Annotated in this window: 48 protein-coding genes and 1 pseudogene (2 of these 49 running past the window's edge); 25 read left to right on the forward strand and 24 right to left on the reverse strand. The window is 63.1% G+C overall.

Features of this window, described 5'->3' with window-relative positions; genetic code table 11:
* On the forward strand, positions 1–2,018 hold the 3' portion of the coding sequence (locus ACQ4W6_RS10890) for a putative bifunctional diguanylate cyclase/phosphodiesterase (RefSeq protein WP_436567212.1). Its footprint begins 241 nt before the window's first position; 2,018 of the gene's 2,259 nt are visible here — the last part of the coding sequence; the start codon falls outside the window, past its left edge; it ends in the stop codon at positions 2,016–2,018.
* A gap of 71 nt (positions 2,019–2,089) precedes the next feature.
* Here the strand turns inward: ACQ4W6_RS10890 and ACQ4W6_RS10895 are convergent, their stop codons facing one another.
* Both ACQ4W6_RS10895 and ACQ4W6_RS10900 read right to left on the reverse strand, forming a co-directional pair.
* On the reverse strand, positions 2,090–2,536 hold the full coding sequence (locus tag ACQ4W6_RS10895; protein ID WP_436567213.1) for a CBS domain-containing protein: 447 nt from the start codon (positions 2,534–2,536) through the stop codon (positions 2,090–2,092).
* Between the two features lie 126 nt (positions 2,537–2,662).
* A complete protein-coding gene (locus tag ACQ4W6_RS10900; RefSeq protein WP_436567214.1) occupies positions 2,663–3,286 on the reverse strand; it encodes a 2OG-Fe(II) oxygenase in 624 nt (207 codons plus the stop codon).
* A 237-nt stretch (positions 3,287–3,523) separates the two neighbouring features.
* Between ACQ4W6_RS10900 and ACQ4W6_RS10905 the strand changes: the two genes are divergently transcribed.
* Genes ACQ4W6_RS10905 through ACQ4W6_RS10915 form a run of 3 tightly spaced genes read left to right on the forward strand, consistent with a single transcriptional unit; the run spans position 3,524 to position 7,673 of the window.
* Complete coding sequence (locus ACQ4W6_RS10905) at positions 3,524–4,834, forward strand: O-acetylhomoserine aminocarboxypropyltransferase (RefSeq protein WP_436567215.1); 1,311 nt, start codon at positions 3,524–3,526, stop codon at positions 4,832–4,834.
* 1 nt (position 4,835) lies between these two features.
* Positions 4,836–5,642 carry an alpha/beta fold hydrolase gene (locus tag ACQ4W6_RS10910; protein WP_436567216.1) on the forward strand — a complete coding sequence of 269 codons (807 nt, stop codon included), beginning with the start codon at positions 4,836–4,838 and terminating at the stop codon, positions 5,640–5,642.
* Positions 5,643–5,678: 36 nt separating this feature from the next.
* Complete coding sequence (locus ACQ4W6_RS10915) at positions 5,679–7,673, forward strand: DUF6630 family protein (RefSeq protein WP_436567217.1); 1,995 nt, start codon at positions 5,679–5,681, stop codon at positions 7,671–7,673.
* On the opposite strand, the gene ACQ4W6_RS10920 is transcribed toward ACQ4W6_RS10915, so the two are convergent.
* Positions 7,627–9,060, reverse strand: coding sequence for a YihY family inner membrane protein (locus tag ACQ4W6_RS10920; RefSeq protein WP_436567218.1), 1,434 nt, complete (start codon positions 9,058–9,060; stop codon positions 7,627–7,629). The two genes, ACQ4W6_RS10915 and ACQ4W6_RS10920, sit on opposite strands and share 47 nt — an antisense overlap.
* 67 nt (positions 9,061–9,127) lie before the next feature.
* Between ACQ4W6_RS10920 and wrbA the strand changes: the two genes are divergently transcribed.
* Genes wrbA through ACQ4W6_RS10965 form a run of 9 tightly spaced genes read left to right on the forward strand, consistent with a single transcriptional unit; the run spans position 9,128 to position 19,360 of the window.
* Entirely contained in the window at positions 9,128–9,736 is a 609-nt protein-coding gene (gene wrbA / locus ACQ4W6_RS10925; RefSeq protein ID WP_436567352.1) for an NAD(P)H:quinone oxidoreductase, read from the forward strand.
* A complete protein-coding gene (locus ACQ4W6_RS10930) occupies positions 9,736–10,137 on the forward strand; it encodes a DUF2069 domain-containing protein (protein WP_436567353.1) in 402 nt (133 codons plus the stop codon). The genes wrbA and ACQ4W6_RS10930 overlap by 1 nt, the downstream gene beginning before the upstream one ends.
* Positions 10,134–11,561 carry an FAD-binding oxidoreductase gene (locus tag ACQ4W6_RS10935; protein ID WP_436567219.1) on the forward strand — a complete coding sequence of 476 codons (1,428 nt, stop codon included), beginning with the start codon at positions 10,134–10,136 and terminating at the stop codon, positions 11,559–11,561. The genes ACQ4W6_RS10930 and ACQ4W6_RS10935 overlap by 4 nt, the downstream gene beginning before the upstream one ends.
* Positions 11,558–11,986, forward strand: coding sequence for a DUF4124 domain-containing protein (locus ACQ4W6_RS10940; RefSeq protein ID WP_436567220.1), 429 nt, complete (start codon positions 11,558–11,560; stop codon positions 11,984–11,986). The genes ACQ4W6_RS10935 and ACQ4W6_RS10940 overlap by 4 nt, the downstream gene beginning before the upstream one ends.
* Positions 11,974–14,583, forward strand: coding sequence for an ABC transporter permease (locus ACQ4W6_RS10945; protein ID WP_436567221.1), 2,610 nt, complete (start codon positions 11,974–11,976; stop codon positions 14,581–14,583). Before ACQ4W6_RS10940 ends, ACQ4W6_RS10945 begins: the two co-directional genes overlap by 13 nt.
* Positions 14,584–14,591: 8 nt before the next feature.
* Positions 14,592–15,668: a lipocalin-like domain-containing protein gene (locus ACQ4W6_RS10950; protein ID WP_436567354.1), complete on the forward strand. Its 1,077-nt coding sequence runs from the start codon at positions 14,592–14,594 to the stop codon at positions 15,666–15,668.
* A 57-nt stretch (positions 15,669–15,725) separates the two neighbouring features.
* Positions 15,726–17,591 (forward strand): ABC transporter transmembrane domain-containing protein, encoded by a 1,866-nt coding sequence (locus ACQ4W6_RS10955; RefSeq protein WP_436567222.1) that lies wholly within the window; start codon positions 15,726–15,728, stop codon positions 17,589–17,591.
* A 2-nt stretch (positions 17,592–17,593) separates the two neighbouring features.
* Positions 17,594–18,268, forward strand: a complete 675-nt coding sequence (gene leuE, locus ACQ4W6_RS10960; RefSeq protein ID WP_436567223.1) for a leucine efflux protein LeuE — start codon at positions 17,594–17,596, stop codon at positions 18,266–18,268.
* A 12-nt stretch (positions 18,269–18,280) separates the two neighbouring features.
* A complete protein-coding gene (locus ACQ4W6_RS10965; RefSeq protein ID WP_436567224.1) occupies positions 18,281–19,360 on the forward strand; it encodes a threonine aldolase family protein in 1,080 nt (359 codons plus the stop codon).
* An 84-nt stretch (positions 19,361–19,444) separates the two neighbouring features.
* On the opposite strand, the gene ACQ4W6_RS10970 is transcribed toward ACQ4W6_RS10965, so the two are convergent.
* Together ACQ4W6_RS10970 and ACQ4W6_RS10975 are read right to left on the reverse strand one after the other, a co-directional pair.
* The gene (locus ACQ4W6_RS10970) at positions 19,445–20,878 is read right to left on the reverse strand and encodes an OmpP1/FadL family transporter (RefSeq protein WP_436567225.1); all 1,434 of its coding nucleotides are present in this window, start codon (positions 20,876–20,878) and stop codon (positions 19,445–19,447) included.
* 240 nt (positions 20,879–21,118) lie between these two features.
* Positions 21,119–23,893, reverse strand: a complete 2,775-nt coding sequence (locus ACQ4W6_RS10975) for a bifunctional diguanylate cyclase/phosphodiesterase (protein ID WP_436567226.1) — start codon at positions 23,891–23,893, stop codon at positions 21,119–21,121.
* A gap of 157 nt (positions 23,894–24,050) precedes the next feature.
* Here ACQ4W6_RS10975 and ACQ4W6_RS10980 point away from each other — a divergent pair, with 157 nt between their 5' ends.
* Positions 24,051–25,025 carry a thymidylate synthase gene (locus tag ACQ4W6_RS10980; RefSeq protein WP_436567227.1) on the forward strand — a complete coding sequence of 325 codons (975 nt, stop codon included), beginning with the start codon at positions 24,051–24,053 and terminating at the stop codon, positions 25,023–25,025.
* Positions 25,025–25,165 (forward strand): hypothetical protein, encoded by a 141-nt coding sequence (locus tag ACQ4W6_RS10985; protein ID WP_436567228.1) that lies wholly within the window; start codon positions 25,025–25,027, stop codon positions 25,163–25,165. Before ACQ4W6_RS10980 ends, ACQ4W6_RS10985 begins: the two co-directional genes overlap by 1 nt.
* Before the next feature lie 9 nt (positions 25,166–25,174).
* On the opposite strand, the gene ACQ4W6_RS10990 is transcribed toward ACQ4W6_RS10985, so the two are convergent.
* From ACQ4W6_RS10990 to ACQ4W6_RS11005, 4 genes are all read right to left on the reverse strand, one after another.
* Positions 25,175–27,463 (reverse strand): TonB-dependent receptor domain-containing protein, encoded by a 2,289-nt coding sequence (locus tag ACQ4W6_RS10990; protein WP_436567229.1) that lies wholly within the window; start codon positions 27,461–27,463, stop codon positions 25,175–25,177.
* A 172-nt stretch (positions 27,464–27,635) separates the two neighbouring features.
* Positions 27,636–28,985, reverse strand: a complete 1,350-nt coding sequence (locus tag ACQ4W6_RS10995) for a VWA domain-containing protein (protein ID WP_436567230.1) — start codon at positions 28,983–28,985, stop codon at positions 27,636–27,638.
* Positions 28,986–29,033: 48 nt separating this feature from the next.
* Positions 29,034–30,296 (reverse strand): TerD family protein, encoded by a 1,263-nt coding sequence (locus ACQ4W6_RS11000; RefSeq protein ID WP_436567231.1) that lies wholly within the window; start codon positions 30,294–30,296, stop codon positions 29,034–29,036.
* A 114-nt stretch (positions 30,297–30,410) separates the two neighbouring features.
* Positions 30,411–30,986, reverse strand: coding sequence for a TerD family protein (locus ACQ4W6_RS11005; protein WP_436567232.1), 576 nt, complete (start codon positions 30,984–30,986; stop codon positions 30,411–30,413).
* A 210-nt stretch (positions 30,987–31,196) separates the two neighbouring features.
* On the opposite strand from ACQ4W6_RS11005, the gene ACQ4W6_RS11010 reads away from it, so the two are divergent.
* From ACQ4W6_RS11010 to ACQ4W6_RS11025, 4 genes are all read left to right on the forward strand, one after another.
* The gene (locus ACQ4W6_RS11010; RefSeq protein ID WP_436567233.1) at positions 31,197–31,985 is read left to right on the forward strand and encodes an alpha/beta fold hydrolase; all 789 of its coding nucleotides are present in this window, start codon (positions 31,197–31,199) and stop codon (positions 31,983–31,985) included.
* A gap of 4 nt (positions 31,986–31,989) precedes the next feature.
* Entirely contained in the window at positions 31,990–32,475 is a 486-nt protein-coding gene (locus ACQ4W6_RS11015; RefSeq protein WP_436567234.1) for a dihydrofolate reductase, read from the forward strand.
* Between the two features lie 249 nt (positions 32,476–32,724).
* Positions 32,725–34,983: an Orn/Lys/Arg family decarboxylase gene (locus ACQ4W6_RS11020; protein WP_436567235.1), complete on the forward strand. Its 2,259-nt coding sequence runs from the start codon at positions 32,725–32,727 to the stop codon at positions 34,981–34,983.
* 229 nt (positions 34,984–35,212) lie between these two features.
* The gene (locus ACQ4W6_RS11025) at positions 35,213–35,404 is read left to right on the forward strand and encodes a hypothetical protein (protein ID WP_436567359.1); all 192 of its coding nucleotides are present in this window, start codon (positions 35,213–35,215) and stop codon (positions 35,402–35,404) included.
* Here the strand turns inward: ACQ4W6_RS11025 and ACQ4W6_RS11030 are convergent.
* A pseudogene (locus ACQ4W6_RS11030) lies at positions 35,391–35,567 on the reverse strand (IS5/IS1182 family transposase); the annotation flags it as partial. The gene ACQ4W6_RS11025 and the pseudogene ACQ4W6_RS11030 overlap by 14 nt on opposite strands.
* Before the next feature lie 395 nt (positions 35,568–35,962).
* Here ACQ4W6_RS11030 and ACQ4W6_RS11035 point away from each other — a divergent pair.
* The gene (locus ACQ4W6_RS11035; protein WP_436567236.1) at positions 35,963–37,792 is read left to right on the forward strand and encodes a DUF1800 domain-containing protein; all 1,830 of its coding nucleotides are present in this window, start codon (positions 35,963–35,965) and stop codon (positions 37,790–37,792) included.
* A gap of 1 nt (position 37,793) precedes the next feature.
* On the forward strand, positions 37,794–39,239 hold the full coding sequence (locus ACQ4W6_RS11040) for a DUF1501 domain-containing protein (RefSeq protein WP_436567237.1): 1,446 nt from the start codon (positions 37,794–37,796) through the stop codon (positions 39,237–39,239).
* A 4-nt stretch (positions 39,240–39,243) separates the two neighbouring features.
* Here ACQ4W6_RS11040 and ACQ4W6_RS11045 read toward each other — a convergent pair whose 3' ends face one another.
* The 3 genes from ACQ4W6_RS11045 to ACQ4W6_RS11055 form a co-directional block, all read right to left on the reverse strand.
* A complete protein-coding gene (locus ACQ4W6_RS11045) occupies positions 39,244–40,104 on the reverse strand; it encodes a dioxygenase family protein (RefSeq protein ID WP_436567238.1) in 861 nt (286 codons plus the stop codon).
* A 123-nt stretch (positions 40,105–40,227) separates the two neighbouring features.
* Positions 40,228–40,902: a hypothetical protein gene (locus tag ACQ4W6_RS11050; RefSeq protein ID WP_436567239.1), complete on the reverse strand. Its 675-nt coding sequence runs from the start codon at positions 40,900–40,902 to the stop codon at positions 40,228–40,230.
* Between the two features lie 30 nt (positions 40,903–40,932).
* On the reverse strand, positions 40,933–41,439 hold the full coding sequence (locus tag ACQ4W6_RS11055; protein ID WP_436567240.1) for a Spy/CpxP family protein refolding chaperone: 507 nt from the start codon (positions 41,437–41,439) through the stop codon (positions 40,933–40,935).
* Between the two features lie 192 nt (positions 41,440–41,631).
* Between ACQ4W6_RS11055 and ACQ4W6_RS11060 the strand changes: the two genes are divergently transcribed.
* On the forward strand, positions 41,632–42,321 hold the full coding sequence (locus tag ACQ4W6_RS11060) for a response regulator transcription factor (protein WP_436567241.1): 690 nt from the start codon (positions 41,632–41,634) through the stop codon (positions 42,319–42,321).
* Positions 42,322–42,323: 2 nt separating this feature from the next.
* Positions 42,324–43,829: a sensor histidine kinase gene (locus ACQ4W6_RS11065; RefSeq protein WP_436567242.1), complete on the forward strand. Its 1,506-nt coding sequence runs from the start codon at positions 42,324–42,326 to the stop codon at positions 43,827–43,829.
* A gap of 57 nt (positions 43,830–43,886) precedes the next feature.
* Here the strand turns inward: ACQ4W6_RS11065 and ACQ4W6_RS11070 are convergent, their stop codons facing one another.
* The 5 genes from ACQ4W6_RS11070 to ACQ4W6_RS11090 form a co-directional block, all read right to left on the reverse strand.
* On the reverse strand, positions 43,887–44,228 hold the full coding sequence (locus ACQ4W6_RS11070; RefSeq protein ID WP_436567243.1) for a FlxA-like family protein: 342 nt from the start codon (positions 44,226–44,228) through the stop codon (positions 43,887–43,889).
* Between the two features lie 131 nt (positions 44,229–44,359).
* Positions 44,360–44,926: a dCTP deaminase gene (gene dcd / locus ACQ4W6_RS11075; RefSeq protein ID WP_436567244.1), complete on the reverse strand. Its 567-nt coding sequence runs from the start codon at positions 44,924–44,926 to the stop codon at positions 44,360–44,362.
* Positions 44,927–45,060: 134 nt separating this feature from the next.
* Positions 45,061–45,861 carry an alpha/beta fold hydrolase gene (locus ACQ4W6_RS11080; protein WP_436567245.1) on the reverse strand — a complete coding sequence of 267 codons (801 nt, stop codon included), beginning with the start codon at positions 45,859–45,861 and terminating at the stop codon, positions 45,061–45,063.
* 58 nt (positions 45,862–45,919) lie between these two features.
* Positions 45,920–46,621, reverse strand: a complete 702-nt coding sequence (locus ACQ4W6_RS11085; RefSeq protein ID WP_436567246.1) for an HAD family hydrolase — start codon at positions 46,619–46,621, stop codon at positions 45,920–45,922.
* A 27-nt stretch (positions 46,622–46,648) separates the two neighbouring features.
* Positions 46,649–47,410 carry a sulfite exporter TauE/SafE family protein gene (locus ACQ4W6_RS11090; protein WP_436567247.1) on the reverse strand — a complete coding sequence of 254 codons (762 nt, stop codon included), beginning with the start codon at positions 47,408–47,410 and terminating at the stop codon, positions 46,649–46,651.
* Positions 47,411–47,559: 149 nt separating this feature from the next.
* On the opposite strand from ACQ4W6_RS11090, the gene ACQ4W6_RS11095 reads away from it, so the two are divergent.
* Positions 47,560–48,516, forward strand: a complete 957-nt coding sequence (locus ACQ4W6_RS11095; RefSeq protein ID WP_436567248.1) for a LysR family transcriptional regulator — start codon at positions 47,560–47,562, stop codon at positions 48,514–48,516.
* On the opposite strand, the gene ACQ4W6_RS11100 is transcribed toward ACQ4W6_RS11095, so the two are convergent.
* Positions 48,476–48,952 (reverse strand): hypothetical protein, encoded by a 477-nt coding sequence (locus ACQ4W6_RS11100; RefSeq protein WP_436567249.1) that lies wholly within the window; start codon positions 48,950–48,952, stop codon positions 48,476–48,478. The two genes, ACQ4W6_RS11095 and ACQ4W6_RS11100, sit on opposite strands and share 41 nt — an antisense overlap.
* A gap of 387 nt (positions 48,953–49,339) precedes the next feature.
* Positions 49,340–51,763 carry a DNA internalization-related competence protein ComEC/Rec2 gene (locus tag ACQ4W6_RS11105; RefSeq protein WP_436567250.1) on the reverse strand — a complete coding sequence of 808 codons (2,424 nt, stop codon included), beginning with the start codon at positions 51,761–51,763 and terminating at the stop codon, positions 49,340–49,342.
* A 266-nt stretch (positions 51,764–52,029) separates the two neighbouring features.
* Between ACQ4W6_RS11105 and ACQ4W6_RS11110 the strand changes: the two genes are divergently transcribed.
* Positions 52,030–54,018, forward strand: a complete 1,989-nt coding sequence (locus ACQ4W6_RS11110) for a helicase-related protein (protein ID WP_436567251.1) — start codon at positions 52,030–52,032, stop codon at positions 54,016–54,018.
* Positions 54,019–54,063: 45 nt separating this feature from the next.
* Here the strand turns inward: ACQ4W6_RS11110 and ACQ4W6_RS11115 are convergent, their stop codons facing one another.
* The 4 genes in view from ACQ4W6_RS11115 to ACQ4W6_RS11130 are tightly spaced (at most 14 nt apart) and all read right to left on the reverse strand, a layout consistent with a single transcriptional unit that may run on beyond the window.
* The gene (locus ACQ4W6_RS11115; protein WP_436567252.1) at positions 54,064–55,308 is read right to left on the reverse strand and encodes a PQQ-dependent sugar dehydrogenase; all 1,245 of its coding nucleotides are present in this window, start codon (positions 55,306–55,308) and stop codon (positions 54,064–54,066) included.
* Positions 55,305–56,108 (reverse strand): TatD family hydrolase, encoded by an 804-nt coding sequence (locus ACQ4W6_RS11120; RefSeq protein WP_436567253.1) that lies wholly within the window; start codon positions 56,106–56,108, stop codon positions 55,305–55,307. Before ACQ4W6_RS11120 ends, ACQ4W6_RS11115 begins: the two co-directional genes overlap by 4 nt.
* A gap of 14 nt (positions 56,109–56,122) precedes the next feature.
* Positions 56,123–56,863, reverse strand: a complete 741-nt coding sequence (gene lolD, locus ACQ4W6_RS11125; protein ID WP_436567254.1) for a lipoprotein-releasing ABC transporter ATP-binding protein LolD — start codon at positions 56,861–56,863, stop codon at positions 56,123–56,125.
* Positions 56,856–57,236, reverse strand: partial view of a lipoprotein-releasing ABC transporter permease subunit gene (locus ACQ4W6_RS11130; protein ID WP_436567255.1) — the final stretch only. 885 nt of this gene lie beyond the right edge of the window; only the last 381 of its 1,266 coding nucleotides appear in the window; its start codon lies beyond the right edge, outside the window; it ends in the stop codon at positions 56,856–56,858. Before ACQ4W6_RS11130 ends, lolD begins: the two co-directional genes overlap by 8 nt.

The raw sequence follows: 57,236 nt of genomic DNA on the forward strand, positions 1-57,236 counted from the left end.
AGCATGAAAGCGATATCGCCGTCATCCTGCTCGACGTGGTCATGGAACAGGACGACGCGGGCCTGCACCTGGTGCGCTACATCCGTGAAACACTGAAAATGACGGATGTGCGCATCATCCTGCGCACGGGCCAGCCCGGCTATGCGCCGGAAATCGACGCCATCCGCGATTTCGACATCAACGACTACAAGACCAAGTCGGAATTGACGCGCATCAAGCTATTCACCACCGTGACGGCGGCCATCCGTTCGTACGAACAGATACGCTCGATCAGCAGCAGCTTGCGCGGCCTGGGCCAGATCGTCCACGCCAGCACGCAGCTGATGGCGCTGCACGGCGTACACAATTTCTCGGCCGGCGTGCTGGCGCAGATCGCCGAGCTGCTGGGCATCCGCGCCGATGGCGTGCTGTGCGTGCAGGACATGCAGGGCAGTGGGGGCAAGGAACTGCTCGTCTCGGCCTGCACGGGCAGCTTTTCCTGCTTGCCGCACAGTGCCCTGTGCGGCAGGCAAAACCCGCGCGTGATGGCCGCCATCGAGCATACCCTGGCGCAGCGGCGCAATGTGTATACGCACGATTACGCCACCCTGTATTTTGCCGGCAAGGCTAGCGGCGACGCGGCCGCCTATCTGCTGCTGCCGCGTCCCCTTTCCGCCATCGAAGAAAGCTTGCTGGAAGTGTTTTGCAGCAACGTCGCCGTGGGGCTCGACAACGTCGAGCTGGTGTCACACCTGCATAATGCCGCCTTCTACGATCAATTATCGAAACTGCCCAACCGCACGCGCCTGGTGGAAATCCTCGACGCCACCTTGGCCGGCCCCGCGCGCGACGACGCCACGCTGTCGCTGGTCGACCTCGACCACTTTGCCGAAACCAACGACGCACTTGGCCACCAGTTCGGCGACCTGCTGCTGGTGGCGGTGGCGGGCCGGCTGCAAACGCAGCTGGGTTCGCAACTGACCGTGGCACGCCTGGGGGGCGACATCTTTTGCGTGCTGGGCGATTCATCGCAAGTCAATCCGGGCCAGATCCTGGCCCTGTTCCAGGCGCCGTTCTGCATCGATGGCCAGGACGTGCAGCTGTCCGCCACCCTGGGCCTGGTGCGCCTGGGCGAGCACACGGGTACGGGCGCCGATGCACTGAAAGACGCCGATATCGCGCTGAAACGGGCGAAAAGCCAGCAGCGGGCCGGCCACTTCTACTTTTCGCGCAGCATGGGCATCGAAATCCGCGAGCGGGTACGCATGATGCATGCGCTGCGCACGGCGTTCAGCCAGAGACAGTTGTTTGTCGTATATCAACCGCAAATCGACCTCTGCACGCGCCGCCCCGTGGGTGCCGAAGCACTGCTGCGCTGGCAGACGCCCGATGGAAAATTCATCTCGCCCGACCGTTTCATCCCGATTGCCGAATATTCCGGCATCATCATCGAACTCGGCGAATGGGTGCTGCGCACGGCCTGCCGCGAACTGGTGCTGCTGCGTGAACAGGGCCACCGCAATTTCGTGATGTCCGTCAATGTGTCGCAAGTGCAGTTCCGCCACCCGCTATTTTTGGAAATGCTGCGCGCGGCGCTGGAAGAGACGCAGGCGCCGCCCGAGTTCATTGAGCTGGAAATCACGGAATCGATGGCCATGGAAGAGCCGGACATGCTGATCAAGATGTTGTGGCAGATCAAGCAAACGGGCGTGAGCATCGCCATCGACGACTTCGGCACGGGCTTTTCCTCACTGTCCTACCTGCAGCGCCTGCAAGTGGACCGATTGAAGATCGACCGCGCATTCGTCACGGAAATCACCGGGTCCGCACGCGGCAGCAGCATCGCCGAAATGGTCATCCAGCTGGGCCGCAACCTGGGCCTGGCCGTCATCGCCGAAGGCGTGGAAGACGAGCGGCAGGCGCAGATCCTGCAAGCGCTGGGCTGCCCGATGGCGCAAGGTTTTTTGTTCGCCCGTCCCATGACGGCTACGGCGCTGGGTACCTGGCTGAACAATGAGGCGCTTGCCGGCGCAGCCTGAGCGGCGCCACTTGCCCCTGGAATGCATAACGCCGGCATCTGCCGGCGTTATTCTTATTAAATGATTGCTTTTTAATCAGTCGTTTCGGCTGGCCAGTCGCGAATGTACGCCTTGAGCATCTGGTTTTCAAAGCTTTGCGCTTCCAGTACGGCGCGCGCCACGTCGTAGAAGGAGATGACGCCCAGCAAGGTCTTGGCGTTCATGACGGGCAGGTAGCGCGCGTGCTTTTCCAGCATGATGCGGCGCACCTCGTTGACCTCGGTATCCGGCGTGACGGTAATCGGGTGGTCATCCATATGCTTGCGCACGGTGCCGCCACCGATCTGGCCCGCGTTTTCATGCAGCGCATTGAGCACTTCGCGGAAAGTCAGCATGCCGACCAGGTCGCCAAACTCCATGACCACCAGCGAACCGATGTCTTTTTCAGCCATGGTATTGGCCGCGTCAAGCAAGGGCTGGTCAGGCTTGACCGTGTAGAGGATATTGCCCTTGACTTGGAGAATTTCAGATACTTTCATATTGGCCGTCCTGTCCGCGTGATTGGTATTTTAGTTATTCTAAGCCCTTACTGCGACTGTAGCCTATGCCTGCGGAAAAATCCAGCCTTGCGCGCAATCAAATTGAGGCGGTTGCTGACGCCATTCCTAGGCGCGGCGGCGGAACCAGCCGGCGATCGACAAGCGCTGGCGCGCCGTCGGCAGCACCTCGTGCAGCATCTCGCCCGACAGGAACATGGCCATGCGCCCCGCTTGCGGCGCGATGTCCACCACGGGCACGTCTTGTGGGTGCAGGCGCAGCGCGCCGCCGTGCCCGGGCAGCCAGTCGTCATTCAGGTAGAGCACGACGGAGACGGTGCGCTTGTCGTCGTCACGAAAACGGTCCAGATGGGCACGGTAAAAGGCACCCGGCGCATACAGGGCGAAATGGCTTTCGTACTCGTCCAGCCCCAGGAACAGTTCGCGGTTCAAGGTTTGGCGCAGCGCTTCCATGTGTTCCAGGTAGCGGTCGCAGGCGTTTGAACGCCCCGCTTCCAGCCACTCGATGTTGTCGCCGCGAATTTCCGGCTGCAGCAGCGGTGCATGGCCGCTACCCACGCCGGCGCCCTTCATGTTGCCGCTGAGCATGGATTGCACGCATTCGGCTGCCAGCTGTGCAGTGAGGTCGGAGGGGAGAAAATGGTCTTGCATGAGCCAGCCTGCCTGGCACAGGCCGTCGGCGACAGACAGTCCGGGCACGGCAAGGGCGCCGTCGAACGATAGTGCGGGCATACGATTTTTCCTGGTGGACGTGCATCTGTACGCGCAGGCGCGCGTCGCAGTCAAAAGCCCAGGATTTCTGATATGCCGTGGAGCCGAGAAGATCGCTGACAGCGCATCGTACCACCTGGGCTGCCCGTCCATGACTTATTTTCAAGCCCCTGTCAAGGCGCGGCCCGCACGGCTGCCCTTTTGTTCAGTCCTGAATCGGGTTACGATCTGGCCACTATAATAATTGGCGGAGACACCATGAGCGGCCCGAAATACCCCGGTTTTGACACCTTATCCCTGCACGCGGGCGCCGCGCCCGATCCGGCCACGGGCGCGCGCGCCACGCCCATCCACTTCACGTCCGCATTTGCCTTCAAAAGCTCGGAGCATGCGGCCTCGCTATTCAACATGGAGCGCGCCGGCCATGTGTATACACGCATCTCGAATCCCACCAACGCCGTGCTCGAAGAGCGCATCGCCGCGCTCGAAGGCGGCGTGGCCGGCATCGCCACGGCCAGCGGGCAGGCCGCCATGCACCTGGGCGTGTCCACCATCGCCGGCGCCGGCTCGCACATTGTTGCCTCGCGCGCCCTGTATGGCGGCTCGCACAACCTGCTGGCCTACACCCTGAAACGCTTCGGCATCGCCACCACCTTTGTCGACCCGCGCGACCCGGACGCCTGGCGCGCCGCCATCCGCCCCGAAACCCGCGTATTGTTTGCCGAAACCCTGGGCAATCCCGGCCTCGACGTGCTCGACATCCCGACCATCGCCGCCATCGCGCACGAACACCAGCTGCCGCTGATGGTGGACTCCACCTTCACCACGCCGTACCTGCTGCGCCCCTTCGAGCATGGCGCCGACCTGGTATTGCACTCGGCCACCAAGTTCCTGTGCGGCCACGGTACGGCCATCGGCGGCTTGCTGGTCGATGGCGGCACCTTCGACTGGCAGGCGGCCTACGACAAGACGGGCCGCTTTACCGAATTGTGCGAGCCCTATGACGGCTTCCACGGCATGGTCTTTGCCGAGGAATCGACGGTGGCGCCGTTCGCCCTGCGCGCGCGGCGCGAAGGCTTGCGCGATTTCGGCGCCGTCATGAGCCCGCACAACGCCTTCGCCATCTTGCAAGGCATCGAAACGCTGGGCCTGCGCATGGACCGCCACGTGGCCAACACGCGCAAGGTGATCGACTTCCTGCTGGACCATCCAGCCGTGGCATCCGTGTCCTACCCCGAACTGCCGTCGCACCCCGATTACGCGCTGGCCAAGACCCTGCTGCCGAAGGGTGCGGGCGCCGTGTTCACCTTCAACCTGCGCGGCGACCGCGCGGCGGGCCAGCGCTTTGTCGACAGCCTGACAATTTTCTCGCACCTGGCCAACGTGGGCGACGCCAAGTCGCTCGTCATCCACCCCGCCTCCACCACGCATTTCCGGGTCCCCAACGAACAGCTGGAACAGGCCGGCATCACGCAGGGCACCATGCGCTTGTCGGTGGGACTCGAAGACGCGGATGATTTGATCGACGACCTGGCCCGTGGCCTGAAACTGTCGCAGAAAGGCGCCTGAGATGCAATTGACCATCGAAAACACCAGCGCCTACTGCTACACGGGCGGCAAACCATACAACCCCGGTCAGCCCACGGCCGTCTTCATCCACGGCGCGCAGAACGACCATTCCGTGTGGGCGCTGCAGACGCGCTATTTCGCCCATCACGGCTGGAACGTGCTGGCCGTCGACTTGCCTGGCCACGGCCGCAGCGGCGGCGCAGCGAAAGACAGCGTGGAGGAACTGGCGCAGTGGCTCCTGGCCGTGCTCGATGCGGCCGGCGCGGCCAAGGCCATGCTGATCGGCCACAGCATGGGCTCCTTGATCGCGCTGGAAGCAGCATTCCAGGCGCCGGAGCGGGTCAGCCACCTGGTCATGCTCGGCTCCACCTACCCGATGAAAGTCTCGCCCGCGCTGCTGCAAACGTCGCTGCAGGACGAGCAGGCGGCCATCGACATGGTCAATATCTGGTCGCATTCCTCGTTCGCGCAAAAGCCGTCTTTCCCCGGCCCCGGTTTTTATGCCATGGGCGGCGCGCGGCGCCTCAAGCAGCGCATCGCCGCCATCAACCCTCAACACGTGTTTTATACGGATTTTTACGCCTGCAATGCGTACGCGAACGGCGAAATCGCCGCCGCTTCGGTACACTGCCCCACTTTATTCATTTTCGGCGCGCGCGACATGATGACGCCGCTCAAATCGACCAAGCTGCTGACATCGACCATCGCGCATGGCCAGGTAGTGCAGGTCGATAGCGGGCATGAATTGATGGCCGAACAGCCGGACGCCGTGCTGGACACCCTGATTTCCTTCGCCGCCCGGGCATAACCATTTATTTAAACGCATAGATTCAAACGCATCGCGATGATCCTTACCTCTGCCCTGTTCAGCACCGCCAGCCTGCCCGGCAACCCCGATTTCGACGCCGATACCGTCACGGGACTGGCCGAATGGCGGCACAGCACGCCGCTGTTGTTCCAGCTGTTGATCGGCGCCGGCACGCAAGCCATCGCCTGGCCACTCTACGGCGCTGGCGAGGAAACCGACTGCGTGCTGGCCGCGCCGATGGCGCAGGCGCAGGCAAGCTGGCAAGCCCTGTGCGCGCTGATGGAGCAGCCGCGCGACGCGGCCGCCATCGTCGCGCGCGGCGCCATCAGCGCCCTGCTGGCCGGCTGCCAGCCATGGCTGGTACTCGATTGCGTGCAACTGATCGAGCACGATATTGGCACGCCCGGCTATGCGGCAGCACTGCAAACCATCCGCGACGAGGCGCAAGCGCTGCACGCGGCCCTGCTGCGCAGCGAGCGGGAGCTGCTGGCGCCCTTGCTGGCCGCCGGCACGGCCACCTCGCCCGCCAGCGGCTACTGGTCAGCCACTGCCAGCGCACAGCTGGCCGATATCGAGGAACTCGACGCGGATACGCTGCCCTTCCTGCAGGGGCTGGAAGTGCAGCAATGGCTGGAAGACATCCAGTGCTACGCCGTGAGCACCGCCGACAATCCTGCCGCGCAGGGCCTCGTCACGCCATACGGCCGCTGGATCGTGCCGCTGTCGCTGCGCGCTGCCGACCTGGGCTGCCGCCACGCGGACGATGGCTGGATCACGTTTGCCACGGCCGACAGCCCCGATGCGCACGGCGTGCTCGATTTGAATGGCACGGTCGTGCTGGCGCCCGTACCCGGCGCCCTGTACGTCATCAGCCCCCATTTGCTGCAGCAGGTGCTGCCGGACGATGCCAGCCGATTGCTGCGCCTGCCCGACGGCGCGCTGCTTTTTGACGGCGTGGGCAACATCTTCCCGCGCGACGACGGCTATATCGATATCGAACGCCAGACGAACGATATTGATGAGCGCAATGTGCACGGCGTGCTCGATGCCACGGGCAAGGTGGTGCTGGCGCCCGCATACAGCTCCGTGCAGGATTTCGGCACACAAAAGAACATCGCCATCGTCAGCCAGCGCATCGACGGGCGCTACCTGTTCGGCCTGGCCAATGCCACAGGCGAGCTGCTGGCGCCGTGCCAGTACGAAGCCATCGATAGCGCCACCACCTCGTCGCCGCCCAGGCTGCGCAAGAACCTGATTTTCGCCATCGATGCGCAAGGGCTGGCCTGCATGCTGACCCCGGGCGGCAAGCAGGCCTTTGTCCCGCAATACCCGCCCGCCCACCATTTGCGCGGCGTGGCCGTGCAAAGCGACTATCTCTATGTAGTCAAGGATGGCATGGCGTGGCGCATGGATTTCACGGGCCAGCTGCAAGAGCAGCTCGATACGCTGGACAACTTCAAGGCGGATATTTCGGCCCAGCTGAGCGAAGCCATGGGCTTGAACAGGAAAACAGCGGCGCCGCGCCGCAGCTACTCGCCCGCGCAGATTCTCGGGCAGGCCGACCGCGAACAATTGCGCGCCATGGCCGCCCTGCTGCTGCAAGGCGATGCTGCACTGGCGCAGCGCTGCGTGGAGATCACGCTGGAGGAACTGGCGGAAGACGACCCGCAGGAAGAATATGAAGGCGATACGCCGGCGGCGGCATGTTTTTTCCTGCTCTGGTCAACGGCCGCCCACGTGCTGGGCCACGGCACCACGCTGGACTGGAAATCGGTCGATGAAGTGCCGCGCATCGGCCAGCATCTCGCCCTGCCCGCGCTGCGCGATTTCCGTTGGGCAGACCAGGAAGACGGCGACGCCATGGCAGAAGGCCTGGCCGCCATCGCGCGCCATCTGGCGCCGCATCGACTGCGCCTGATCAATATGCACGCTGGCGAAGACACGTACTATCTGGGCGTGGTGCGCGCCGACGATGCAGCGGCATTCAGTACGTTGGCGCTGCAGGCGGCCTTGCGCCCAGTGCTGCTGTAAGCGCCATTGCCCCAGCCGACCTTGCCTCGCCAAAATGCTGGGCCAGGCTCATGCCCAGCCCCTCTTCCACGGCGTTTTCCACCTGCGCGGCCAGCGCGGCCGCATCGATGCCGGCCTTGATGTCGCGCGCATTGGTGGAACCGGCCGGGTAGCCGGAGTTCACGCGCATGCCGCCGAAGACGAACAGGCGGTAGACGTCGGCCAGGGTGATGCGGTTGACGTTGCCCAGCAAGACCCAGTGGTCCGAGCTGTCGGGCACGCGCTTGCCCCACTGCACCCGCACGGCGCCTTCCACGTTGACCCGTCCCACCCAGCCCTGCTGCACCATCTTGTCGAGCAGGTTTTCCATCTCTTCGAAGCCCAGGCGCGTGCTGCGGCGGATCTCGGCCGCGCCCACCAGGGCGGTATCGGCGCCGTGACAAGCCTGGTGCAGCACTTTCAAAATAGCCACCGCGTCGACAAATTCGCTGCCGGGCGCCGCCTCGTACCACCAGCGCTCATATTTCACCACCGGCAAGGCGGCCACCAGCAAGGCGCCCACCAGGGTGATCATCCAGCTCAGGTAGATCCACACGAGAAACAGCGGCAAAGCGGCCAGGGCGCCGTAGATGCGCGAATAGGTGGGAAATTCCTGGATGAATTCACCGAAGCCACGCTTGGCAAGCTCGAACGCCAGCGCGGCCAGCAAGCCGCCCCAGGCCGCGTCGCGCCACTCCACGTCGCGGTTCGGCACGGCGATGTACAGCAAGGTAAACGCCAGCATCGTCAAGCCAATCGACACCAGCGTATAAAACACAGTGCCCAGGAAGGGCACCGCGCCCACCACGCCGCTGGTGGCGATGAAGACGCGCGAGGTGACCGTCAGCGACACGCCCACCAGCAGCGGCCCCAGGGTGACGATGGCCCAGTACACTAGCAGGCGCCTGGACCAGCGGCGTTGCTGGCGCACGCGCCAGATGCGGTTGAAGACGCGTTCGATCAGGCCCATCATCGCCACCGAGGTGAAAATCAGGGTGCCCGCGCCGATGGCCGACAGCCGCGTGGCTTTCGAGGAAAACGTCGTCAGGTAGCCAAGGATGGTGTTCGAAATGCCCTTGGGCATCACGCTTTGCACGAAATAATCTTCCAGTGCGTGGCGGAAAGTATTAAATAAGGGAAAGGTGGTGAAGATCGCCAGCGCCAGGGTCAACAGTGGCACCAGCGCAAATACGGTGGCAAACGTCAGGCTGCCCGCCACTTGCGGCAGGCTTTCCTCGCGCACGCGGCGGCGCGCAAACTGCAGCAGGTCGCGCGCTTCGGACCAGGTCAGGCCGCGCACGGCATCGAGCCAGATGCCCAGGGCGCGCCACAGGGAGTGCAAGAACGGAAGTATATATTTTGAAAACATGTGGGAAATCAGATCGGCGCCATGACAGCAGTCGTATCAGGCTATAAAGCGCCCTATAATACCAATGATGAAGCCAACCAATCTGATTATTCTTGTACTGTTCTATTCACGCCATGGTGCCACGCGCCAATTGGCCGAACTGATTGCCCAAGGGGTGGAAAGCGTGCCTGGCTGCGATGCGCGACTGCGTACCGTGCCCGCCGTGTCCACCGTGGCCGAGGCGACGGCGCCGGAAGTGCCACTCGATGGCGCGCCCTACGTGGAACTCGACGATTTGCAGGAATGCGCGGGCCTGGCCCTCGGTTCGCCCACGCGCTTCGGCAACATGGCCGCCGCCATGAAATATTTCTGGGATGGCACTGCCAGCGACTGGCTGGCCGGCAGCCTGTCGGGCAAGCCCGCCTGCGTGTTTACCTCCACGGGCAGCCTGCACGGCGGCCAGGAATCGACCCTGCTGTCGATGATGATCCCCCTCTTCCACCATGGCATGCTGGTCATGGGCTTGCCCTACACCCATCCCGAGCTGATGACCACCGCCACGGGCGGCTCGCCGTATGGCGCCACGCACTGGTCGGGCATCGATGGCGACAAGGCGCTCAGCGAGGATGAAAAACGCCTGGCCATCGCGCTGGGCCGGCGCCTGGCGGACAACGCCGTGAAACTGGCGGGCGCATGATGCACGGCGCGCTGCACAAGTATTTTCACTGGGGCGCCATCGCCAGCCTGGTCACCCTGATCGTCTGGTGCGTGCTGTGGGAAACCATCGCCGCACCGCTGCAACCAGGCGGCTCCTGGATCGTCTTGAAGGCCGTGCCCCTGCTCATTCCCCTGTACGGCGTCATCAAGCGCGACGTCTACACCTTGCAATGGTCGTCGATGGTGATCCTGCTGTACTTTACAGAGGGCGTGGTGCGCGGCTACAGCGACACGAATCGCGTCTCTGCGTGGATGGCCTGGGGCGAAGCGGCCATCGTCTGCATCTATTTTGTCTGCGCCGTGCTATATCTGCGCCCGTATAAAAAGGCTGCCAAGCGGCTGGCCAAGGAACTGCTCGAGAAAGTGAATCCCACGAAATGACCGCATTGACCCAGACGCAAACCGATTTCCTCGCCGCCTGCCGCGACTTGCTGGGCGACGCCTACGTACTCACACTGGACGCCGACACGGCGCCCTTCCTCACCGACTGGCGCGACCGTTTTACGGGCAAGGCGCTGGCCGTGCTGCGCCCTGCCACGGTGGAACAAGTGGCAGCCATCCTGCGCGCCTGCGCGCAATGGCACATTCCCGTGGTGCCGCAGGGCGGCAATACGGGCCTGGTGCTGGGTAGTATTCCAGACGCCGCCGGCACGGCCATCGTGCTGTCGCTGGCACGCCTGAACAGCATCCGCGCGCTCGACCCCGTCAACCGCACCATCACGGTCGACGCGGGCTGCATTTTGCAAACCATCCAGGAAGCGGCTGTGGCTGCCGGTTGTTTGTTTCCCCTGTCGCTGGCGGCCGAAGGCAGCTGCACCATCGGGGGGAATTTGGCCACCAACGCGGGCGGCACGGCCGTGCTGCGTTACGGCAATACGCGCGAGCTGTGCCTGGGCCTGGAAGTGGTCACACCGCAGGGAGAAATCTGGAGTGGCTTGCGCGGCTTGCGCAAGGACAATACCGGCTACGATTTGCGCGACCTGTATATCGGCGCCGAGGGTACGCTGGGCGTGATCACGGGCGCCGTCATGAAGCTGTATCCGCAGCCGAAAGCTTGCATCACGGCGCTGGCCGCCATGCCCTCGCCCGCCCACGCGCTGCGCCTGTTAAGTTTGATGCAGGACCATTGCGGCGCCAGCCTGACGGGCTTTGAGCTGATGTCGCAATACTGTCTGCAACTGGTGGCCGAGCAGTTCCCCCAGCTGCCGCGCCCATTTGGCTCGCCGCATGCACAATATGTGCTGCTCGAACTATCCAGCAGCCAGTCCGAGGCGCATGCCGTCGAATTGCTGGAAACGAGCATAAGCGCAGCCCTGGAAGACGAGTTGATCGAAGACGCCGTCGTCGCCAGCTCGGTGGCGCAGTCCGAAGGCCTGTGGCAGCTGCGCGAACACATTCCGCTGGCGCAGGCGCAGGCGGGCAAGAACATCAAGCACGATATTTCGCTGCCCATTTCCTGCATCGCCGATTTCATCAGTGTCACGGATGCCGCCCTGGAAGCGGCCTTCCCCGGCTGCCAGCTGGTCTGCTTCGGCCACCTGGGCGACGGCAACCTGCATTACAACGTGGCGCCGCCGCCCGGCATGACTGATCGTGACTTCCTTGCCAACCAGGATGCCATCAACCACATCGTGCACGACCAGGTACACGGCTTTGGCGGCTCGATTTCGGCCGAACACGGCATCGGCGCCCTGAAAAAAGCGGATTTGGCGTACTACAAGTCGCCGCTGGAGCTGCAGCTGATGCGTGCCGTGAAACAGGCGCTGGACCCGCAAAACATCATGAATCCGGGGAAAATCCTGTGAAAGCAGCCCTGTTCGTGCTCGCCGTCTGCGCCAGCCTGGCCGGCCATGCCGGCGCGCAGGGCGTCTACAAATGCGTGCAGGATGGCCAGACCAGCTACAGCGAGGCGCCGTGCACGGGCGGCCAGTTGCAGATTCTCGAAGTGCCATCAGCTGCTCCTGTCGTCGACAAGGGCGCCGCCACGCGCCAGGACCGCGTGGCCAGCCAGCTGGAAGCGGCGCGCAAGAAGCGCGAACAGCGGGAAGACCAAGCGCGCGAGCGGGCCGCCAAACAGGTCGAGGCCCGCGACAAGCACTGCGCCAAGCTGCGCCTGGATCAGAAATGGGCGGCGCAGGACGCCGTCGGCGCCGGTGACAAAACCCGCGATGCGGCGCAACTGAAGGCGCGCCGCGCCGGCGAACGCCTGGCCGTCGAATGCCTGCATTGAGTGCGCAGGAGGGAAAACCCGCAACGCAGCGTTTGCTGTCGCGCTGGCTGCTGCTGGGTGAATGGCGCGCGCATCCCGTGCGCGCCATCGTCGCCATCCTGGCCATTGCCATCGGCGTGGCGCTGGGCTTTGCCATTCACCTGATCAACGCGGCCGCATTCAATGAATTTTCCACCGCCGTCAAAAGCCTGTCCGGCCAGGCCGACGTGCAGGTGGCCGGGCGCGAAGCGCTGTTCGACGAGTCCGTCTACCCGCAGCTGGCGCAGCGCGACGGCGTGGCCGTGGCCTCGCCCGTGCTGGAATTGCAGGCTAGGGTCAGCAACAACAAGGCAGGGAACACCGGCAAGGACGGTGGCCCGCTGCACATACTGGCGCTCGACGTCTTCCGTGCGGGCTTCATTTCCCCTGACCTGATCGGCGCGCCCGCCGATGGCCAGCCATTCGACACCCTGGCCGACGATGCCATCTTCTTGTCTCCGGCCGCCTTGCGCTGGCTGGGTGTGGCGCAGGGCGACACGATTGCCCTGCAATCGGGCACGGGCAGCGTCGCGCTGCGCGTGGCCGGTTCGCTGCAACGGGCGCGCGCCGGCCAGCGCATCGCCGTGATGGATATAGGCGCAGCGCAGTGGCGCTTCCAAAAATCTGGCAAACTGTCGCGCATCGATGTGAAACTGCGCCAGGGCGTCAACCGCGACGCCTTCCAGGCGGACCTGGCGCGCGCGCTCGAAGCGCAGTATCCGGGACGTTTCCACGTCGGCCAGCCCAACGACGAGAACCAGAATAGCCGCAACAATAACCTCAGCCGCGCTTACCGGGTCAACCTGACGGTACTGGCGCTGGTCGCCCTGTTTACGGGAGCGTTCCTGGTGTTTTCCACGCAGGCGCTGTCCGTCATCCGCCGCCGCAGCCAGTTTGCGCTGCTGCGCGTGCTGGGCATGGAACGGGGACAATTGCTGCGCCAGGTGCTGCTCGAAGGCGCCAGCCTGGGCGTGGCCGGCGCCGCACTGGGCATCGCCGGTGGCTTTGGCCTGGCCTATGCCGCCCTGCGCTTCTTTGGCGGCGACCTGGGCGCAGGCTATTTCGCGGGCGTGCAGCCGCAGGTGCAATTCACGCCCGTCGCCGCCTTTGTCTACTTTGTCCTGGGCCTGGGTGTGGCCTTGCTGGGCTGCGCCGCGCCCGCGCTGGAAGCGGCCCGCGCCGCCCCCGCCATCGCCCTGAAATCGGGCAGCGAAGAAGTAGTGACGACGCGCCTGGCCAAGACCTGGCCCGCACTGGCCTGTTTGCTGCTGGCCGGCGCCCTGACATTCTTGCCGCCCGTGTTCGAGCTGCCGCTGTTCGGCTACCTGTCCATCGCGCTGTTGCTGATCGGCGCCATCGCCCTGATGCCGCAACTGGCGGCCGTGGTCTTTCGCGCACTGCAACGCGCCTGGCTGCGCACCGACACCAGCGCACACGCCCCCGTCCGCAGCCTGACCTTGGCGCGCCTGGCGAATGCTTCTGGCCAGGCCGGCATCGCCTTGGGCGGCGTGCTGTCCAGCTTTAGCCTGATGGTGGCGATGGCCATCATGGTGTCGAGTTTCCGCGTCTCCGTCGATGACTGGCTGCTGCAAATCCTGCCGGCCGACCTGTATGCGCGCACGGCCGCCAGCGGGGGAACTGGGGGCCTGAACCCGCGCGAACAAGCCACCATCGCCGCCCTGCCCGGCGTGGCCAAGGTCGATTTCCAGCGCGTGCGCAGTCTGTCGCTGTCACCGGACCGCCCCAACGTCGCGCTGCTGGCGCGCCCCATTGTGCTCGCCGATCCGGGAAAAAGCATGGTGCTGGTGGGCGACTCCCTGCCCGTGCCACCAGGTGCCAAGCCGGTGTGGCTGTCCGAGGCGGCGGCCGACTTGTACAACATCAAACCGGGCCAGCAGATCAAGCTGCCGCTGGCGGGCGGCCTGCATGGCTTTTTTGTGGCCGGCATCTGGCGCGACTACGCCCGCTCTTCCGGCTCCATCCAGATGCCGCTGGCCGACTACCGCGCCCTGAGCGGCGACATGGATGTCAGCGATGCGGCCCTGTGGCTGGGCCAGGATGCCACAGGCGAGCAGTTGCAGCAGCGCCTGAAAGCGCTGCCGTTTGGCGCCAGCCTGGAAGTGTCGAGTCCTTCGGCCATCCGCGCCCTGAGCCTGCAGATTTTCGACCGCAGCTTCGCCGTCACGTATTTATTGGAAGCCATCGCCATCGTCATCGGCCTGTTCGGCGTGGCCGCCACGTTCTCCGCGCAGACCCTGGCGCGCGCGCGCGAATTCGGCATGCTGCGCCACGTAGGCGTGACGCGCGGGCAGATTCTCGCCATCCTTGCGCTGGAAGGCGGCGCATTGACGGCGCTGGGCATCGCCACCGGTTTCCTCCTGGGCCTGCTGATCAGCTTTGTGCTGGTGTTTATTGTTAATCCGCAATCTTTCCATTGGACAATGCAACTGCACCTGCCCTGGCCCTTGATCGCCACCGTGGCTGGCGCGCTGCTGACGGCAGCTGCCGCCACGGCCCTGATCGCGGGACGCCAGGCGCTGTCCGCAGGGCCCATCCGCGCCGTCAGGGAGGACTGGTAATGCGCTGCTTGACTCGCTTGACTCTATTACTCACGTTCTGCAGCGCGGCGGCCCTGGCTGCGCCGCCCGCCTTCGCCCCCGTCACTCCCCTGCCGCCCGGCCAGGCGTTGCGCCTGCCGCACGACTTTGGCGCCCACCCCGCCTACAAGACGGAATGGTGGTATGCCACGGGATGGGTAAGCACCAGCGGTGGCGAAAAACTGGGCTACCAGGTAACCTTCTTTCGCAGCGCCACGGCCACCGATGCGGATAACCCCAGCGCGTTTGCGCCCAAGCAGCTGATCATCGGCCATGCTGCCCTGTCCGACCCGAAGCTGGGCAAGCTACTGCACGATGAAAAAAGCGCGCGCGAGGGTTTCGGCCTGGCCTACGCCAAGGTCGGCGACACGGATGTGAAACTGGACGACTGGCGCATGCAGCGGCAAAACGATGGCAGCTACCGGGTCAGCCTGGCGGCGCGCGAATTCAACCTGCAGCTGAGCCTGGTACCCACGCAGCCAGTGCTGTTGCAGGGCCAGAACGGCTACTCGCGCAAGGGCGCGCGGCCCGCGCAAGCCAGTTATTACTACAGCGAGCCGCAGCTTGCTACCCGTGGCACGATCTCGCGCGCCGGCGGCAAGGCCGAAGCGGTGACGGGCACTACCTGGCTGGACCACGAATGGTCCAGCCAGGTGCTCGACGCGGACGCCAGCGGCTGGAACTGGATAGGCGCCAACCTCGACGACGGCGGCGCCCTGATGGCCTTCCAGATCCGCAGCACGACAGGTGCTAAACTATGGGCGCACGCGACATGGCGCGATGCGTCCGGTAAGATGACGCAGTTCGCGCCCGGCGACGTCGATTTCACGCCCACGCAGCTATGGCGCTCGCCCCGTACGCAGGCCCAATACCCGGTCGCCACCGAAATACGCACGGGTGCAACGCGCTGGCAGATCAAGCCTTTGCAGGCGGACCAGGAACTCGATTCGCGCCGCTCGACGGGCGCCGTGTACTGGGAAGGCGCAGTGACGGTGGAGCGCGACGGCCAGCCGGCGGGCCGCGGCTACCTGGAAATGACGGGCTATGTCCAGCCAATGAAGTTATAAGCGTCGTTTTATTAGCGTTACAAGCACTATCGAATATGTACATCAAAGCGAAAAACAATGACAACCAGCACAGAAACAAACAGCAGCAGTAATACAGCAAACTCAACACCGTCGCCCGCTACCGGCACCAGCCGCGAGCTGAAAAAAGGCAGCCTGGCCGCCTTCAAGGGCTTGATGCCTTTCCTGACGCCGTACCGCAAGCAGTTCTTCCTGGCCGGTATTGCGCTGGTGGTGGCCGCCGCCTCCACCCTGGCCATTCCTGCCGCCTTCAAGCAGATGATCGACCTGGGTTTTGGCGGCGCGGCCGGTTCCAAAAGCATCCAGCATGTGGACCTGGTGTTCCTCGCCCTGTTCGGCGTGGCCTCCATCCTGGCGCTGGCCACTGCCGCGCGCTTTTATACTGTATCGTGGCTGGGCGAGCGCGTCACTGCCGATATCCGCAGCGCCGTATACCGTCACGTCGTCACGCAAAGCCCCGAATTCTTTGAAACCACGCAGACGGGCGAAGTCCTGTCGCGCATCACCACCGACACCACCCTGATACAGGCCGTGGTCGGCACCAGCATCTCCATGGCGCTGCGCAATGTGCTGCTGTTCCTGGGCGGCCTGGTGATGCTGTTCATCACCAGCGCCAAGCTGGCGGGCATCATCATCGGCCTGTTGATCCTGGTGGTGGTGCCCATCATCGTCTTTGGCCGGCGCGTGCGCAAGCTGTCGCGCGATTCGCAGGACCGCATCGCCGATGCTTCGGCCATGGCCGGTGAAATCCTCAACGCCATGCCCACCGTGCAGGCGTTCACGCACGAGAAAATCGAATCGAAACGCTTTGGCGACTCTGTCGAAGGCGCCTTCATGACGGCCATGCGCCGCATCCGCGCCCGCGCCTTGCTGACCATGATCGCCATCTTGCTGGTCTTCGGCACCATCGTCTTCGTGCTGTGGCTGGGCGCGCGCGCCGTGCTGGAAGGCGCGATGACGGGCGGCGACCTGGGCCAATTCATCCTGTACGCATCCATCGTGGCCGGCGCCATCGGCGCCCTGTCCGAAGTGATGGGCGAAGCGCAGCGCGCCGCCGGCGCCACCGAGCGCCTGCTTGAATTGATGGCCGTCAAATCGGAAATCGAATCTCCTGCTACGCCGCTGCCGCTGCCCGCACGCGCTGCCAATGGCGCCGCCTTGACATTGGACAAGGTCATGTTCTCGTATCCCTCGCGCCCGGACACCTACGCGCTCGACCACCTCAGCCTGGATATCCGTGCCGGCGAAACGGTGGCCGTGGTGGGCTCGTCCGGCGCCGGCAAGACCACCCTCTTCCAGTTATTTTTACGTTTTTATGACCCGCAAAGCGGCAGCATCCGCCTCGATGGCGTCGATATCAAGCAGCTCGACTTGCATACCCTGCGCGACGCCATCGGCATCGTGCCGCAAGATACGGTGATCTTCTCGGCCGACGCCATGGAAAACATTCGCTACGGCCGCGCCGGCGCGAGCGATGAAGACGTCATCGCTGCTGCAAAAATGGCGGCAGCCCACGAATTTATCGAGCGCCTGCCGAATGGCTACAAGTCCTTCCTCGGCGAACGGGGCGTGCGCCTGTCCGGCGGCCAGCGCCAGCGCATCGCCATCGCCCGCGCCCTGCTGAAAAACCCGCCGCTGCTGCTGCTCGACGAAGCCACCAGTGCGCTGGATGCGGAATCGGAACGCCTGGTGCAAAAAGCACTGGAAGCGGCCATGGTGGGCCGCACCACCGTCATTATCGCGCACCGCCTGGCAACCGTGCAACGGGCCGACCGCATCATCGTCATGGAAGACGGCAAGATCGTCGAAATGGGCACGCATGCTTCGCTGGTGGCGTTGAAAGGCATCTATGCCAATCTTGCTGCACTGCAATTTCATCACGTACAGATCAACCAGGCAGAATAGGTATGAACGCACTTTTCCACGCCAACCTGGGCATCACCGATTTCTGGACCTTTTTATTGGGGACGATCTTCATCGTCATCCTGCCCGGCCCCAATTCCATGTATGTGCTGTCGGTGGCGGCGCAGCGTGGCGTGCGGCCCGCCTACCAGGGCGCCTTCGGCATTTTCGCCGGCGACCTGATATTGATGGTGCTGTCGGCCTGCGGCGTCGCCTCCCTGCTGAAAGCCAGCCCTGCCCTGTTCTATGTGGTGAAGTACATCGGCGCGGCCTACCTGGGCTGGATCGGCCTGCAGATGCTGATAGGCTGCTGGCGCAAGCTGCGCGCGCCAAATCCGGCCGAAGGCGAAGCTGCAGCGGCGCCCGTGCCAGTGAAGGAAAGCGACCCATTTCGCAAGGCGCTGATCATCAGCCTGATGAACCCGAAGGCCATCCTGTTCTTCATCTCGTTTTTCATCCAGTTCGTCGACCCGGCCTTTGCCAGGCCCGTGCTGTCATTCATCGGCCTGGGCCTGATCTGCCAGGTGATCAGTTTTACCTACCTGACGGCCATCATCTTCATGGGCGCGCGCCTGGCCGAGACCTTCCGCCGCCGTCGCCGCCTGTCGGCCGGCATGGGCGGTGGCGTGGGCGCCATGTTCATCGGCTTCGGCGCGAAACTGGCCACCGCCACACTCTGAGGAAAAACTGCCTTGACCGATACTGAACTGCGCCAGCGCTGCCACACCATCCTGCCCGGCCACCGCCAGCCCACGCCAGCGGCCACCTTCGCCGCCATGGCCGCCTGGTGCGAGACCAATCATGTTGCGCACGATACGTATGGCGAGGGCGCGCTGATCGAGCAGTTCGAGAACAAGATCGCCAGCCTGCTCGGTTTCGAGGCGGCCGTGTTCTGCATCACGGGCACCATGACGCAAGTAACCGCCCTGCGCCTGGCTTGCCAGGAGCGCGGCTCGCCGCTGGTGGCGCTGCACCCGACCTCGCACATCCTGCGCCATGAACGGGGCAACCATGCATTGCTCGGTCACTTCAAGGGCTTGATGCTGGGCGACCCGCACCGCCCGTGGACGGTGGACGACTTGCGCGCCGTGCCCGATGCGCTGGGCGCCGTGCAGCTCGAACTGCCAATGCGCGAAATCGGCGGCCAGTGCCCATCCTGGGAAGAGTTGAGCAAGATCAAGCAGCACTGCCGCGTGAACAACATTCACCTGCACATGGACGGCGCCCGCCTGTGGGAAGCGCAAGCGGGTTTCAATCAGCCTTTGCCCGCCATCTGCGACGGCTTTGATTCCGTGTATGTGTCGCTGTACAAGGGCATCGGCGGCCTCGGTGGCGCCATGCTGGCCGGCAGCGGCCAGTTTATCGAACGATCGCGCGAGTGGTTCCGCCGCCAGGGTGGCAATATCGTGCACCGCACGCCCTACGTGGTGGCCGCCGCCATGCAGTTCGATGCGCGCATCGCCGCCATGCCCCGCTATTTCGCCCGCACGCAATGGCTGTACGCGCTGCTGCGCGATTATCCGGCGATTCGCCTCAATCCCGCGCAGCCGCAAGCGAACATGCTGCATTTGCACCTGCCCGTCTCGCGCGAGCGGGCCAGCGCCATCCGCAACCAGGTGGCCGAGGAACACGGCATCTGGCTGTTCGGCCGCGCCAGCCACGCCGCCCTGCCCGGGCACAGCGTGGTGGAGTGGTATGTGGGAGATAACTTGCTGGACATGCCCGATGCGCAGGTGCGCGAAGCACTGGCGCTGCTGGTGCGGGAATTCTAGAACGAAGCCGCGAACGGCACAGAAAAAGGCGCCCGAGGGCGCCTTTCTCATTTCACGGCGGCTGGATCGGCCGCCATTACCTGCTTAGAACTTGTAGTTGTAAGCGAGACCAATCAACTGCATGCGGGTCTTGAACAGGCCCTTGGTGGTTTCACCGTTGCCGGTGCAGCCAGCCGTTACCGGCGAGCAGTCATTCTTGTAGTTGACGTCAGCATCCTTGAAGGCGATGTAGCTGTAAGCGAGGTCGATCGATGAATTGGCGTTCAGCTTCCAGTTCGCGCCGATCGAGTACTGCATGCGGTCGCTGTCCGGCAGGGCCGGGTGGCGCAGTTCGGCACTGCGCACTGGCGCCTGGTCGTGGGCGATACCGGCGCGCAGCAGCAGGCTTTCGCTGTACTTGTAGTTGGTGCCCAGCGAGACGCGGTAAGTGTCTTTCCAGTTCTGGCGGATGCGCTCGGCGCCTTCAGCCGTCGGCGGGAACTGGATGTCCAGGTTTTCCAGGCGCGAAGTGCGGCTCCAGGTGACGTCGCCCATCAAGGCCCATTTGTCATCCATTTGATGGAAGGCGTTGACCGACAGCGTTTCCGGCGTGCGCACTTCCACCAGCGCCTTGGAATTGACCTTGCCCGATGCGGCGGAAATGAAGCCATTCACGGCAGCGTTGTTCGACACTTGCGAGAAGTCCCAGATCGTGTCGCCTTTCAGCTTGTGCGAAATCGACGAACGGTAGGCAATACCGACACGCGTACCCTCATTCATCTGGTACAGATAGCCCAGGTTGAAGCCGAAGCCCCAGTCATCGCCATCCATCGAAGCGTGGCCATCCTTGGCGCCCTGCAGTGCGGCGCCAGCTGCCTGCGCCGCGGCCAGGCCCTGCGTCTTGGCGATATTGGCCAGGAAGGCTTGCGATGCGGCTGGCGCATGCTGGCCCAGGAATGCCACGGAACCGGGCACGTCGACTGCCTGGCCCAGTTCTGCCTTCATGTGTTCAGCCGTGATGCCGAAACCGAACGAGTGATGCTGGTCCAGCTTGAAGGAGACCGAAGGATTCAGGGCGATGGCTTCGAGCTTGATGTTGGTAATCGCATAGCGGCCGCTCCAGTCATTGCCGTAATCGAGCTTGGCGCCGTACGGCACGAACAGGCCCATGCCGACGGTCCATTGATCATTGACTTTCTTGCTCGCGTACAGGGCTGGCGCAAACACGGCGTCGGGCGCGTAATCCTTGGTCGTGCCGCCTGGCGTGCGGCCGGTGAAGGTCTTCGAACCCGTATCTGCGTAGGTCGAATGGGGCACCACGAGCGTGCCGCCGCCGACGAACTGCGTGCCTTCCAGGCGCGACATGCCGGCCGGATTGTAGAAAATGGTCGAAGCGTCGGCCGCTTCGGCGCCATTCGCGTCGGCCGAACCCTGGCCGGATACGGATTGCGAACCAAAACGGTAGCCCGATGCTTGCGCGGTGGAGGAAATGCCGGCGAAAGCGGCAACGATGAGGAGGGGAAGATATTTATGTTTCAAGTTAGTCTCTCTTTATTATATGCATCAAACCACTTGGCAAAACCAGCGGCGTAGCGCAGCGGTTTTGCGTTGGCGTGTTTAGTTTCTTCGGCGCAATGTCTCGGGTATCTCCAAGCGTACCCATCCTGCACTTTTCTTGCCACAGTGAACTTCCGCACCGAGGGCATGCGCGAAGCATATAATATTTTTGAAAAAAAAGCGAACGGTCGCTCTTTTTATTGGGCAGCGTTGTTTTCCGCGCTATGAACGGGGGCTATATGGCGGCAGCACGGGCGCTGGAAGTGGTATGAGAAAGCGCTTGCGCATCAGCGCCAGCATCTGGTCGGCAGGCACGGGGCGCGAGATGAAATAGCCCTGCACTTCGTTGCACTGCAGCGCGCGCAGGATGTCGAGCTGCTCGCGCGTCTCCACCCCTTCGGCCACCACGCTCATGCCCAGCGCATGCGCCATCGACAGGATGGCGCGCACGAACACCTCGCCCTGCTCCGAGCGGCCCAGCTCCATGGTGAAGGCACGGTCGATCTTCAAGCCATCCATGGCGAACTTCTGCAGCTGCGACAGCGAGGAGTAACCGGTGCCGAAATCGTCGACCAGCAGGCGCACGCCTAACGCGCGGATGGCCGACAGCTGCTCCACGGCGCGGTTCTGTTCATCCATCATGGCCGATTCGGTGATTTCCACCTCGATCAGGCGCGCATCGATGCGGTGGCGCGCCAGCGCGGACGCCAGCACCTGGTGCACGTCGCCGCGGCCGAACTGGCGCGCCGAAACGTTGATCGAGACGGGCACCAGCTCCTGGCCGGCCCCCTGCCAGTGCGCCATCTGCAGGCAGACCTTCTCGATGACGACTTCGCCGAGCTGGGAAATCAAGCCGCTACTTTCGGCCACGGGGATGAATTCCAGCGGCGGCACCATGCCGTGCTGCGGGTGGCGCCAGCGCACCAGCGCCTCCATGCTGCACAGCTGCCCGCTCATGGCGTCGACCCGTGGCTGGTAGACGACGAGGAACTGATCCTGCTCCAGCGCTGCCACCAGGCTTTGCTCCAGTTCGCGGCGGTTGCGGATGGTTTCGAACAGTTCGGGCTGGAAGAAGCGGTGGTGGCCCTTGCCTGCCACTTTCACGGCATACATGGCGATATCGGCGTTTTTCAGCAGCACGTCCGTCTCGGCGCCATCGCGCGGATACAGGCTGATGCCGATCGAGGCACCCATCTTGTGGCGTTCGCTGCCCAGGTAAAACGGCTCGTCGAAGGCGATGGCGATGCGCTGCGCCACCTGCTCGGCGCGGCTGTCGTCTTCCACCGGGTCGAGCACGACGACAAATTCATCGCCGCCCAGGCGCACCACATGGTCGCCCGGGCGCAGCACGGCTTTCAGGCGCAGGGACGCGGCGCGCAGCACCTTGTCGCCCTCGGCATGGCCCTGCGTGTCGTTGATATCCTTGAAACCATCGAGGTCGATGAACAGCAGCGCCAGCATGTGCTGCGCGATGGCGGCGCGCGCCAGCGCCTCGGGCAGGAATTGCTGCAGCCAGTAACGGTTGGGCAAGCCCGTCAAGCCATCCTCGTTGGCCAGGCGGCGCAGGTCGCGCTCGTGCTCCTTGGCCGCACTGATATCTTGCAGCGTGACGGCCAGGCGCTCGCCGCTGCGCACCAGGCGCCAGCGTATCCAGCGCAGCTTGAACGGGTTGCCATCGGGTAATTCGATCTCTTCCTCGGAAAAGCCGGAGGCCATGGCGGCGCGGTAATGATGAATCAGGTCGCGGAAATACGGCTCGTGGGCGCGCGATTGCAGCCGCATGCCCAGCAACTGTTCGCGGCGCACGCCAAAATAGCCGGCGCCCGGCTCGTTGCAGTCGACGATCTCGAAGTCCAGGATGGCGCCATCCTCGCCACGCAGGGCGGAAATGATGAAAAAGCCGTCGCTGGTGCCTTCGGTCGCCATGCGGTAGGCGTTGCGCACGCCTTCGGACTGATGGTGGCGCCAGGCCAGGCGCAGCGACAGCACGGTGGCGATGGCGGCAAAGGCCAACAGCAGCAAGGTCACAGCCAAGGCAATGCCGATATAGATGCTGCGCGTTTCCTGGTAGGGGTGCAGCATTTCACTGCAGGCCAGCCCCACTACGGCCGTAAATGGATAGCCTTTCAGCGCCTGCCAGCCCACATAGCGGTTTTGCTTGTCGGAAAAAGCCACCCTGCTGCCCGATTCGATGGCGCCGCTGTCCGTTTCCAGGAAGCTCGTGTCGAAAAACGGCGTGCCCTGGCCGTCATGTACCCCAGCAACGGGCAAGACGCGCGAGCCTACGCGCGTGCTGAACAGTTCGCCCTCTTCGCCCACCATCGCGGACATGCCGAACGTGCCAAAGTTGACGCTGTCGTAAAATTGCGAAAAATAACTGGAGTGGATGGAAATGAGCAGCACGCCATCGAAATTACCATCTTCGTCCTCCAGGCGGCGCGTGAAGTGCACCAGCGTCTCGCCCGCGCCGCCAGCAACCGGGGCCGCCTCGTTGGTCCGCCCCAGCGCGATGCGCAGGGCGCTGGAATTGCTGCGCCAGTGGCGCAGCAAAAAGTCGCTGCGCTCGTTCGTGCGCAATCGCGTCAGGGGCGCCGTGGCCGTGACGGCATGGCCCCTGCGGTCGAGGATGGCGACGATGGAAAATTGCGGTAAGGCATACATACCCTGCGCCTTCAACTGGTCCAGGCGCAGCTTGCCGCGCGCGTTTTCCCATTCATACTTGAGCTGCAGGGTCAACTGGTCCATCTGTTCGAGCGTGCGCAGCAGATACTGTCCATAGGCCTTCGACTGCGAGGCCACGCTGTCGAGCGCTTGCTGCTGCGCCACCTTCTTTTCCGCTTCCAGCTGCAGCAGGGTCGCCGTCCACAGCACGGCGCACAGGGCCAGGCACAGCACGGGCCAGGCCAGGATCAGGCGCAGATTCGCCTTGAGAAAATCGGCCCTGCTCATCTCCACCACGGCAGCGTTATTATTGTTTACAAATTGTCGCAAAAACATGGTGCAGCATCTGCCGTTTCTGTATTTCCTTAGGAACATACAAGTTACCACAGAGTCATGTTTGCATGTAAGGCAGCAGCGTAATTATGTACGCGGCCCGCATCCCGCCTGTCGCGCCTGCGTTACAATCATCATCCTTACCGTTGGAGAGTGTTACATGCAGCAATATCAAGATTTGATCAAGACCGTCCTCGAAACAGGCAGCTGGCAAGATAACCGCACGGGCATCCGCACCCTGAGCGTGCCGGGCGCCATGATGCGTTTCGACTTGGCCAACGGCAACTTCCCTGCCGTGACGACCAAGAAACTGGCTTTCAAATCCGTGATCGGCGAATTGTGCGCCTTCCTGCGCGCCTCGCGCAACGCGGCCGAGTTTCGCGCGCTGGGCTGCAAGGTATGGGACCAGAACGCCAATGAAAACGCGCAATGGCTGGCCAACCCCTACCGCGAGGGCGAGGATGACCTCGGCCCCGTGTACGGCGTGCAGTGGCGCCAATGGCCGGCCTACAAGCTGCTCGACGTTGCCCAAGGCGCGCAAATTGCCGATGCGCAAGCCAACGGTTTTACCTTGATTGCCCCCATCGTCGAAGATGGCGTGCAGAAAGTGCTGCTGTACAAGGCTGTCGACCAGTTGCGCGAGTGCCTCGACACCATCATGAGCAACCCTGGCAGCCGCCGCATCCTGTTCCACGGCTGGAACCCGGCCGTGCTGGACGCCGTCGCCCTGCCTGCCTGCCATTTGCTATACCAGTTCATCGCGAACGCCAGCACGCGCGAACTGTCGCTGTGTTTATATGTGCGCAGCAACGATATCGGTCTGGGCACGCCCTTCAACATCGCCGAAGGCGCGGCCCTGCTGCACCTGGTGGCGCGCCTGACGGGCTACACGCCGCGCTGGTTCACGTATTTCATCGGCGACGCGCACATCTATGAAAACCACCTCGACATGGTGCAGGAGCAGCTCAAACGCACGCCGTTTCCCGCGCCAAGATTTGTCATCTCCGAGCGCGTGCCCGACTACGCGCAGACGGGCAAGTACGAGCCGGAATGGCTGGCAAAGATCGAACCGTCCGACTTTAGCCTGGAAGGCTATGAGCACCACGCACCCATCAAGGCCCCGATGGCAGTCTGATGGCAGCAACACCGCTCGCCGCCCTGCACCGCAAGCTGTTTGACGAAACCGATCGGCCGAACATGGCGGCGGCGCCTGGCATTTCGAGCGCCATGCGGAACAGTTTCGTTGCATTCCAGCACGAAATCGCCGCCGTCTGACGCCTGGAATCAGCCGGCTCCGGGGCCGTCAGGGCCGCCGGGACCGCCTGGCCCACCAGGACCGCGCCCGCCCGGCGGACCGAAGCGCGGCTCGCGCTCGCCCTCTTTCGCCGCCGAGCCGGCGCCGCCGAGGCGGTACGACAGTCCCACGTACACCATGCGGCCATCGAAGCGGCGCGTGCTCGTCTCGCGCAGCGAGGCGCTGTTGATGACGGTTTCCATCTTGTTGCTGCTGAACACATCGGTCACATTCATGACCAGGCTCAATTGCGGCGTCACCGTATGGCGCAAGCTGAGGTTCAAGGTGTTGTTCGGCGAGCGGTAGCCCTGTCCCGACAGCATCTTGCCTTGCATTTGCAGGGCCAGTTGCAGCTGGTTGTCCGCGTTGAACTGGTAATTCAGGCGTGCGCGGCCGCTCAGGGCGTTGGCCGTGCGCGTGCTGCGGTTACCCAGGTCGTCAGCGCTGGTCTGCTCGCTGCGCGCCAGGTTGCCGCTGGTGTTTAAGGTCAGCGATGGCGTCAGCTTGCCGCTGACGCTGAACTCCAGGCCGCTCGAATGGCTGCCTTCGCCGTTTTCGCGCGTGGTCAGGAGCACATTGTCGCTGATGAAGTAACGGTAATCGACGATGGCATCCGTGTCGCGCCGGTGGTAGGCGCGCAAGCTGCTTTCCAGGCCGGCGATCTTCGTTTCATAGCCGATTTCGAATGAATCGGTCTGCGTGGGTTTCAGCTTGGGATTGCCGGCCGACACGTTGAATTCGTCGCGGTAGACCACGTAGGGATTCAGGTCGCCCGCGTTCGGGCGGCGGATGCGGTGCGCATAGCTGAAACGCAAATTGCTTTCGTCGCTGACCTTATAGGTGGCGAACAGGCTGGGTATGTAGTTGACGTAATTGTTGCTCGCCTCGACACCGCCCGTGATCTGGCGCACGGTCAAGTCCGTGTATTCGGCGCGCAAGCCGGCCAGCGCGCCCCAGCGCTCATTCAAACGCATCTGGTAGGAGCCGTACAGCGCAACCGTCCTCTCGTCGAGCTCGAAGCGGTTGCTACGCATGGGGTTGACGGTCTCAAGCAGGCTGCCCGGGTTGATATCCGTATACAGGGTGTCGAAGCTGCTCTGGTTGTCGGCCACCTTGTAGCCCAGCTTGGCCGTGCCGCCCGCCAGCGGACGCTCGTAGTCGCCGCTGAAGTCGACGATACGGTTGCCCGTCTCGCTGTGCTGGCGCGCGCGGCTGTCGAACGCGCTGACGGGGGCGACCGTGTAGGCGTTGGCGTAGTCGCTGTCGCTCTCATTGGCCGACGAAGACACGCGCAAGTCGATCTTCAGGGTTTCGCCCGGCAATTCGCCCTTGTGGTCGTAGCGCGCACCCCAGCTGTAGTTGCGGCTGTCGCCGTTACGCACCGTGCTGCGCACATAGTCGCCGATAGTATTGCCTAAGCTGTCGCCATTGATATAGCGGTCGACCGAGCGCTGGTCATTGCTGCGGCCGTTGTAGGACATGCTGGCGGCCAGGGTATCGCTGGCGTTCAAGTTGTAATTGACGCTGCCGTTCAAGCCCAGCGAATCATTCAAGCCATTGCTGGTGGAACTCTGGCTGCTGGGGGCAAACGCGCCCGTGTCGCGCTCGAGGCGTTCGCGGCTGACCTCGCCCACGGAATTGCGGCCATCGTGGCGGAAATTGATGCCGCCCTGGTAGCCCCATGGCCCCTCGTTGTAGGTGCCGGACACGGCCGTGTTGTAGCGCCCGGCGATGCCCGCATTCGCGTTGACGGTGGCAAAACCGCCCGGCTTGCGGTTGCGCCGCATCACCAGGTTCAAGATGGGGCCGCCACCGGCCTCGTTGCCGAACTGGGCGCCGGGATTGTTGATCACCTCGACCGATTCGATATCGTCGGCCGCCATGGCGTTCAGGGTGGCGCCGCGCGAATCGCCCTGCAACATGGCCGACGGCTTGCCGTCGATCAAGATCTGCACATTGCTGCTACCGCGCAAGGAAACGCTGCCATCGGGATCGACGGCCACCGAAGGCACGTTATTGAGTGCATCGGCCGCCGTGCCATTCGTGCTGCCCACGTCGGACTTGACGTCGTAGACCTGGCGGTCGATGCGGCCCGTGGGGCGTTCGGCCGTCACGCTGACGGAAGGCGGCGCATCGACCGCGGGCGCCTTGGCTGCATTGGCAGACGTCGGCGGCGCCGGTTTGATGACAGCGTCGCTGGCGGGTGAAGTTTGCGCCTGGGCGGCGCCGGCGACCAGCAAGCTGCCGCCCGCGAGACAATGGAATAGGATTTTATGCATTTGGCTAAAGAATAATCGAGACGCTACGGATGAGGCGCTACGCCGCAGCGTGAGGGCACATGAAAGAATGCCATGATTCTAGAGACCAAAGCAAATGCGAACCATTGTTATTTACTTCAATTTACAAATCTCTTCCCCTTGTGGCATTACAGCATCATCCTATGAGGATTAGCTACCTCAGCAAGCCATGTCCCCGCGCCAGCTTCAGCCAGCCCGGATACTCCGTCATCAGCAAATCATACAGTTCTGCATCGCTGTGCTCATCGGGCGAGCTGACGGAAAAGTAATTGGCGTTGTCGACCAGGCGCCCTTGCAGCTCGTCGAGCTTTTCCAGGAAGGGGAAGTCGGAATCGGCGAAGGCGGCCAGGAACTTGCTTTTTGACTTGCGCCCCTTGCCGATGCCCATGAATTGCCAGAAGATCGGCTCATTGCTGGCCCAGCGCAGCTGCTTCTCCGTTGTCGCCTGGTCACTGGTGCCGCCATCGGTGACGAACATCACATACACGGGCAGTTCGGCCACGATGGGACGCGTGCGCTCGCCGCCACGGGCGTCCGGGAAATAAAACGCGCGGATGGCTTGCATGGCGGCGCCATAGCGCGTGTCGCCTTCCAGCGGATGGCGCACAATCGCCTGGCCCACGTACGTATTGCAATTGCTCAGGGCCATGGGCGCCGGCTGGTGGACGTTCTTACCGAAAAGAAAAACGTCGATCTCGCCATCGTCATCGAATTTGCAGCCGAGCGCCAGGATGCGCTCGGCAAACTTCTGCACCAGGCCCTCCTTGTACAAACGCCCCATGGAGCCGGAAATATCCAGGCACAGACACACCTTGGCGCGGTGGTCAAGCAAGCCCACTTTTTGCAAGGACACGCCCGCCTGCTTGACCAGGCTCACCAGTTGCGGCGCCTCGCGTTCGACTCTTTTTTCCAGGTTGATCTTCGCTTGCCCGATAGCCGCAGCCGCCGGGGCGGCAGGAGCGGCAGGAGCGGCAGGAGCGGCTTGATCGACTTCGCCGCCGAAATGGCGCACCAGCGCGTCGAGGCCACCGTTAAAACCCTGGCCCACGGCCATGCAGCGCCAGCCGCCATCCTTGCGGTACAGCTCGGCCAGCATGACGGCTTTTTCTTGCGCGAAATCAAGGCCCGAAAAGGCGAAACGGGCCAGCTCGCGCCCCGCTGCCTGCAGGCGCACATGGCCGGACTGCAATTGCGACATCACGCCGCCGCCATCGATGGACGCCGTGACGACGAGCCGCTCGATGCTGGCCGGCAAGCGCGCCAGCTGCAAGGCGAACGTGGCCGTGTCGCCATTGTTGCCCGCGCGCGCTTCCACGCCACCACACGGCGTGCGCGGCTGGTTGAAAAAGGTCATGTAGCGCTCGTCGGACAGCTTACCGGCAGCGTCGAGGCCGAAACAGGCCACATCGAGCGCCTGCCCCTGCGCGGCGACGCCGATCTCCAGCACGCCATCGGGGACGAGGTTGGCCAGCGGCAAGCGTTGGCCCTTGGACAAGGTTTCCATCAGGCTCTCCAGCGTGTCTACGCTGCATCATGCATCATGCGTTATGCACTATGCGATGTAGCGGCGCGGGTTATCCGCATTGAAATCGTCCTCGTCTTCCTTGGCCTCGCCCTTGAAGACGACGGGACCGTTGAAAGCGAGCTGCAAGCCCTCGCCCTGCCAGCTCAGCCAGGGCGTCGCCTCGCTGCCGGGCTCGGAGGTTTTTCCCGACGGCTCCAGGGTGATGCTGTCCGGCGTGATGCGCGCCATGCCGATCACATAGGTGTAGACAGTGTCGTCTTCGGCCGCCTTGGAGAGGCGGAAATCGAACGCGCACTCGACGATCTGCTCGCCATACTGCATCACCATTTTCGGGCGCATGGAGGCCACCGGGACGGCGCCATTGGCCAGCGCCGAATACACGCTGAAGACCAGGCCCACCGTGCCGCCGTAATGTTGCGCCAGCGCAGGATTGACTTCCACCGTTTCCGTGGCCGGCTCCTTGCCCGAGGCGCCCGCCACGTCGCCCAGGTGGCGCACGAAGGGCATGGCGTCGAAGTGGCCCGGCGTATCGGGCGCCTGGATGAAGCGCATCTTGCCATTTGGCAAGAGGATGCCAACGCGCAAGTCGAGGTCGTCGTTATCGTCATCGCCATCGCCGTTATCGACCCAGGTGGCCTTGACGGTGAGCTTTTTCGGCGCGCCCGCGCCCTTCTCCAGCGACACCTTGTGCGTCTGCCCCGCCTTGGTCAGCGAGATTTTCGACAGGGAAATCTTGGGCGCGATCGGTTCGGGAACGGGTTCAGCGACTTGCGGCGCCACCTCGCCGCCAAAATGCGCCACCAGCGCGTCCAGGCCGCCATTGAAACCCTGGCCCACGGCCATGAAGCGCCAAGCGCCATCCTTGCGGTAGAACTCGCCCAGCATGACAGCCTTTTCTTGCGCAAAATCAAGGCCCGAAAAGGCAAAACGGGCCAGCTCGCGCCCGCCGTCGAGCAGGCGCACATAGCCACTGCCCAGCTGCGCCATGGTCGCCGCGCCCTCGACGGCGACCGTCACGACCAGGCGCTGTATGCTGGCGGGCAAGCGGTCGAGCTGGTAGCTGAAACCGGCAGCGTCACCGGCCGGTGCGCTGGTCTCGACGCCGCCACACGGCGTGCGCGGCTGGTTGAAGAAGGTCATGTAGCGCTCGTCGGACAATTTGCCGTTTGCATCGAGGCCGAAACAGGCAAAATCCAGCGGCACGCCGGCGCTTTTGATGCCCAGTTGCAAAGCATTGCCCGTGACGAGGCCAGACAGCGCCAGGCGTTGCCCCTTGATCAGGTTTTCCATAGGATTATTTATTCAGAGGTGAGAGCTTCAGACAACGGCGCCGGGCAAGCCGCGTCGTCCGAAGACAGTACTCCATAGCGGCATGATGCCGCCATGGGCCGTTTTCCGGAGCTCTTACGCGTTGATGCCGAACGAACGGGCCAGTGGCCCCAAACCGCCTTTAAAGCCTTGACCGATAGCCTTGAATTTCCATTCGCTGCCGGCGCGGTAGATTTCGCCGAAGATCATGGCCGCTTCCGTCGAGCCGTCTTCCGACAGGTCGTAGCGGGCGATTTCCGCGCCGTTGTCGCCATTCAGGCAACGGATGTAGGCTTTGCCGACCATGCCGAAGTTCTGCTTGCGGTTTTCCGCATCGTGGATGGTGACGGCCACGGCGATCTTGTCGATCTCGGCCGGCACATTGCCCAGGTCGACGGCGATTTTCTCGTCGTCGCCGTCGCCGCCACCGGTCGTATTGTCGCCTGCGTGGACGATGGAGCCATCGACCGACTTCAGGTTGTTGTAGAAAATGAAATCAGCGTCGGAGCGGGCCTTGCCATCCGTTTTCAGCAGGAAGGCGCTGCCATCGAGGTCGAATGCGGCGCCATCGGTGGCGCGCGGGTCCCAGCCCAGGCCAATCACGATGGTCTTCAAGCCAGGAGCTTCCTTGCTCAGGTTGACATTGCCGCCTTTTTGCAAACTGATCGCCATGGTATTTCCTCTTTAATGAGTGGGTTGCATTCGGTATTTCAGAAGACCACGCCGGCACACTGGCCATGCGTATCGAGAGCCTACCATAAAGTCAAACCATGCCAGCCGTGCACTATTGAAAAGAACGCCATGCGGAAAATAACGAAAAAATCACGCTGCTGCCATCCTGGCGAAAATAACCGATAATGCCGCTCGATAAGAACTTCCATCATGACCAATTTGAACACTGACCTGACCGCGCGTGATGCCATCACGCGGCTCGACTGCATTCCCGGCACCCTGTGCGATGAGCGCATGTGGTCGCGGCTGGCACCCTTGCTGGGCGACAACATTGACTTACGGCACGTTCCCCTGCACCAGGCGCGTACGCGCGGCCAGATGCAAGCGATGATTGCCAGCCACAGCGCCCAGCAAGCCCACTTGGTGGGTTTTTCACTGGGCGCCTACCTGGCCCTCGAACACGCGCTGGCGCACCCGCAGCGCGTCCAGTCCTTAACTTTGATCGCCAATTCGGCAAAAAGTTTGCTGCCGGAAGAAATCGCGGCGCGCCAGCGCATCGTCGCCATGCTCGAGCGTAATGCCTATGCAGGCATCACACGCCAGCGCCTGCGCGAACTGCTGCATCCGTCCCACCTGGACGATACGGCCATCACGGGATTGATCCAGCAAATGGGACTGGACCTGGGCAAGGACGTGCTGCTGGCGCAATTCATCACGACCATCGACCGCCCGGATCTGATGGCGCGCCTGCCGGAACTGCACTGCCCCGTGCTGATCGTCGGCGCCGAGGACGACAAACTGGTCAACCCGGACGATTTGCGCGCCATGGCGGCCCGTATGCCACATGCCACCTTGCACTTACTAAAAGACAACACCGGCCACATGATCCCGCTGGAAGCGCCCGACGCGCTCGCGAGCGCCATGCGCGCGCATCTGGAGGCAGCGCGACATTTCAAGGATAATGGCAGGCATCGGGCAACAGCCTCACTCAACGACTAGATCCATGACCCAATTGACCATCATCGTCGCCACCGACCAGCAAGGCGGCATCGGCATCAACAATACCCTGCCGTGGAAACTGCCGGAAGACCTGGCGCACTTCAAGCGCCTGACCACGGGCCACCCCATCCTCATGGGCCGCAAGACCTTCGATTCCATCGGCCGGCCGCTGCCGAACCGGCGCAACATCGTCATCACGCGCAACGCCGACTGGCGCCATGAGGGCGTGGAAGCGGTCGGCTCGGTGGCCGAGGCCATCGCGCTGCTGAACGGCGCCGAAGGCTATGTGATCGGCGGCGCCGAAATTTACCGACAGTCGCTGCCCTTGACGACGCGCCTGATCATCACGGAAATCGGCCAGACCTTTGACTGCGACGCCTTCTTCCCCACCGTTGACCGTGCCGTGTGGCAAGAAACCGCGCGCGAGGCGCATGTCTCGGAGAAATCCGGCCTGCCTTACGCCTTTGTTACACTGCAACGCAAAGCCTGATAAGGTGATAACAAGGTAATTTGGCGCAAGAACATGCTGCTGTAATCGTCCTGTCACACCATTGCGTCACGCTAGCGCACGGTAGTAGCACCTTGTTATGATATTTTTTTCCCGCAGACGCCGCATTTCTGCGAGAATCCCGTTCTTATTTTTTTTCTGCGGCTGCCGGCGCCCTAGTCCGCCAGGCTGACGCGCCCTAGTCCGCCCCTCCACCTCCGTCAGGGGCGGCTTGCTTTTTTGGAGACATGCATGAAATTTCGTTTCCCTATCGTCATCATTGACGAGGATTTCCGTTCTGAAAATACGTCCGGTCTGGGCATTCGCGCCCTTGCCGCCGCAATGGAAAAAGAAGGCATGGAAGTGCTGGGCGTGACCAGCTACGGTGATTTGTCGCAATTTGCCCAGCAACAATCGCGCGCGTCGGCCTTCGTGCTGTCGATCGACGATGAAGAATTCGGCACCGGTTCCGTCGAGGAAACCGACCACGCGCTGAAATCCTTGCGCGCCTTCGTCGAAGAAATCCGCTACAAAAACGCCGACATCCCTATTTACCTGTATGGCGAAACGCGCACCTCGCGCCATATCCCCAACGATATCCTGCGCGAACTGCATGGTTTCATCCATATGTTCGAAGATACGCCGGAATTCGTCGCGCGCCACATCATCCGCGAAGCGAAATCCTACCTGGACGGCCTGTCGCCGCCCTTCTTCCGCGCCCTCGTGCATTACGCCAATGACGGCTCGTACTCGTGGCACTGCCCCGGCCACTCGGGCGGCGTGGCGTTCCTGAAGTCGCCGATCGGCCAGATGTTCCACCAGTTCTTCGGTGAAAACATGCTGCGCGCCGACGTCTGCAACGCCGTCGAAGAACTGGGCCAACTGCTCGACCATACGGGCCCCGTGGCCGCGTCCGAGCGCAATGCGGCGCGCATCTTCAATGCTGATCATTGCTATTTTGTTACGAACGGTACGTCGACTTCGAACAAGATGGTGTGGCATTCGACCGTGGCGCCGGGCGACATCGTCGTCGTCGACCGCAACTGCCACAAGTCGATCTTGCATTCGATCATCATGTGCGGCGCCATTCCCGTGTTCCTGATGCCAACGCGCAATCATCTAGGCATCATCGGCCCGATCCCGCTGGCTGAATTCACGCCGGAAAGCATTGCCCGCAAGATCGAGGCAAACCCGTTCGCGCGCGTCGCGAAAAACAAGAAGCCGCGTATCTTGACCATCACCCAGTCGACCTACGACGGCGTGATCTACAACGTGGAAACCCTGCGCGAAATGCTCGACGGCAAGATCGACACCCTGCACTTCGATGAAGCTTGGCTGCCGCATGCCACCTTCCATGATTTCTACAAGAATATGCACGCCATCGGCAAGGACCGTCCGCGCGCCAAGGAATCGATGATCTTCTCGACCCAGTCCACGCACAAATTGCTGGCCGGCCTGTCGCAGGCCTCGCAAATCCTGGTGCGCGAATCGGACACGGTCAAACTGGACCAGGACGCCTTCAACGAAGCGTACCTGATGCACACCTCGACCTCGCCGCAGTATTCCATCATCGCTTCGCTCGACGTCGCTGCGGCCATGATGGAAGCGCCGGGCGGCACGGCACTGGTGGAAGAATCGATCATGGAAGCGCTCGATTTCCGCCGCGCCATGAAGAAGATCGACCACGAATACGGCCAGGACTGGTGGTTCCAGGTGTGGGGCCCGGACAACTTCAACGCCGAAGGCATGGGCGAGCAAGCCGACTGGATGATACGCGCCGAGGACGACTGGCACGGTTTCGGCGACCTCGCTCCCGGCTTCAACATGCTCGACCCGATCAAGGCCACCATCGTCAATCCTGGCCTGTCCCTGGACGGCCAGTTCGGCGAGACGGGCATTCCTGCGTCCATCGTCACCAAATACCTGGCCGAACACGGCGTCATCATTGAAAAATGCGGCCTGTACTCGTTCTTCATCATGTTTACCATCGGCATTACCAAGGGCCGCTGGAATACCTTGTTGACGGCGCTGCAACAGTTCAAGGACGATTACGACAAGAACCAGCCGATGTGGCGCATCTTGCCGGAATTTGCGGCAGCCAACCCGCGCTATGAAAAAATGGGCTTGCGCGACCTGTGCCAGCAGATCCACGATTTCTACAAGGCCTACGACGTAGCACGTTTGACAACGGAGATGTATCTGTCGGACATGATCCCGGCCATGAAGCCGTCGGATGCGTTTGCCAAGATGGCGCACCGCGAAATCGAGCGCGTCGCCATCGACGACCTGGAAGGGCGCATCACGTCCATCCTGCTGACGCCGTATCCACCGGGCATTCCACTGTTGATCCCGGGCGAACGCTTCAACAAGACCATCGTCGACTACCTGCGCTTCGCGCGCGACTTCAACGAGCGCTTCCCAGGCTTCGAGACGGATGTGCATGGCCTCGTGAAACGCGAAGTCGATGGCAAGCGCGGCTACTTCGTTGATTGCGTGAAAATAGATGACTAATGACGTTCGCTAAAAACAATTAGCGCCATTTAACGCCGCCCGATGCAAATCAGGCGGCGTTTTTCATTTCTGGCCAGCGCGCACGCTTGTGCCTGATCAAGCGGCTGGGGTGACGGGCTTCCAAGATGGGCCACTCGTGTAGCGGGATGGCGAGTATATGGTGCTCAAGTCCTGGCTGGAAATCATTTAGCAGGCGACGACTGGCAGTGGCGCCTTGCTGCTTGCGGCCTTGAAGCAGGCTCAGGTCACGATGCTGCCGCGTGTCGATGGCGAGCCTGCCAGGCACGGCAGCGCGCTGTTTTCCCAGGCCCATGCGGCCCTGTTGCAAGTGCTGCCGGCGCTATTATGCCGGCAGGCGCGCGTGCTGGCGCCGGAGGCGCAGTTACTAGCCTCGGATGGCGTGCGCCGCGCAACTGCTTGACCAACGCGGCCGCGTCGTAGCCCTTGTCAGCGCCCAGCGTCGCGCCGACTTTTTTGATGCTGCGCCCGGCCATGATGAGCGCCGCGTCGCGTTCAGCCGTGCCGGTCGCCAGTGTGGTGGTGGCGTCAACCACCAGGCGGTGGCGATTCTCCATCAGCGCGTGGGGCGGGAGTAGGGTCTTTGCCCTGCTATCGCAAGGGCCGTGCCAGCGATCTGCGGGGCGCCCCGGCGCAGCGGGGCGAACGGCGTTTCGCCAATAACTTAAAAACCATGGTTTCCGGCGCAGCGAGTTTCCTTGCCAGGATGAGCTTTCAAACAAGCTTAATTGGCAGGAATGATTACGTCGCCTGTGCACCACAACACGCGCGTTCGGCAAAAAATATTTTTCATTTCCAAAAAACAAAGTTCGCGCTACACCGCTTAACACACCCACAAATGCACTTAAAATCGCAGGAAATAAAAAGATAGACAAGACGTAAATATCGAATTGAGAACGCGTTTTCAGGACGTAAGCCCTACAATTACCGAGTCAGAATTTGATTGCTTGGAAGAAACTAAATGACTCACCCAACTTTGCGCCGCTTGCTGGCCTTGACACTGTTCAGTTTGCTGGCCGCCTGCGGTGGCGGCGGCGACAGCCAAGGCGACTCCATCCTGAAACCGGATGCGTCAACCGTACCGCCAGCGGCTGTCGCACCGACCGACCCCGTCACACCTGGTACACCTGGTACGCCTGACACGCCGGGCACACCTCCCGGCGACAGCGCGACGCCGCCGCCCCTGACCGCGCCGCCTGTTGGCCAAGCCACCACGTTCACGCGCCAGCAAGCGTCGCGTTTCCTGGGCCGCGCCACGTTTGGCCCCAACATGGCCGCCATCGATACGCTGGCCGCCAGCGACAGCGACGCCTGGTTCAAGGCACAATTTTCCAAACCGCAAACTTTGCATCGCAAATATATCGACGGCATGCTGGCGGCCCAGGGTGCTGGCGGGCAAAAAGTCGGTTTTACAGGGGTGTATGAAACCTTCTGGCAACAAGGCATCCGCGGCGACGATCAATTGCGTCAGCGCATGGCCTTTGCCCTGTCCGAGATCTTCGTCATTTCCCTGCAGAACGAGACCGTGCGGCCGCAAGTGCGCGGCGTGGCCAGCTACTACGACATGCTGGGCCAGAATGCCTTTGGCAACTTTCGCGGCCTGCTGGAGGGAGTGGCCCTGCACCCTATGATGGGGCTGTACCTGTCACACCTGCGCAACCAGAAGGAAACGGCCACGCGCACGCCCGATGAAAATTTCGCCCGCGAAGTGATGCAGCTATTTACCATCGGCTTGTACCAGCTGAATGCCGACGGCAGCCTGAAATTGTCTGGGGGAAAACCCATCGACACCTACACGCACGATGACGTGGAGGGCCTGGCACGCGTGTTTACCGGCTGGAGCTGGGCCGGACCGGACCAGAGTTCCACGCGCTTCTATGGCAGCACGCCGGCCCCCGACCGCGACTGGCAGCCGATGCAAAATTACGCGGCCTTCCATTCCAGCGGCGAAAAACGCTTCCTGGGTCAGAGCATTTCCGGCACCACCAGCGGCCAGGCTGACTTGAAACTGGCGCTCGATACCCTCTTCAACCATCCGAACGTAGGGCCGTTCTTTGGCCGCCAGCTGATTCAGCGCCTGGTCAGCAGCAACCCCAGCGCCGCCTATGTGGGCCGGGTCGCTGCCGCCTTCGCCAACAATGGCAGCGGCGTGCGTGGCGACATGCAGGCCGTCATCCGTGCCGTGCTGCTCGATCCGGAAGCGCTGGCGCCCGCCGGCACAGCCTTGCGTACAGGCAAGTTGCGCGAACCGCTGCTGCGCCTGGCAAGCTGGATGCGCGCCTTCGACGCCAAGCCGGCCAGCGGCCGCTACAGCATCTATTACCTTGATGATCCCTTGAGCGGCCTGGGCCAGAGTCCCTTGAATCCGCCCTCCGTATTCAGTTTCTTCCGCCCCACCTACACACCGACGAATTCCGCCCTTGCCAGCGCAGGCCTGGTGGCGCCGGAACTGCAGATCACGGCCGAACCCTCGGTCACCGGTTATCTGAACTTCATGCAGGAAGCCATCAATAACGGCGTGGGCGAGGCGCGCGAGATCAAGCCCGACTACACGCGCGAACTGGCCTTGGCCGCCGATTCGGGCGCCCTGCTGGACCGCATCGACTTGCTGTTGATGCATGGCAGCATGAGCGCCAGGCTGCGCGGACAAATCACCACCGCCGTGAATGGCATCGCCATTCCCGTGGCCACGGCCGGCAATGCCGCGCAAGTGGCCTCCGCCCAGGCCAACCGCGTCAAACTGGCCATTTTCCTGAGCATGGCCTCATCCGCGTATCAGGTGCAAAAATAAAATGGATCACATGCAAAACTCCCCGTTCTCCCGCCGCCGCTTCCTCGCTTCCATGCTGAGCGTGGCTGGCACCACCGCTGCGCCATTCGCCCTGAACCTGGCCGCCATGGGCAATGCCGCCGCGCAATCGGCCGACGACTACAAGGCCATGGTGTGCCTGTTCATGGCTGGCGGCAACGACGCCTTCAACACGGTACTCGCCACCGACAGCACCTCGTGGAATGAATACCTGCGCCTGCGCAACACGGGCGCTGCCGATTCCATTCATTTGCCGGGCGTGGGCCAGACGGGCGGCGTGTTGCCGATCGTGCCCGCTACCGCGCAAACGGGGCGCGCCTTTGCCCTGCATCCCCAGTTGGGGCCATTGAAAGACTTGTTCGACAGTGGACGCGCCGCCATCGTGGCAAACGTGGGCACCCTGATCCAGCCCGCCACGCTGGCGCAGTACAAGGCCGGCAGCGTGGCCCTGCCGCCCAAGCTGTTCTCGCACAACGACCAGCAATCGACATGGCAATCGGGCTCGCCGGAGGGTGCCAGCACAGGCTGGGGCGGGCGCATCGGCGATGTGGCCGGTACCGGCAATGCCAATGCCACCTTTACGGCCATCTCGGCGGCCGGCAATACCGTCTTCCTCAGCGGACGCCAGGTGCGCCAGTTCCAGGTGGGCCAGGCAGGTGCCGTGCCCATCCGCGGCCTGAGCGGCAACCTGTTTGGCAGCACGGCCGGCGCGGGCGCCCTGCAAGCCATCATCAACGAGGCGGGTAGCGACCTGATTGAGCAAGAGCATGTGGCCGTGGTGCAGCGCGCCATCTCCAGCCAAAGCGCACTCAGCGGCGCCATGCTGCCGGCCGGCGCGGGCGGCGTGCCCAATCCCACGCCGTATGTCAATCCGAACACGGGCGTGGCCGGCGTCAATTCGCTGGCCGTGCAATTACAGACGGTGGCGCGCATCATCGCCGGCCGCGGCGCTCTGGGGGCGAAACGACAAGTGTTTTATGTGACCTTGGGCAGTTTCGACACGCATGACAACCAAAAAGTGCTGCATGCCGACCTGATGGCCCGCCTGGCGCATGCGCTGGCGTATTTCGACACCACCCTGGCAGCGCTGCAAGGCGTCGATCTGCGGCGCCAGGTGACGACCTTTACGGCCTCGGACTTCGGCCGCACCTTCAGCAGCAATGGCGACGGCACGGACCACGGCTGGGGCGCGCACCACTTCGTCGTGGGCGGCGCCGTGAAGGGCCGCGACATCTACGGCGCCTTCCCCACCACCGGCCTTGGCCATGAGCTGGACGTCGGCTCCGGCGCCCTGCTGCCGACCACATCGGTCGACCAGTACGGCGCCACCCTGGCCAAGTGGTTCGGCGTGGCCGACAGTCAGTTGGCCAGCGTCTTCCCGAACATCGGCAACTTCAGCCGGCGCGACCTGGGTTTCATGACGGTTTGATATCTTACCCGTTCAAGGCAACGGTGAGCGTGACCACATAGCCATCCATGGCATTGCCCGTCACGCTGGCCATCTGCAAGCTGATGCCGTCGCTGAAGACATTGTCGGTGGCATAGCTGATCTGCGCCAGGTTGCGCACGCTGGCCGTGTAGCCGCTGGCCGTGTAGGCCTCGTTCAACGTTGCCATCGGGAACGTAAACTGCGAGGTCTTGATGCGGTTAGCCACATTCGCCGCCTTCGCCAGGCTGGGATAGACCTCGAAATGCACGTGCGGCATGCGCCCCGTGTAGCAGCCGGGAAAGATGGTGGTAAAGCTGAGGTTGCCGGAACTGTCCGTTTCCTGCACGCCGCGCAAGTAATTTTGCGCCGTCACGCCGCTCGAATACAGCGAATACAAGCCTTCGCGGTCGCAATGCCACAGGTAGACGGCGTAGCCGGCCAGGGTGGCGCAGCTGCCGCTGGCGTTGAGCAGCTGCAACTTGATGGTGAGCGGCACGCCCGCCGCCACACCCGTGGCGCCGTTGAAGCTGGCGCGGATGTCGCTGCGCACGACGCCCGACTGGTTCAGCACGTTGACGATGCTGCCGCCATTCGTGTTGGTGCCGTCGGCCGGGTACGGCCCGCCCGTTTCCTCGGGAATGACCGAGCAGGCGCCCGTGGTGGGGGTGGTGGCCGTGCCGCCGCCAGAACTTGCCGTGCCACTGTCCGTCACCGGCGTGCCGCTGGCGTCCGAGCCGCCGCCGCAGCTGACCAGGGGCAAGGTGGCCGCGCCGGCCAGCAGCCAGCGCAAGACCTGGCGCCGTTCGACCGCTTGTTGCTGCATCATTTCGAGGTCGGATGCCAGACCGAAATCATGTAATTGCATAAATACTCCATCAAGTAGGGCAAGAGCGCCAGTGCCGGGCTCAGGCTGGCGCACAGGACCCGGCCTGCACGGCCCGTTCCGAGAGCGCTTTCCGTCGCTAAAGGCGCTCTTGCGTTCCATGGCTCAAGCCGTTGTATTGACCAGGTTGCCGCTGGAAGACAGGCTGCCGCCCGCATTCGCCGCGCCCAGGCTGCCCGAAAGCGCCTGCAAGAAACTGCCCAGCTTGCTGCTGGAGCTGCTGGAGCTGCTTGAACTGTCGCTGTCACCGCCCAGCGCACTGATCAGGCTGGCAAAGCTGGACTGCAAATCCGTCACGCTGCTATCCGTGCTGTCCGTGCTGTCGCTGCTGGACGACGACAGTTTTTGCAGCAGGCTTTGCAAGTCCGACTCGATATTGCCGGGGCCTGCGCCGCGCGCGCCACCACTCGGCGGCGGACCCGAAGGTGGCTCGCTCCCCTCTTCCGCTTCTGCCGTGCTGGCGCCGCTTTGCGCATGCAGGCTGCCCATCAGTTGGTGCAGAAAGGCGCCCAACGCCTGGCTGGCGTCGCTGGTCGATGTCGTTGATGTCGTCGATGTCGTGCTATCGGCCGAGTCGGCATCACTATCGCTGCCCTCCACTGACACGCCGATGGACGACAAGGCGCTGGAAATGGCGTCGAGAAAGGCGCCGTCGTCCGGTTTTTTCGGCGGCGTGCCGCCCACGCTGCTGGCGTTGGTACTGGTACTGCTGCTGCTCAGGCGGCTGTACGCGCTCAGCTGGCTGGCGGCGTTGGCCGAATTCAAGGCACTGATACTCATGCTGGGTCTCCTGTGGTGACGTGGTGGTGCTTATTGGGCGCGGCGTGGACCGCTGCGCCGCTCGCGTTGCTGCTCGGCCTGCTTGCGCTGCTCCGGCGTCAGCACGGCCAGCAATTGCTGCTCCAGCCGCGCCTGCTGCAGGCTGATCTTCGCCATCGCTTGCGCCGCCGTGTTCGCCAGCGCGCTGGCCCTGGCGTCGTCATAGGCGCTGGAGGCGGCCAGTTCGCGCAATTGTTCATGGGCCTTGAAGGCAATCTTTTGCTGTTCCCTCAGCAATGGCGCCTGGGCGTAGGTGGCGGCAAAGACTTTGTCCTGCTGCGCTTCGCTCAGCGCGATACCATGCAGGAATGGCGGCAAGCCTTCCGCGCCGGCACCGCCGGGGCCGGGACCGGGACCGGGACCAAAGCCAGGCGGAGGTCCTTCCATGGCGTGTGGCGGCGGACCATCCGGCGCTGGCGATTGCTGGGCCAGGGCGACGAGCGGCATGCTGCAGGCGGACAGCAGCAGCAGGGAGACGGCAATACTCAGGTGTTTCATCAAGTTTTCCTTTCGTGGCGAACAGCCTTGATTGTCGGGCTCTGGCATGTAAAGCAACGTTAGGGCGGCGTAAAAGCGTGTAAAGGAAGCCGCCGGGATGTAAGCAGAAGTATGTAAAAACGCGTAAAACGCTGCTGAGCAGCCCCGTTTGACTGCTATCATCGGGCGATATTCACCCGAAAAAGCACAGGCATGAGCAAGGTTTTATTGATAGACGACGATGTCGAACTGGTCGGCATGTTCCAGGAATACCTGACCCAGGAAGGCTTCGATGCCAAGGCCGTGCATGAGGGCGAAAGCGGCGCGGCCGAAGCGCTGACGGGCATGTATGCCATCGCCATCCTCGACGTCATGATGCCGCGCATGAATGGCCTGGAAACGCTGCGCCGCATCCGCGCCGGCAGCAACTTGCCGATCCTGATGCTGACGGCGCGCGGCGACGACACGGACCGCATCGTTGGCCTGGAACTGGGCGCCGACGATTACGTGACCAAGCCGTGCACGCCGCGCGAGCTGACGGCGCGCATCCGCGCCATCCTGCGCCGCTCGCAAACCGTGCCGCACGACACCTCGGGCATGGCGCCACTGGCCGTAGGCCAGTTGACGATGTGGCCCGAGCAGCGCCGCGCTTCCTGGGCTGGCACGCATCTGGAGCTGACGAGTACGGAATTCAATCTGCTGGAAGTGCTGGTGCGCCATGCAGGCAAGCCCGTCAGTAAGAATCAGCTGTCCGAACTGGGGCTGGGACGGCCTATGGCCCGTTTCGACCGCAATATCGACGTGCACTTGAGCAGCCTGCGCCGCAAGCTGGGCAGCCTGGCCGATGGCCGTTCCTGCCTGCAAACCGTGTACCGCCTGGGCTACCAGCTGATCAAGGAGTAAGCGTGGGCCGTCTGTTCTGGAAGTTTTTCCTGTGCATCATGCTGGCGCAAATTACGGCCACCATCGGCATCGGCGGCACGTTCTGGCTGAAAAACCGGGCCGCACAGCAAGAACGGGCGCTCGATATCGATACCAGCCCGCCCGCGCAGATGGCCATCGAAGCGGCCAGCGCCACCCTGGAAGCAGGTGGAGCCAAGGCCTTGCAGCAATTTCTCGGCAAGATGGAACGCATGCGCGTGTTTGCCGTCGATGCGCATGGGCAAGAACTGATGGGCCGCCAGGTCCATCCCGCCATGCTGAACAAGGCGCGCGCGCTGCTGGCGCAGGAGCCGCCCCATGCCGTGGTGCGCGAAGCGCGCGGCAGCGACGGCGTGCGCTACCTGCTGTTCCTGCCCTCGTCCGTACGCTTTCGCAATGCCGAGGCAGGCGCCGCACGCGATACCCTCAACGCCGTCACCTTGCGCGGCCCAGGCGCCATGGGCGGCGGCCCCCGTGCCGATGAGGCCGGCGCACCGCCACGCCGCGCCGGCGATGACCGTGGACCGCCCCGCGACATGGGCGGCATGCCGCCCGGCCCGCGCATGGACAGCCCCTACCGCACCTTCATACCCGTCGCCGCCGCCATCGCCGCCAGCCTGCTGTTTGCCTTCCTGCTGGCCTGGTATTTTGCGCGCCCCATCCGCGACCTGCGGCTAGCGTTTGAAGCGGCCTCGAACGGCAACCTGGCGCCGCGCTTTCATGCCAGCAGCAAGCGCGGCGATGAATTGACGGACCTGGGGCGCGACTTTGACCGCATGACAGGACGTTTGCGTAATCTCATGGATAGCCAGACGCGCTTGCTGCATGATGTCTCGCACGAGCTGCGCTCGCCATTGGCGCGCCTGCAGGCAGCCATCGGCCTGGCGCACCAGCAGCCGGACAAGATGGCCGCCTCGATGGAGCGCATCGAGCGCGAAAGCGAGCGTATGGATAAACTCATCGGCGAACTGCTGACCCTTTCGCGACTGGAGGCAGGTGCGCAGCACCCGCACAGCGAAGACATCTGCATCGCCGACCTGGTGCACGACATCGTGGCAGATGCCCGCTATGAAGCGGGCGCGCGCCAGGTCGCCATCGATATGGCCGGCGATGCAGCCAGCGCGGACGCCATCGTTACGGGCCAGCCCGAATTGCTCGCGCGTGCGGTGGAAAACGTCGTGCGCAATGCCGTCAAGCACAGCCCGGATGCGGGCAGCGTCCAGGTGGACATCGCGCTGCAAGCTGACGGCAAGCAACTACGCATTGCCGTGCAGGACCGGGGCCCGGGCGTGCCTTACGCCGACCTGGCCAGCATCTTCGCGCCTTTCTTCCGCGCCAGCAATACCCAGCACAACACCGAAGGCCACGGCCTGGGCCTGGCCATCGCCCAGCACGTGATCGGCGCCCATGGCGGCAGCATTGCCGCCAGCTTGCGCAGCGGTGGCGGACTGTGCGTGAGCATGCTGCTACCCGTGAAAACGCCAGGCTGACCCGCTTGGAGGTCCATTCACGGCGAGCCTGGCGCTTGGGTACTGCTGCAGACCTGGCTAGGCCTGCGTATCGATAATGCTGCCCAGGGTGGACGAGGCCGATTTCGCCGGGCTGGTCGCCGTATCGGCGCTGCTGGCCGCCTGCGAACTTTGCTGTGCCGCTTTCTGTGCGGCCGCCGCTTGCAATTGAGCAATCTGCGCCTGCAAGGCCTGGATTTGCTGCGCCAACTGCTCCTGCAGCTTTTGCGACGTTTCCGTCTGCTCGCCCTTCTGCGACTCCGTCAATTCCTTTTGCGCCGCCGTGATCTGCTTTTGCAGTGCCGCGATCTGCGCGCTGCTGCCCGTACTGGCGCTACTCACAGCGCTGACCGCGCTGCCCGAACCAATTGCCGCTACCATGATGCCTCCTGTCTGTTTCAATACCAAGGTTAACGGCAGGAACAGGCGAGGCTGTAGTGCTGCGCATGTAAAGGCAGGTAAAGAGGGGGAAAAGCGGACCAAGCGGCGTGGCGCCGCCCTGTTCGATGAAACTATGCTTTTGGCAATGTCACGCCGCGTTGACCCTGGTACTTGCCGTCACGGTCCTTGTACGAGGTTTCGCACTCTTCATCGGACTCGAAGAACAGCACTTGCGCGCAGCCTTCGCCCGCGTAGATCTTTGCCGGCAGCGGGGTCGTGTTGGAAAATTCCAGCGTCACATAGCCCTCCCATTCCGGTTCGAACGGGGTGACGTTGACGATGATGCCGCAACGGGCATAGGTGGACTTGCCCAGGCAAATCGTCAGCACGCTGCGGGGGATGCGGAAGTATTCGATGGTGCGCGCCAGCGCGAACGAGTTCGGCGGGATGATGCAGACATCGCTTTTCACGTCGACAAACGAGTTCGAATCGAAGTTCTTCGGATCGACGATGGTGCTGTTGATGTTGGTGAAAATCTTGAATTCGTCGGCGCAGCGAATGTCATAGCCATACGACGAAGTACCGTAGGAAATGACTTTACGGCCATCAACGGCACGTACCTGGTTCGGCTCGAACGGCTCGATCATGCCCGTTTGCTCCGCCATGCGGCGTATCCATTTATCGTTTTTAATCGTCATCGCAGGGGCATCTTTCTAGAATATCGGAATGGCTGGGGGTGGCACGCCTGGTGCAGGCGCCGCCCGAATGGCAGGATTTTACGCGAAAACCCGCCACTTTTGGCCCTTGCCCCTTGAAAATCCTTGACGCCTGCTTAGTGTTTTTCCAGCAAGGATGTGATCATCTCGCGCACCACTTGCGCCGTCAGCTCGGGGTTTTCCATGGGAAACAGATGACCGCCCGGCACCTGGCGGAAAAACGGGCCGACCAGCTTGCGCGTGGCCTGCAAGCCCGCCTGGCGGCATTCCACCGATGCCGTACCGCCAATAAAGCCGATCGGCACGGGCAAGCCTTTCCGCACGAGGCTGCCGATATGATGCGGCAAGCTGCGATACACATCCGTTTCCACTTCGCGCGTAAAGCGCAGCTGCACCCCATCCGGATGGGGCGCCAGGCCGCTGTCGATATAGTCGCGCAAGACTTGCGGCGCCCAGATGGCGAACATGTCCTTGGCGGCGAAGTGCGCGTACGCGGCCTGCGCATCGGGCCACAGCTTGCGCCGCCTGACCGAAAAGCGTGACGGAGAGAAACGCTCGCCCAGCGCCGTATTGCGCGCCAGGCGCACCAGCAAGGCGCGCCAGCCCGCCACCACGGGCGAATCGAGCAAGACCACGCAGCGCACCAGGTCGGGCCGCTGCTTGGCCACCATCACACTGAGCATGCCCCCCAGCGAATGGCCGACCAGGATCACGGGCGCGTTGTAGCGACGGTCCAGGTCATCGATATACTCGCGCACCAGTTCGGGCCAGCCCGTACTGACGGGGTAAGCGGGGTCGTGCGCGTGCATGTCGAGCGCCTGCACATCATAGTGCTGGCCCAGCAAGCCGAACAGCTTGCGGTAGGTGCCGGCAGGGTAACTATTGGCGTGGGCAAAGTGCAGCTGCGGAAGTGTCATCGTGGGGCGGTGCCGGTGAATGCGATAGGCAATTGTAATGGCATGGCGGCAAGGCGAATCAGAGGGAGACCTCTAATTGCCGCCGTGCCTGTGCCACGGCCAAGCCAGGCACGAAGGACGCCAGCACTTCGCCCAGCTCGGCAATCGATTCCACCACGCAAAACGCGTCGTCAAATGCATGCCCGCGGTTCATGTGGTTACGCAAGATGATGCATTCCAGCCCTGCCGCGTTGGCGGCGCGCAAGCCGCGCGGCGAGTCTTCCACGGCCACGCAGTGGGCAGCAGCCAGCCCCAAACGCTGCAAGCCCAGTTGATAGCCATCGGGCGCAGGCTTGCTTTCGAGATACATTTCGCGCGTCAGCACGAAGTCGAAATGCCCGAGCATGCCCGTGGCAGCATGGCTGATCCGGAAATGTTGCTCGTAAGCACTCGTGACGACGCCCATGGCGACATGCGGGCGCAGCGCCGCCAGCACCTGCTTGATGCCGGGCATGGCCAGCTGGCCCGCCTGGCGCAGGCGTTCGCTGAACAGCCGGGTGCGCTCGCCGCGCAGGCGGTCGACCAGCTCAATATCGTGGCCCTGCCCCAGCAGCAAGTGCCAGGCGCCATAGTTATTGTCGAGAAACCAGTCGAAAAATTGCTTGGACGTCAAGTCTATGCCATAGGGCAAGAGTAAGTCGCGGTTGCTTTCGTAAAACAGCTGCTCGGTATTGACCAGCACGCCATCGTTGTCCCACAGCACACCCTGGATGGTTTTCATGGCTTAGGCTTGAATGCTTGTTTGAACTTATTTAAAGAAAATGTCGTAGGACAACTTCACGATCAGCAGCACCAGCAGCACCAGGAACAGGATGCGCACGAAGGCGGCGCCACGGCGCACGGCGATCCAGGTCCCCGTCAGGGCGCCCAGGATATTGCACACAGCCATCGGTGCGGCCACGGCGTAGACCACGTGGCCGGCGGGAATGAAGAAGGCCAGCGCGGCCACGTTGGTGGCGACATTCACCAGTTTCGAGCAAGCCGAGGCGAGGATGAAGTCGAAGCCAAAGACGCGGATGAACAGGAAAATCAAGAAGCTGCCCGTACCCGGGCCGAACAGGCCGTCATAGAAACCGATGGCGCCGCCGATGACGATGGCCAGGATGCGTTCACGCGGGCCGATCGGGCGCGGCTCGCGCGTGCTGCCGAAATCCTTCTTGATGAAGGTGTAGATGGCCATGATGATGATCAACACCAGCACCATGGGGCGCACCACCTGCTGCGGCACATACGACACGGCGGCGGCGCCAATAAACGACATGACAAAGGCGCTGGCCACGGCCGGCAGCACCAGCAGCCAGGGAATATGCACCTTGCCGACGAACGAGCGGGCGGCAAACGTGGTGCCGCAGGCGGACGCCAGCTTGTTCGTGCCCAGCAGGGAGGTCGACGCCATGTTCGGCATCAGGTTGAACAGGGCCGGCAACTGGATCAGCCCGCCCCCACCCACGGCGGCATCGATCAGGCCGGCAAAGAAGGCAAATAAACACAGCAGCGAGATGGTCAGCATGATAGGCGGCAAGAGTGGCAACAGGGGCAGTATAGGCGCCGTGTATTTTTTCGGATGCAACTTCAAATTGCGGAAAACGCAATCAGCCGTAACGCTTGACGGAATGCGCCCCTTGCGCTCTACTGGCTTCTTTTGCCGGGAGCTGCACAATGTCGATGAAACTGATGTGGGAAATCCGCGCGTTCTGCACCGTCGTCGAGAAGCGCAGCTTCATCCACGCGGCGCGCATGCTGGGACGCTCGCCGTCGGCCGTCACGCGCGCCATCCAGTTCCTGGAAGAGGCCATCGGCGCCGAGCTGATCTTGCGCACGCAAAAGCAATTCACCTTGACGACGGCCGGCGAAACCTATTACGCCTCGGCCAAGCATTTGCTGGAAACGCAGGCCGAGGCGGAAGACCAGCTGGCTGAGCTGAGCAACTCGCCGCAAGGCTGGGTGCGCCTCTCGGCGCCAGAAATCCTCTCGCTGGGCTTTTTGCCGAAAGTGGTGGCGCAATTCTCGCGCGACTACCCGAACGTGTCGGTAGACATCCATTTCTCGGACAAATCGATCGACCCGATCCAGGAAAAGCTCGATTTCGCCATCCGCGGCGCCTTCCCCCAGTCAAGCGAACTGATCGGCTACCCCCTGTGGAACTACCGCCGCTACATGTACGCTTCGCCCGACTATATAGAGCGCATGGGCGCGCCGGACGAACCGGAAGAGCTGGCCGGCCACGACATCATCATGCACTCGGCGCCGCGCATCCTGCGCGACTGGCATTTCGTCTCTGCGACGCGCAACGTGCGCTACCAGGTGCAGCCGCGCTTCCGCTTCACCTCCGGCATCGCCACCTTCCAGGCGGCCCTGGAAGGCGCCGGCATCGTGCGCCTGGCCAGCTGGCTGGCCGAACCGGCCGTGGCCGCTGGCACACTGCGGCGCGTCTGCACGGCATACCGGCTGACGTCATCGAAAGAGCTGGACCCCAGCATCCATGCCGTGTATGGCACCTCGCGCATGGCCAAGGGGGCCAGGCTATTCCTCGAATATGTGCGCCAGCGGGGGCTGGAGATACCGGATGAAAGGGTTATCGCCGTTGCGTCAGCCGCCGAAATACCCATGGAATAGCGAAAAGAAGAATAAGGAAAAGCCCGAAAAAATAAAGACCAAAGGCTTTCATCACAAAAAATCCCGCATCATCATCACCCATGACTTTATTTATAATCATCTTAACAATAAAACTATAGATGAAGTAAATCGCTCCCCATTTAATGAGAAATTTAAACGTAGCCAAACGATGTAGCTGGTACATTTCTACCGATTTACTCGAATTCAAACGATAGCCAAGATAACAGGCGAGCACAAACAATCCTATATTAAGACTATACAAATTCAACAACATCTTCAATTCATTGCCATCTGGCCCACTCCCATTTACATGGTAGGACACGCTATAGCCATAAATCAAACTTAAACAAAAAACAGTCAGGAACAAGAGCCGAAAAGGCTTCGACATAGTACAAAATCCACCAATTACAACAACAAAACCAAGCACAAAAAACATAAAAAACCCTTCAATTAAATCTACACTTTTTAGCGATGAAAATTAATGCTTCTCGGGAAAAATATCCCCAGCCTTCGATTCAACGCTTTAGGCACGTTTTCTTGGTTCATGCCCATCCCTGTCATAAAGATTTGCAAAGAAAAGCATGAAGTATAAATAGATTTAACGGAAAGAAATATCACACAATGTAACGCGGCTTTCAAAAGGCAACAACGGTCAGCCATCCGCGCATGAGGTGCAGGGGCGCAATAAGCTTGGCGGATGGCTCAATTGCAGGGCGTTTGCGCCAGGTAGCGAAGGACGGCCCGCCGTTCAGATATAGTTTGAACCATGGCGCGTTGTGATCGCATGCTATGCTTAAATGACAAGGCAACAAACGCCAAACAACTACAAGCCATGCCAGTACCGGCGATGATTGGTACGATATTGTTCCACCCCAATTTCCTCCCCAAACTCCATCACCACCGCCCCCGCCACATCCGTGCGCAGCCGGGTGATACCCATCGTCCCATAGCGCGCATACACCTGCGCTTTCGGGTGTTTGTAACGATTCCTGTGCCCCACCTGGAAAATTGCCAGCGTCGGCTGGACGGCATTCAAGAATGCCTGCGTGGAAGACGTGCCGCTGCCGTGATGTGGCGCCAGCAGCACGTCGGCCGCCAACTCACCGTCTGCCGAGCGCGCCAGCAGTTGCGCTTCCTGGGCCGCTTCGATGTCGCCGGCCAGCAAGATCGAATGGTTTCCTGCAGTGATTTTCACCGTACAGCTGCGGGCGTTCGGCTTCAAGGAAATGTCCGTGTGGCTGGAGGGCAGCGGGTGCAGCATGGCGAAGTGCACGCCTTCCCAGGTCCAGCTCTGGCCGGCCACGCAGTGCAGATACGGGCGCTGCTGTTGTCGCCGAACCTCGATGGCCGGGTGGCCGTCGAACAGCGACGAGGCCAGCCAGCCCACTTGCACGTTTTCCAGCAGGGACAAGGCGCCGCCCGCGTGGTCGGTATCGCTGTGTGAAATGATCACGCCATCCAGTTTGCCTATACCACGCGCACGCAGGTAGGGCACGATGACCCGGCTGGCGCCATCGGAATCCGCGCTGTAGGCAGGACCCGTGTCATACAGTAAACGGTGGCCGTGCGTTTCCACCAGCAGGGCCATGCCTTGTCCTACATCAAAGGCCGTCACCCATAGCTTGCCCGGTGGCGGGCTGGACGGCAAGGCGGTCAGCAGCGGCAGCCAGCCCAGCATGCCGGCCCAGCGCTGCGGCCAACCGCGTGGCGCCAACAGCCATGCCGTGCCAAACAGTGCCCAGCAAAAACTCCACATTGGTGGCGCGGGCGCCGTCCACACGGCGAAGTGGCGCGCCCCCAGCCATTCCAGCACTTGCGCCAGCATCTGCACGATGGCATGCGCCAGCAGCAACAGCGCGTCGGACAGGGGCGCGGGCAGCAAGCCGCCCGCCAGGGACAAGGGCGTGACGACCAGGCTGATGACGGGAATGGCCAGCGCATTGGCCACGGGGCTGACCAAGGAGACTTGTGAAAACAGCAGCATACTCAAAGGCACCAGCCCCACCGTTACCACATACTGCGTGTGCGCACCCAGCGCCACGGCCGCGCGAAAATGGCGCCAGCGGCTGGCCTGTGCCGGCAGCGTCGCCACCGTGCGTCCCGCCGTGGCATACAGAATGGTGGCGACGGCGCCGAACGATAGCCAGAAACCGGGCCATAGCACGGCCCACGGATCGAGCAGCACCACCACGCCCAGCGCCAGGCACAGCACGTGGCCTATGCTGGTGACGCGCCCAAGCCACAGGGCCAGCGCCACGACCAGCAACATATATAAAGTGCGCTGCGCCGGCACGCCAAAGCCGGCCAGCAGAACGTACAAGAATGCCGCCAGCGCGCCGGCCAGCGCCGCCACTTTCTGCGCCGGCAGCCGCAGGGGCAGTTGCCAGCCCGTGAAAAACGAGCGCCGCCACAGCGCGCCCGCGCCCAGCGCAAACAATCCGGCGATCATGGTGATGTGCAGGCCCGATATCGAGATCAGGTGACTCACGCCCGTGCGGTTGAACACTTGCCAGTCCGACTGTGGAATGGCGCGCTGGTCGCCCACCACCAGCGCCACGATCACGCCCGCGTACTGTTTGCCTTCCAGGCTGCGCGCGATGCGTGCCCGCAGCGCCGCGCGGCTGGCCTCCACGGCATGGCCAAAAGCGGGCACGAAGGCAGCCAGGCGCACGTTCGGCGTATCCGCGCGCGGCTGCGGCCGCACATAACCGGTGGCGCGCACGCCCTGCTCCAGCAGCCACACCTCGTAATCAAAACCGCGCGGGTTGGCGTTGCCGTGCGGACGCTGCAGCCGCACCGTCAAGCGCCAGCGCTCGCCCGGCTGCACGTCGCCCACCTCGCTCGTCACTTCATCGCGAAAGCCTGCGTACCAGGACAGCGCGATCAGGGGAGGCACCCTGCTTCCGACGGCCCTCTCCACGGCAAAATTGAAGCGCACACCCTGCTCGAAGCGGTACGGCAAGCTGGCCACCGTGCCGGTGACGGTGATATCTTGCCCCTCGTCGGCCAGCGCCAGTTGCGGCGCCATGGCCGCCTGGGCCAGCCAGGCGGCCCAGAAAAAGCCCAGTCCAACGCCCGCAGCGATAGTCACAGCCAGGCGCCAGTGCGCGTGACGGCGCAGCAGCAGTGCCGCCACTGGCGACGCACCAGCAATGGCCAGCAGCGCCGCGCCCGCGTGCGGCGGCAAGCTGGCTTGCGTCTGCAGCCAGGCGGCGCCGGCGGCAAAACCGAGTATCAGGGTGCGCATGGGGGCGTGATGTTCGCTCGACGCGAAGGGGACCATCACACTATAGAAGCTGCGCGGGGTCTGAGCCTATTGCGCCACCATTCCCGTCTGATCTGGCGCAATAGTCATGCCGAAAATGGCGGCCATGCGCGATGGCATCGAGCTGGGACTCGCCTCTGGCTGGCACGCGCCGGTTGAAGATATATACGGGAAGCCAGCCGGACCACTAGCGCCAGCCGCTATCGACGGTATAATCGGCCTCGCTTACTTCAACACCCAGGCACGACATGACTTCCTCCGCACTTCCTCCCGACACCGCCACCGACATCGCCGACATCGCCGAAGATAATAACGACGCCACCCTGGTTGCGGAACTGGGGGAACTGGCCGAGCATATCCGCCTGGTGAAGATGGAAGGCCGCGTCTTCGTGCGCTTTTCCGGCGAGATCAAGGCCGGTGGCTTGCGCGTGCCGTATGCGCTGGTGCCGGCGCAAGGCGTGCTGGCGCGGCCGGCCAAGTGGCGCAAGATGGACCGCGAGACCAGGCTGGCCCTGATCCGCGAACGGGCCAGCGCGGCCATCTTCGAAGAACTGCGCCAGCACGTGATGGATTTCGTCGCCGATATCGCGGGCCAGTGCGAGGACGTCGAGGCGGACCCGATGCTGTTCCTGCATACGCTGGCCGACATGCAGACGTCCGAGCCAGCCGGCATGGTGTTCGACCGCATTCGCCAGCGCTTCCATCACGCCATCGAACGCCAGCAGGAAGAACAGCATGCGGCGCGCACGCGCCAGAGCATCAACCTGGCCGAGTATCCCGCCTCGTTCGAGATGGCGCGCCGCCTGCCGCGCCGCTTCATCGCCTTGCTGGGCCCCACGAATTCCGGCAAGACGCACCGCGCGATGGAAGCGCTGGTGAAGGCCAGGAGCGGCATCTACCTGGCGCCCTTGCGCTTGCTGGCCCTGGAAAACTACGAACGCCTGCAGGAAGCAAAGCCGCACGGCAAACCGCTGGCCGTCAGCCTGATCACGGGCGAAGAGCGGCGCGAGGTCGATGGCGCCACGCATATCGCCAGCACAGTGGAAATGCTGGACACGAAAACCGTCGTCGAAGTGGCCGTCATCGATGAAATCCAGATGCTGGCCGACCCGGACCGGGGCGCCGCATGGACGGCGGCCGTGTGCGGCGCGCCCGCCCATACCGTCTACCTGGTGGGAGCGCCGGAAGCGCGGCGCGCCATCGAGGCACTGGCCGAACGGCTGGACTGCCCGCTGGAAGTGCATGTATTGAAACGCATGGCGCCCCTGTCGATGGAGGCGACGGCCGTGCGCAAGGTGCGCAACCTGCGCCGCGGCGATGCCGTCATCGCCTTTTCGCGCCGCGAAGTGCTGATGTGGCGCGACATGATCACGGAAACGGGGCTGTCGGTGGCCACCGTCTACGGCAACCTGTCGCCCGAAGTGCGGCGCGCGCAGGCGCAGCGCTTCCGCGACGGCACGGCCGATATCGTCGTCGGCACCGATGCGCTGGCGATGGGCCTGAACATGCCGATTGCGCGCATCGTCATGACCACCAGCGTCAAATACAATGGCCGCGAAGAGGAAGAGATTTCGGCTGCCCTGGCGCGCCAGATCGCGGGGCGCGCGGGCCGCTACGGCGTGCATGAAGAAGGCCTCGTGGCCGGCTACGACAACGAGACGCATGAAGTGATGCGCGCGCTGCTGAAGGAAAAACTGCACCCCCTGAACACCAGCGGTTTTGCCGTGGCGCCCTCGCTGGAGCATTTGCACCGCATTTCGGCTGTCACGGGCGAACTTTCCTTGACCAAGCTGCTGCGCCGCTTCATCCACAATATCGACGTGCCGGATGGTTTCTTCTTCCCGCGCATCACGGAAGACCAGAAAGAGCGCGCCCTGTGGCTCGATACCTTGCCGCTGTCCGTGGCCGACAAGTTCACCCTGTCGCTGGTGCCGATTTCAAGCAAGGTGCCGTCATTGCAAACGGCCTGGGAACACTGGGCGAAGAATCTGTCGCTTGGCAAGACCAGTACCCTGCGCCAGCACGCGTATGGCGGCGGCACGCAAAATCTGCAGCAGGTAGAAGACACTTGCCGCTACTATTCCGCGTATGCGTGGCTCAGCTACCGCCTGCCCGAGCTCTTCCCCGATATCGAGGTGGCGCAAAACCTGTCGCGCGATGCGTCCGAGCGCGTCGACTCCATCCTGCGCGCGCATAATGCGGCCTCGCGCGGACGTTCGGACAAAAAGTCCAAATAGGCTTTAACGCAGCTCCCAGAACCCGACTGCCGCACAGGCGATACCTTATGGCTTGGCCGGTGCCGCGTAATGCAGCTTGAGCACCAGTCCATTGTGGTCATCGGCCATATAAATATCGCCATCCTGGCCCTGCTTCACGTCGACGGGCGCGCCGCGGCCCTGCTTGCCCTTGCGCTCCCAGTTGCCGATCAATTCGACGGCCTTGCCCAGCGGGGCGCCGGCCTTGTCGGGCAACAGCGCCACCAGGCGGTGGCCGTTGCTGCGGTAGCCGTGGTAGCCGATGATCAGGCTGTTTTTGTACAGCTCGGGGTAGCGGCTGGCCGTGTAGAACGTCATGCCCAGCGGCGCGGCGTGGCCGGGCAGCAGACGCCGTGGCGCCACGTATTTGGCGGCGCAGGCGGTTTTCGGGTATTCGGGGCTGGCGACGTTGTCGTCGTAGCAGTACGGCCAGCCGTAATGCTGGTCGGCCTTGATCACATTGAGTTCTTCGTGCGGCAGGTTTTCATCATTTTTCAGTTGCGGCATGGCGGCCTGGATGGCGTCGCGCGCGTTTTCCGCCTGCCACAAATCGCCCGTCGCCGGGTGGAAGGCCAGCGCCATCGAATTGCGCAAACCGCGCGCATGCGTGCGCCAGCTCGTCACCGTGCCGGCCGGCCAGGCCATCTTGTACTCGCGGATGGCGCCCAGCGCGTCCGCACCTTCGGCCGACGCGCACGGCTTGGCCGGATCGGGTGCCTTGCCATCTACCTCGCAATGGTCGGTGTTTGACCCCACATTCACATACAGGTCGCCCTTGGGGCCAAAGCGCATGGTCGTCAACAGATGCAGGCCCAGTCCCGGCAAGGGTGGCGCCTTGGCCGTGCCGCCGATCACGTCAGTGATGGCGCGGGCCGGGTCGCGCAGGTCGAAGCGGAAGATGCGCCCCACCACGCCCACGTAGACCATGCCGTCCGGCCCCTGCACGATGCCGTTCGGACGATCGAGCTTGTCGAGCAGCAGCTTGCGCGCGTAGCCGCTGCCTGCCGCCTTGCGCTGCAACAGCCATAATTTACCCTGGTTCGGCGTCCATCCCGCCATGTCCGTGACGAGAATGTCGCCATTCGTCAGCGGCAGCACGCCACGGGGGAATTTCAGGCCATCAGCCAGCACGGCCACGCAAAAGCCGGGCGGCGTAGTCACGTCGAGGCGCGGCAAGCCGTCGCATTGTCCGCTGGTCGCGGCGGCCAGCGCGGGCATGGCGGCGCTGACCATGCAGGCCGCCAGGGCGCCGGCGAACATTCTATGATTCATGGTCTCCCCATCAGCGGTAATCGGGGCATGACGGCACGCGCGTTGGCGCTGGTCCGGGCCGCCACTTGCGCTATGTCAAGGCCGCGCAGTTCGGCCAGCACGGCGCCGATGCGCGGCAATTCTTCGGGGCTGTTGCGGCCCGGATGCAGCCAGCTGGGCGAAATATCGGGCGCGTCCGTTTCCAGCACGATGGCATCCAAGGGCAAGCCGGTGGCCAGGCGGCGTATCTGCAGCGCGCGCGCATACGTCATGGCGCCGCCGAAACCGAGCTTGAATCCCAGGTCGATATAGCCCTGCGCCTGCTGGAAGCTGCCATTGAACGCATGCGCGATGCCGCCGTTTGGGCGAATCTGGCGCGCGTGCTTGAGGACAATGTCCTGCGAGCGGCGCACGTGGGCCAGCACGGGCAGGTCAAAGTCGCGGGCGATTTTCAGCTGCTCGCGCAGGAAATGCTCCTGCTTGACGCGCATGGCCGGTTCGCACAGCATGGGCAGGAAGAAATCGAGGCCGATCTCGCCGATGGCGACGAAGCGCGGGTCGGCCATGGCAGCTTGCACCGCCGCGCGCAGGGCGAGCAGATCGTCTTCGGTGGCGTGCGGCACGAAGATCGGGTGGATGCCGAGCGCATAGCAGGCGTTGGGCGCAGCGTGCGCCAGATCGCGCACGATGGCGAAATTGGCCCGTTCGACGGCGGGAATGACGATCATCGCCACGCCTTGAGCGCCGGCCCGCGCGGCTACCTGCAGCGATTCGCTGCCGAATTCGTGCGCGTCGAGATGGCAGTGCGTATCGACCCACATGGCTGCTCCTTGGCTCAATATTGGTAAGGCTGCAGCCCTTCGTCCGTCAGGCGCAGCACGCGGTCGCAGCGCTTGGCCAGTTCGATATCGTGCGTAACGATGACGAAGGCCGTGCCCAGGGTACGCGACAATTCCAGCATCAAATCGAAAATCTGTTCGGCCGTGGCGTGATCGAGGTTGCCCGTCGGTTCATCGGCCAGCACGCAGGCCGGCTGCGTGACGAGCGCGCGCGCCAGGGCCACGCGCTGGCGCTCACCGCCCGACAGCTCGCCTGGCGTGTGCGTCACGCGCTTGGCCAGGTTCACGCGCGTGAGGATCTGCTGCGCCAGTTCGGTGGCCGGTGCGCGCTTCATGCGCCGTATCATCAGGGGCATGGCGACGTTGTCCAGCGCCGAAAACTCGGGCAGCAGGTGGTGGAACTGGTAGACGAAGCCCAGCGAGGCGTTGCGCAAGTCGCCGCGCGCCTTTTCGCTGAGGGTGGCGAAATCCTTGCCCAGCAAGGTCACGCTGCCGCTGGTGGGCGTATCGAGGCCGCCCAGCAGGTGCAGCAAAGTCGATTTGCCCGAGCCGGAGGCGCCGACGATGGCCACGCGTTCGCCACGATAGATGTCGATGTCGATGCCGGCCAGTACCTGCACCTTGTAGCTGCCTTGCGTAAAAGTCTTGCCCAGGCCACGGCAGGACAGCACGGTGGCGCCGCTGTTGGAGGCAGGTTTGTTCAGATCGGTCATGGTAGTAGTCAGTCGATTATTCATAGCGCAGGGCTTCCGCAGGTTTGACACGGGCGGCCCACCAGCTTGGGTACAGGGTCGCCAGGAAGGCGAGGATCACGGCCAGCACGCCGATCTTGGTGACGTCGGGCCAGCGCAGGTCGGACGGCACGGTGCTGATGAAATAGATATCCTTGGACAGGAACTGCACGCCCAGCAGGTGCTCGATGAAGGGCACGATGACGTCGATGTTCATGGCCAGCAGCACGCCGCCGCCCACGCCCAGCAAGGTGCCCAGGATGCCCACCAGCGCGCCCTGGATGACGAAAATTTTCATGATGGAGCCCGGCGAGGCGCCCAGGGTGCGCAAAATCGCGATATCGGCCTGTTTGTCCGTCACCGTCATCACCAGGGTCGA

Source organism: Janthinobacterium woesei (genome assembly GCF_051380875.1).
Lineage (GTDB): Bacteria > Pseudomonadota > Gammaproteobacteria > Burkholderiales > Burkholderiaceae_D > Janthinobacterium.

What these genes read in the sequence shown, in the direction of transcription:
- ACQ4W6_RS11105 (WP_436567250.1), bottom strand. Translation starts at nt 51,763, where the DNA reads ATGCGCACCCTGATACTCGGTTTTGCCGCCGGCGCCGCCTGGCTGCAG.
- ACQ4W6_RS10895 (WP_436567213.1), bottom strand. Translation starts at nt 2,536, where the DNA reads ATGAAAGTATCTGAAATTCTCCAAGTCAAGGGCAATATCCTCTACACG.
- ACQ4W6_RS10905 (WP_436567215.1), top strand. Translation starts at nt 3,524, where the DNA reads ATGAGCGGCCCGAAATACCCCGGTTTTGACACCTTATCCCTGCACGCG.
- dcd (WP_436567244.1), bottom strand. Translation starts at nt 44,926, where the DNA reads ATGACGATTAAAAACGATAAATGGATACGCCGCATGGCGGAGCAAACG.
- ACQ4W6_RS10920 (WP_436567218.1), bottom strand. Translation starts at nt 9,060, where the DNA reads ATGTTTTCAAAATATATACTTCCGTTCTTGCACTCCCTGTGGCGCGCC.
- ACQ4W6_RS10915 (WP_436567217.1), top strand. Translation starts at nt 5,679, where the DNA reads ATGATCCTTACCTCTGCCCTGTTCAGCACCGCCAGCCTGCCCGGCAAC.
- ACQ4W6_RS10990 (WP_436567229.1), bottom strand. Translation starts at nt 27,463, where the DNA reads ATGCATAAAATCCTATTCCATTGTCTCGCGGGCGGCAGCTTGCTGGTC.
- ACQ4W6_RS10945 (WP_436567221.1), top strand. Translation starts at nt 11,974, where the DNA reads ATGCCTGCATTGAGTGCGCAGGAGGGAAAACCCGCAACGCAGCGTTTG.
- ACQ4W6_RS11045 (WP_436567238.1), bottom strand. Translation starts at nt 40,104, where the DNA reads ATGCAATTACATGATTTCGGTCTGGCATCCGACCTCGAAATGATGCAG.
- ACQ4W6_RS11060 (WP_436567241.1), top strand. Translation starts at nt 41,632, where the DNA reads ATGAGCAAGGTTTTATTGATAGACGACGATGTCGAACTGGTCGGCATG.
- ACQ4W6_RS10930 (WP_436567353.1), top strand. Translation starts at nt 9,736, where the DNA reads ATGCACGGCGCGCTGCACAAGTATTTTCACTGGGGCGCCATCGCCAGC.
- ACQ4W6_RS11115 (WP_436567252.1), bottom strand. Translation starts at nt 55,308, where the DNA reads ATGAATCATAGAATGTTCGCCGGCGCCCTGGCGGCCTGCATGGTCAGC.
- ACQ4W6_RS11005 (WP_436567232.1), bottom strand. Translation starts at nt 30,986, where the DNA reads ATGGCGATCAGTTTGCAAAAAGGCGGCAATGTCAACCTGAGCAAGGAA.
- ACQ4W6_RS11070 (WP_436567243.1), bottom strand. Translation starts at nt 44,228, where the DNA reads ATGGTAGCGGCAATTGGTTCGGGCAGCGCGGTCAGCGCTGTGAGTAGC.
- ACQ4W6_RS11100 (WP_436567249.1), bottom strand. Translation starts at nt 48,952, where the DNA reads ATGTTTTTTGTGCTTGGTTTTGTTGTTGTAATTGGTGGATTTTGTACT.
- ACQ4W6_RS11080 (WP_436567245.1), bottom strand. Translation starts at nt 45,861, where the DNA reads ATGACACTTCCGCAGCTGCACTTTGCCCACGCCAATAGTTACCCTGCC.
- ACQ4W6_RS11035 (WP_436567236.1), top strand. Translation starts at nt 35,963, where the DNA reads ATGACTCACCCAACTTTGCGCCGCTTGCTGGCCTTGACACTGTTCAGT.
- ACQ4W6_RS10955 (WP_436567222.1), top strand. Translation starts at nt 15,726, where the DNA reads ATGACAACCAGCACAGAAACAAACAGCAGCAGTAATACAGCAAACTCA.
- ACQ4W6_RS10935 (WP_436567219.1), top strand. Translation starts at nt 10,134, where the DNA reads ATGACCGCATTGACCCAGACGCAAACCGATTTCCTCGCCGCCTGCCGC.
- ACQ4W6_RS10995 (WP_436567230.1), bottom strand. Translation starts at nt 28,985, where the DNA reads ATGGAAACCTTGTCCAAGGGCCAACGCTTGCCGCTGGCCAACCTCGTC.
- ACQ4W6_RS11090 (WP_436567247.1), bottom strand. Translation starts at nt 47,410, where the DNA reads ATGCTGACCATCTCGCTGCTGTGTTTATTTGCCTTCTTTGCCGGCCTG.
- ACQ4W6_RS11095 (WP_436567248.1), top strand. Translation starts at nt 47,560, where the DNA reads ATGTCGATGAAACTGATGTGGGAAATCCGCGCGTTCTGCACCGTCGTC.
- leuE (WP_436567223.1), top strand. Translation starts at nt 17,594, where the DNA reads ATGAACGCACTTTTCCACGCCAACCTGGGCATCACCGATTTCTGGACC.
- ACQ4W6_RS10980 (WP_436567227.1), top strand. Translation starts at nt 24,051, where the DNA reads ATGCAGCAATATCAAGATTTGATCAAGACCGTCCTCGAAACAGGCAGC.
- ACQ4W6_RS10900 (WP_436567214.1), bottom strand. Translation starts at nt 3,286, where the DNA reads ATGCCCGCACTATCGTTCGACGGCGCCCTTGCCGTGCCCGGACTGTCT.
- ACQ4W6_RS10910 (WP_436567216.1), top strand. Translation starts at nt 4,836, where the DNA reads ATGCAATTGACCATCGAAAACACCAGCGCCTACTGCTACACGGGCGGC.
- ACQ4W6_RS11120 (WP_436567253.1), bottom strand. Translation starts at nt 56,108, where the DNA reads ATGTGGGTCGATACGCACTGCCATCTCGACGCGCACGAATTCGGCAGC.
- ACQ4W6_RS10985 (WP_436567228.1), top strand. Translation starts at nt 25,025, where the DNA reads ATGGCAGCAACACCGCTCGCCGCCCTGCACCGCAAGCTGTTTGACGAA.
- ACQ4W6_RS11110 (WP_436567251.1), top strand. Translation starts at nt 52,030, where the DNA reads ATGACTTCCTCCGCACTTCCTCCCGACACCGCCACCGACATCGCCGAC.
- ACQ4W6_RS11085 (WP_436567246.1), bottom strand. Translation starts at nt 46,621, where the DNA reads ATGAAAACCATCCAGGGTGTGCTGTGGGACAACGATGGCGTGCTGGTC.
- ACQ4W6_RS10975 (WP_436567226.1), bottom strand. Translation starts at nt 23,893, where the DNA reads ATGTTTTTGCGACAATTTGTAAACAATAATAACGCTGCCGTGGTGGAG.
- ACQ4W6_RS11010 (WP_436567233.1), top strand. Translation starts at nt 31,197, where the DNA reads ATGACCAATTTGAACACTGACCTGACCGCGCGTGATGCCATCACGCGG.
- ACQ4W6_RS11040 (WP_436567237.1), top strand. Translation starts at nt 37,794, where the DNA reads ATGGATCACATGCAAAACTCCCCGTTCTCCCGCCGCCGCTTCCTCGCT.
- wrbA (WP_436567352.1), top strand. Translation starts at nt 9,128, where the DNA reads ATGAAGCCAACCAATCTGATTATTCTTGTACTGTTCTATTCACGCCAT.
- ACQ4W6_RS11000 (WP_436567231.1), bottom strand. Translation starts at nt 30,296, where the DNA reads ATGGAAAACCTGATCAAGGGGCAACGCCTGGCGCTGTCTGGCCTCGTC.
- lolD (WP_436567254.1), bottom strand. Translation starts at nt 56,863, where the DNA reads ATGAATAATCGACTGACTACTACCATGACCGATCTGAACAAACCTGCC.
- ACQ4W6_RS11050 (WP_436567239.1), bottom strand. Translation starts at nt 40,902, where the DNA reads ATGAGTATCAGTGCCTTGAATTCGGCCAACGCCGCCAGCCAGCTGAGC.
- ACQ4W6_RS11055 (WP_436567240.1), bottom strand. Translation starts at nt 41,439, where the DNA reads ATGAAACACCTGAGTATTGCCGTCTCCCTGCTGCTGCTGTCCGCCTGC.
- ACQ4W6_RS11015 (WP_436567234.1), top strand. Translation starts at nt 31,990, where the DNA reads ATGACCCAATTGACCATCATCGTCGCCACCGACCAGCAAGGCGGCATC.
- ACQ4W6_RS11020 (WP_436567235.1), top strand. Translation starts at nt 32,725, where the DNA reads ATGAAATTTCGTTTCCCTATCGTCATCATTGACGAGGATTTCCGTTCT.